Source organism: Enterococcus hulanensis (genome assembly GCF_005405485.1).
GTDB classification, from domain to species: Bacteria; Bacillota; Bacilli; order Lactobacillales; family Enterococcaceae; genus Enterococcus_A; species Enterococcus_A hulanensis.
The window spans coordinates 1-55,688 of record NZ_BJED01000024.1; the positions used below are offsets into that span (position 1 = coordinate 1).

Annotated in this window: 47 protein-coding genes; 6 read left to right on the forward strand and 41 right to left on the reverse strand. The window is 37.2% G+C overall.

The features are described 5' to 3' along the window. Window positions 1-103: 103 nt before the first annotated feature. The 7 genes from FFR60_RS20100 to FFR60_RS20130 form a co-directional block, all read right to left on the reverse strand. Window positions 104-1,267: an SAM-dependent methyltransferase gene (locus FFR60_RS20100; protein ID WP_137665555.1), complete on the reverse strand. Its 1,164-nt coding sequence runs from the start codon at window positions 1,265-1,267 to the stop codon at window positions 104-106. Window positions 1,268-1,427: 160 nt separating this feature from the next. Next, a complete protein-coding gene (locus tag FFR60_RS20105) occupies window positions 1,428-1,658 on the reverse strand; it encodes a YkuJ family protein (protein ID WP_010740403.1) in 231 nt (76 codons plus the stop codon). Window positions 1,659-1,762: 104 nt separating this feature from the next. Beyond that, a complete protein-coding gene (locus FFR60_RS20110; protein WP_283205016.1) occupies window positions 1,763-2,644 on the reverse strand; it encodes an NAD(P)-dependent oxidoreductase in 882 nt (293 codons plus the stop codon). A 48-nt stretch (window positions 2,645-2,692) separates the two neighbouring features. Continuing rightward, a complete protein-coding gene (locus tag FFR60_RS20115; RefSeq protein ID WP_137665557.1) occupies window positions 2,693-3,931 on the reverse strand; it encodes a glycosyltransferase family 4 protein in 1,239 nt (412 codons plus the stop codon). 15 nt (window positions 3,932-3,946) lie between these two features. Then, a complete protein-coding gene (locus FFR60_RS20120) occupies window positions 3,947-4,990 on the reverse strand; it encodes an LTA glycolipid anchor biosynthesis glycosyltransferase, IagA/BgsA family (protein WP_137665558.1) in 1,044 nt (347 codons plus the stop codon). A 165-nt stretch (window positions 4,991-5,155) separates the two neighbouring features. Then, the gene (ptsP, locus tag FFR60_RS20125) at window positions 5,156-6,883 is read right to left on the reverse strand and encodes a phosphoenolpyruvate--protein phosphotransferase (protein WP_137665559.1); all 1,728 of its coding nucleotides are present in this window, start codon (window positions 6,881-6,883) and stop codon (window positions 5,156-5,158) included. Next, on the reverse strand, window positions 6,883-7,149 hold the full coding sequence (locus tag FFR60_RS20130; RefSeq protein ID WP_010745997.1) for a phosphocarrier protein HPr: 267 nt from the start codon (window positions 7,147-7,149) through the stop codon (window positions 6,883-6,885). Before FFR60_RS20130 ends, ptsP begins: the two co-directional genes overlap by 1 nt. Before the next feature lie 438 nt (window positions 7,150-7,587). On the opposite strand from FFR60_RS20130, the gene FFR60_RS20135 reads away from it, so the two are divergent. Both FFR60_RS20135 and FFR60_RS20140 read left to right on the forward strand, forming a co-directional pair. Continuing rightward, window positions 7,588-9,810, forward strand: coding sequence for an ATP-dependent Clp protease ATP-binding subunit (locus FFR60_RS20135; RefSeq protein WP_137665560.1), 2,223 nt, complete (start codon window positions 7,588-7,590; stop codon window positions 9,808-9,810). 151 nt (window positions 9,811-9,961) lie between these two features. Next, complete coding sequence (locus FFR60_RS20140; protein ID WP_088932989.1) at window positions 9,962-10,258, forward strand: DUF1827 family protein; 297 nt, start codon at window positions 9,962-9,964, stop codon at window positions 10,256-10,258. 21 nt (window positions 10,259-10,279) lie between these two features. Here the strand turns inward: FFR60_RS20140 and FFR60_RS20145 are convergent, their stop codons facing one another. The 4 genes from FFR60_RS20145 to FFR60_RS20160 form a co-directional block, all read right to left on the reverse strand. Beyond that, entirely contained in the window at window positions 10,280-12,058 is a 1,779-nt protein-coding gene (locus FFR60_RS20145) for a hypothetical protein (protein ID WP_137665561.1), read from the reverse strand. A gap of 22 nt (window positions 12,059-12,080) precedes the next feature. After that, on the reverse strand, window positions 12,081-13,658 hold the full coding sequence (locus FFR60_RS20150) for a peptide chain release factor 3 (protein WP_088932991.1): 1,578 nt from the start codon (window positions 13,656-13,658) through the stop codon (window positions 12,081-12,083). A gap of 231 nt (window positions 13,659-13,889) precedes the next feature. Then, on the reverse strand, window positions 13,890-15,266 hold the full coding sequence (locus FFR60_RS20155; RefSeq protein ID WP_088932992.1) for a hemolysin family protein: 1,377 nt from the start codon (window positions 15,264-15,266) through the stop codon (window positions 13,890-13,892). Window positions 15,267-15,378: 112 nt separating this feature from the next. Further along, window positions 15,379-16,503: an AI-2E family transporter gene (locus tag FFR60_RS20160; protein WP_088932993.1), complete on the reverse strand. Its 1,125-nt coding sequence runs from the start codon at window positions 16,501-16,503 to the stop codon at window positions 15,379-15,381. 76 nt (window positions 16,504-16,579) lie between these two features. Here FFR60_RS20160 and FFR60_RS20165 point away from each other — a divergent pair, with 76 nt between their 5' ends. Then, window positions 16,580-17,014: a GNAT family N-acetyltransferase gene (locus FFR60_RS20165; protein ID WP_137665562.1), complete on the forward strand. Its 435-nt coding sequence runs from the start codon at window positions 16,580-16,582 to the stop codon at window positions 17,012-17,014. A gap of 99 nt (window positions 17,015-17,113) precedes the next feature. Here FFR60_RS20165 and ntdP read toward each other — a convergent pair whose 3' ends face one another. From ntdP to recX, 3 genes are all read right to left on the reverse strand, one after another. Next, window positions 17,114-17,647, reverse strand: coding sequence for a nucleoside tri-diphosphate phosphatase (ntdP, locus tag FFR60_RS20170; protein WP_010740416.1), 534 nt, complete (start codon window positions 17,645-17,647; stop codon window positions 17,114-17,116). A gap of 98 nt (window positions 17,648-17,745) precedes the next feature. Then, a complete protein-coding gene (gene mutY, locus FFR60_RS20175) occupies window positions 17,746-18,897 on the reverse strand; it encodes an A/G-specific adenine glycosylase (RefSeq protein WP_137665563.1) in 1,152 nt (383 codons plus the stop codon). Next, entirely contained in the window at window positions 18,890-19,687 is a 798-nt protein-coding gene (gene recX / locus FFR60_RS20180) for a recombination regulator RecX (protein ID WP_137665590.1), read from the reverse strand. The genes mutY and recX overlap by 8 nt, the downstream gene beginning before the upstream one ends. 167 nt (window positions 19,688-19,854) lie before the next feature. Here recX and rlmD point away from each other — a divergent pair, with 167 nt between their 5' ends. Beyond that, window positions 19,855-21,228 (forward strand): 23S rRNA (uracil(1939)-C(5))-methyltransferase RlmD, encoded by a 1,374-nt coding sequence (gene rlmD, locus FFR60_RS20185; RefSeq protein WP_137665564.1) that lies wholly within the window; start codon window positions 19,855-19,857, stop codon window positions 21,226-21,228. A 35-nt stretch (window positions 21,229-21,263) separates the two neighbouring features. Here the strand turns inward: rlmD and FFR60_RS20190 are convergent, their stop codons facing one another. The 3 genes from FFR60_RS20190 to FFR60_RS20200 all read right to left on the reverse strand — a co-directional run bounded on the left by FFR60_RS20190 (window position 21,264) and on the right by FFR60_RS20200 (window position 23,889). Further along, window positions 21,264-22,490 carry an LCP family glycopolymer transferase gene (locus FFR60_RS20190; RefSeq protein ID WP_137665565.1) on the reverse strand — a complete coding sequence of 409 codons (1,227 nt, stop codon included), beginning with the start codon at window positions 22,488-22,490 and terminating at the stop codon, window positions 21,264-21,266. A gap of 250 nt (window positions 22,491-22,740) precedes the next feature. Further along, complete coding sequence (locus tag FFR60_RS20195) at window positions 22,741-23,349, reverse strand: superoxide dismutase (protein ID WP_137665566.1); 609 nt, start codon at window positions 23,347-23,349, stop codon at window positions 22,741-22,743. 72 nt (window positions 23,350-23,421) lie between these two features. Then, complete coding sequence (locus FFR60_RS20200; protein WP_137665567.1) at window positions 23,422-23,889, reverse strand: GtrA family protein; 468 nt, start codon at window positions 23,887-23,889, stop codon at window positions 23,422-23,424. Window positions 23,890-24,050: 161 nt separating this feature from the next. Between FFR60_RS20200 and FFR60_RS20205 the strand changes: the two genes are divergently transcribed. After that, the gene (locus FFR60_RS20205; protein ID WP_137665568.1) at window positions 24,051-24,866 is read left to right on the forward strand and encodes a DUF1189 domain-containing protein; all 816 of its coding nucleotides are present in this window, start codon (window positions 24,051-24,053) and stop codon (window positions 24,864-24,866) included. A 90-nt stretch (window positions 24,867-24,956) separates the two neighbouring features. Beyond that, window positions 24,957-25,904 carry a phosphoglycerate dehydrogenase gene (locus FFR60_RS20210; protein WP_137665569.1) on the forward strand — a complete coding sequence of 316 codons (948 nt, stop codon included), beginning with the start codon at window positions 24,957-24,959 and terminating at the stop codon, window positions 25,902-25,904. 12 nt (window positions 25,905-25,916) lie between these two features. Here FFR60_RS20210 and FFR60_RS20215 read toward each other — a convergent pair whose 3' ends face one another. The 24 genes from FFR60_RS20215 to FFR60_RS20330 form a co-directional block, all read right to left on the reverse strand. Next, complete coding sequence (locus FFR60_RS20215) at window positions 25,917-26,849, reverse strand: glycosyltransferase family 2 protein (RefSeq protein WP_137665570.1); 933 nt, start codon at window positions 26,847-26,849, stop codon at window positions 25,917-25,919. An 11-nt stretch (window positions 26,850-26,860) separates the two neighbouring features. Continuing rightward, complete coding sequence (locus tag FFR60_RS20220; protein ID WP_137665571.1) at window positions 26,861-27,154, reverse strand: HesB/YadR/YfhF family protein; 294 nt, start codon at window positions 27,152-27,154, stop codon at window positions 26,861-26,863. 10 nt (window positions 27,155-27,164) lie between these two features. Further along, complete coding sequence (locus tag FFR60_RS20225) at window positions 27,165-27,830, reverse strand: potassium channel family protein (protein WP_088933005.1); 666 nt, start codon at window positions 27,828-27,830, stop codon at window positions 27,165-27,167. 108 nt (window positions 27,831-27,938) lie between these two features. Next, window positions 27,939-28,571 (reverse strand): response regulator transcription factor, encoded by a 633-nt coding sequence (locus FFR60_RS20230; protein ID WP_088933006.1) that lies wholly within the window; start codon window positions 28,569-28,571, stop codon window positions 27,939-27,941. Between the two features lie 91 nt (window positions 28,572-28,662). Continuing rightward, complete coding sequence (locus tag FFR60_RS20235; protein ID WP_088933007.1) at window positions 28,663-29,763, reverse strand: sensor histidine kinase; 1,101 nt, start codon at window positions 29,761-29,763, stop codon at window positions 28,663-28,665. Continuing rightward, a complete protein-coding gene (liaF, locus tag FFR60_RS20240) occupies window positions 29,760-30,482 on the reverse strand; it encodes a cell wall-active antibiotics response protein LiaF (RefSeq protein ID WP_088933008.1) in 723 nt (240 codons plus the stop codon). The genes FFR60_RS20235 and liaF overlap by 4 nt, the downstream gene beginning before the upstream one ends. 183 nt (window positions 30,483-30,665) lie before the next feature. Next, complete coding sequence (gene greA, locus FFR60_RS20245) at window positions 30,666-31,145, reverse strand: transcription elongation factor GreA (RefSeq protein ID WP_137665572.1); 480 nt, start codon at window positions 31,143-31,145, stop codon at window positions 30,666-30,668. A gap of 95 nt (window positions 31,146-31,240) precedes the next feature. After that, complete coding sequence (gene mltG, locus FFR60_RS20250; protein WP_171004989.1) at window positions 31,241-32,383, reverse strand: endolytic transglycosylase MltG; 1,143 nt, start codon at window positions 32,381-32,383, stop codon at window positions 31,241-31,243. 682 nt (window positions 32,384-33,065) lie between these two features. Beyond that, window positions 33,066-34,016 carry a glycosyltransferase family 2 protein gene (locus tag FFR60_RS20255; protein WP_137665574.1) on the reverse strand — a complete coding sequence of 317 codons (951 nt, stop codon included), beginning with the start codon at window positions 34,014-34,016 and terminating at the stop codon, window positions 33,066-33,068. 67 nt (window positions 34,017-34,083) lie between these two features. Continuing rightward, complete coding sequence (locus FFR60_RS20260; RefSeq protein WP_137665575.1) at window positions 34,084-35,034, reverse strand: NAD-dependent epimerase/dehydratase family protein; 951 nt, start codon at window positions 35,032-35,034, stop codon at window positions 34,084-34,086. An 18-nt stretch (window positions 35,035-35,052) separates the two neighbouring features. Then, complete coding sequence (locus FFR60_RS20265) at window positions 35,053-36,474, reverse strand: lipopolysaccharide biosynthesis protein (protein WP_137665576.1); 1,422 nt, start codon at window positions 36,472-36,474, stop codon at window positions 35,053-35,055. Further along, a complete protein-coding gene (locus FFR60_RS20270) occupies window positions 36,458-37,873 on the reverse strand; it encodes an O-antigen ligase family protein (RefSeq protein ID WP_137665577.1) in 1,416 nt (471 codons plus the stop codon). The genes FFR60_RS20265 and FFR60_RS20270 overlap by 17 nt, the downstream gene beginning before the upstream one ends. A 29-nt stretch (window positions 37,874-37,902) precedes the next feature. Then, on the reverse strand, window positions 37,903-38,973 hold the full coding sequence (locus tag FFR60_RS20275) for an NAD-dependent epimerase/dehydratase family protein (RefSeq protein ID WP_137665578.1): 1,071 nt from the start codon (window positions 38,971-38,973) through the stop codon (window positions 37,903-37,905). Window positions 38,974-38,985: 12 nt separating this feature from the next. Beyond that, window positions 38,986-39,687, reverse strand: a complete 702-nt coding sequence (locus tag FFR60_RS20280; RefSeq protein ID WP_137665579.1) for an IspD/TarI family cytidylyltransferase — start codon at window positions 39,685-39,687, stop codon at window positions 38,986-38,988. 18 nt (window positions 39,688-39,705) lie between these two features. Next, the gene (locus FFR60_RS20285) at window positions 39,706-40,662 is read right to left on the reverse strand and encodes a glycosyltransferase (protein ID WP_137665580.1); all 957 of its coding nucleotides are present in this window, start codon (window positions 40,660-40,662) and stop codon (window positions 39,706-39,708) included. Between the two features lie 18 nt (window positions 40,663-40,680). Next, a complete protein-coding gene (locus FFR60_RS20290; RefSeq protein WP_137665581.1) occupies window positions 40,681-41,496 on the reverse strand; it encodes a LicD family protein in 816 nt (271 codons plus the stop codon). Between the two features lies 1 nt (window position 41,497). Then, complete coding sequence (locus tag FFR60_RS20295; RefSeq protein ID WP_137665582.1) at window positions 41,498-42,592, reverse strand: glycosyltransferase family 1 protein; 1,095 nt, start codon at window positions 42,590-42,592, stop codon at window positions 41,498-41,500. Window positions 42,593-42,604: 12 nt separating this feature from the next. Continuing rightward, window positions 42,605-43,645 carry a glycosyltransferase family 2 protein gene (locus tag FFR60_RS20300; protein ID WP_137665583.1) on the reverse strand — a complete coding sequence of 347 codons (1,041 nt, stop codon included), beginning with the start codon at window positions 43,643-43,645 and terminating at the stop codon, window positions 42,605-42,607. A gap of 14 nt (window positions 43,646-43,659) precedes the next feature. Continuing rightward, window positions 43,660-45,051, reverse strand: a complete 1,392-nt coding sequence (locus FFR60_RS20305; protein WP_137665584.1) for a sugar transferase — start codon at window positions 45,049-45,051, stop codon at window positions 43,660-43,662. Window positions 45,052-45,465: 414 nt separating this feature from the next. Beyond that, window positions 45,466-46,506 carry an acyltransferase family protein gene (locus tag FFR60_RS20310; RefSeq protein WP_137665585.1) on the reverse strand — a complete coding sequence of 347 codons (1,041 nt, stop codon included), beginning with the start codon at window positions 46,504-46,506 and terminating at the stop codon, window positions 45,466-45,468. A gap of 837 nt (window positions 46,507-47,343) precedes the next feature. Then, complete coding sequence (locus FFR60_RS20315) at window positions 47,344-49,491, reverse strand: glycosyltransferase family 2 protein (protein ID WP_137665586.1); 2,148 nt, start codon at window positions 49,489-49,491, stop codon at window positions 47,344-47,346. 4 nt (window positions 49,492-49,495) lie between these two features. Further along, entirely contained in the window at window positions 49,496-52,657 is a 3,162-nt protein-coding gene (locus FFR60_RS20320; RefSeq protein ID WP_137665587.1) for a glycosyltransferase, read from the reverse strand. 2 nt (window positions 52,658-52,659) lie between these two features. Further along, complete coding sequence (locus FFR60_RS20325; RefSeq protein ID WP_137665588.1) at window positions 52,660-53,865, reverse strand: ABC transporter ATP-binding protein; 1,206 nt, start codon at window positions 53,863-53,865, stop codon at window positions 52,660-52,662. Between the two features lie 14 nt (window positions 53,866-53,879). After that, window positions 53,880-54,692 carry an ABC transporter permease gene (locus FFR60_RS20330; RefSeq protein ID WP_137665589.1) on the reverse strand — a complete coding sequence of 271 codons (813 nt, stop codon included), beginning with the start codon at window positions 54,690-54,692 and terminating at the stop codon, window positions 53,880-53,882. Window positions 54,693-55,688: the final 996 nt, after the last annotated feature.

Sequence of the window (55,688 nt, forward strand, 5' to 3'; positions counted from 1 at the left end):
TGTCTCTTACCCGCATAGCGGGTAGTTTATTTGTTTCGGACAAAATACGTCCGAAACTGGGCATCTAGGCCCATAAAAAAAAAAGAAGCGGAAATCCCGCTTCTTAAACATTCCGATGCATCGGAATGACATTATTATTTGGATGAACCAGTAAATATTGAATGACATCGATGTTGCTGGCCTGAAACGAAGCTGCACATGCCTGCAAGTATAGATCCCACATTCGATAAAATGCTTCATCCTTTTGATTGATAACCTTATCTGCTACTTGATGGAAATTCTTCGTCCAATGTTCAAGAGTTAGTTGATAATCACGACGTAAGCTTTCAAGATCAATTAACTGCAAATTATTCTCCGTTATATGACCGACTAATTCTGTCACACCTGGAATGTAGCCGCCTGGGAAAATGTATTGATTGATCCAAGCATTTTTCGCACCGCCTTGTTGACGACTGATACCGTGAATCAAAGCAGTTCCATTAGGCGCTAAATGTTTTTCAACAACACTAAAATACTCTTTTAGATTTTCAGCACCGACGTGTTCAAACATACCGACACTTGTAATGTGATCGAATGTTCCTTTTAGATCACGATAATCCATCAATTCGACAGAAACTACATCCTCTAAATTTTCCTTCTTGATAATTTCTTGAATGTGTTGGTATTGTTCTTCACTTAATGTGATTCCTTTGGCTTTAACCTTATATTCTTTTGCCGCAGTTAAAATTAATGTTCCCCAACCACAACCGATATCTAATAATGTTTCATCTGGTTGAATAAATAATTTATCAAGGATGTGATGTACTTTATTGATTTGCGCTTGTTCTAAAGTGTCTTCTGGAGTCTCAAAATAAGCGCACGAATATGTTAATGTACGGTCCAACCACATTTCATAAAAATCATTTCCTAAATCATAATGGCTGTGAATATCATGAGCCGATTGTTTTTTTGTATGTTTCTCCTTCGGCATCCATTTTTTGAAATTCGTATTATGGAAAAAACCGTTTGCTTGGTTATATACATCGTAGATCAAAGCCTGTAAATTGCCCTCGATCTCGATTTTCTTTTCCATGTACGCTTCTCCAAGAGCCAATGAAGCATTATTGATAAGTTCTTTCACCGGAATCTTCTCATTGAAAATAATTTTGAAGATAACTTCTCCTTCAGAATTTCCATACTCCTTCGTAGATCCATCCCAGAAAGTTACTTGTGTTCTTTGAGAAAAAGATGGTTTAAATAATTGATTGTATACTTCTTTGTCTAACATATTATTGCCTCCCTCATGATATCTTCTGACTAAAGCTTAATAAGTTCAAAAGATTTGCCCTGAGTTGGCGAAAAAAATAGGAATTCCTCATAAAATTATAATCAAAAATTATATGAAAACCCTGACAAAAAAGAATACAAAAAAAACGGGTTTCCCCGTTTTATTGAATCAAATCATAAATTTCCATCGCAACAATGTCGATGTTGTCAAATTGATAAGATTGTTTGCTGTCGCTTTCAGTCAGTTCAAATGTTTCTGTCGTATTATCATAAGTTACAGTACACTTCTCTACGCCCTCTTTTTCAAAACGACGCAATTGTACTTCATTATCAGTCGATTCAGTCATTGCTTCTAAGCGTTTAATAATGGCAACTAATTGTGAATGTTTCATCTAGGTGCCCCCCTTCTTCTCAATTCTGTCTTATTGTATCAAATCCGACCGTATCTTGCATTGATTTTCATCAATTAATTTATGATTTTTTTACTAAATCTAACTTAAGATTCTGACCACCATAATTTAATCAAAGCTTGAGTGCCATCATTTTCAAACCCTTGATCGGTTAACCGTTCATAAAGCTCCGTCGCCAACTTTGTTGCAGGCAGGTCAAGCTGCATTTTTTCTGCCTCATCTAAAGCGATTTTCAGATCCTTAATAAAATGCTTAACGAAAAAGCCTGGCGAGTAATCTGATTTTAAAATACGAGGTGCATAATTTGTCATTGACCAATTTTGTGCTGCTCCGCCACCTAGTGTCTCTAAAACTTTTGGCACATCTAAGTTGGCCGCCTTCGCATAGACCAGCATCTCAGTCATCCCGGTCATTGTTCCCGCAATCATGATTTGATTGGCCATTTTAGTATGCTGCCCAGCTCCAGGTCCACCTTGAAGGGAGTAGCTTTTCCCCATGATCTCAAATAACGATACAACTTGATCAAAAGTCGACTGATCGCCGCCTACCATAATGGTTAACGTTCCATTTTGAGCTCCTAAATCACCGCCAGAAACTGGGGCATCCAGCGATTCCGCACCTTTTTCTTTAGCTGTTTGATAAATTTTTTCTGCTAACGTTGGTGTAGAAGTCGTCAAATCGACTAAAATCTTTCCTGCGACATCCGCTGAAAAAATGCTGTTCGTTCCATAATAAATTTCTTCGACATCACTTGGATATCCAACCATTGAAAAAATAATTTCACTGGCATTTGCCACTTCTGCTGGCGTTGGTTGCCAAGCAGCCCCATTTGCTACTAGTTCGTCTGTCTTGCTTTTCGTGCGATTATAAACTGCAACTTCATGACGTGCATTTAAAAAATGTTTGACGATGGATCTGCCCATCACACCAGTTCCGATAAATCCTATTTTCATGCTATTAACCTCCAAAATAAAAATAATCCATCTCCAGTATACATGAAGAGATGGATTTCAGCTTTATTTATCCTCGCTATTTCTAAGCGAATTAATTCTTACCCGCATTTTTTGAACTGTTCGAACAGGAGATTTCACTTCCGTGTGATTTTCAGCATAATAAACAATCATTTCTTGATAGAATTTTAGAATTTCATTGCCAAAGCGCTCCGCCGAAATTTCAATTAATTTATTATCCTGCACTTCAGGATCGATTGGGATTTGTTGTTGAGCATAACGGATGAAGCTATCACTAAAATCTTCATCATGCTCAAAGGTTATCCCTAAAGACTCGTCACTTAGTAATTGGGTCAAATAATCATTTCCTTCAACGACACATTGCGTACCAGAAGCAATCGCCTCGGCATAAGTCAGGCCTTGCGTTTCTGAGGTCGAGGCGCTGACAAAATAATCCGCCGCGTGATAATAATATGCAACTTCTTCATGAGAAACTTCTCCCGTAAACTGAACGTAATCCTTAATACCTAATTCATTTGTCATTTCTTCCAGATTCTCACGATAAGGACCTTTTCCTACAATTACTAATCGCGCATTGGGATAACTCATAAGAATTTCTGGAAATTGCTGTACGATGACATGGATATTCTTCTCATATGAAATTCGACTCAATGATAGAATCATCAAATCATCTTTCTGTATGCCTAGCTCATCTCTCAATCGATCAGTATCTTCCTTTGTGATATCCGGACGAACAAAACGTGTTACATCAATCCCAGTTGGAATAATTCGCATCGGAATGTCTACTTCATAACGTTTCAACGTATCAACTACCCGTTTACTTGGACACACTACTCCTGTAGAGTGATTTACAAACATTTTAATGAAATGTTTTACATGAGTAGGTCTGACAACTTTACCATTAGCAATATAGTGAAGATAATCCTCATACATCGTATGGTATGTATGAACAACCGGAATGCGCAAACGGTTCGCTACCATCTTACCTAAAAATCCGGCGCCAAACTCTGTATGCGTATGAATGATCTCCAATTCCAATTCCTTTGCCACTTGATAAGCAAACCAAATCCCCCGCACTACGATACGACGATCCTTGAAGGATACAAAAGGAACGCTGGGCATTCGTACGATATCTTTTTCAAACTCCTCAGCATCTGGATCAGTCGTCGTAAAAATATAGACTTCATGACCTTGCTTCTCGAGTTCATTTTTCAATGTTCTGATTGATGTTGCTACCCCACTGACCTGAGGGAAATAAGTATCTGTAAAAAAACCGATACGCACGACTACTCCTCCAAACTATTTCGTGACCTTTGCATAAACCTGATGATCATAAGGCAGTTCTAAAACTGCTTGATAAACAGATTTTAATTCAGCACCAATTTGCGTGATGCTCTTTTCTTGGGCAGTCCTAAAACCTGCCATGGATAGATTAGGTAACCGATGATTCACTAATTGATGAATCAATTCTTCAAACTCTTGATTATTGGTTCCCATATAACAGTTTTCACCATCACTCAACCAGCCTTCGTATACAGGGATATTTCTTAACAGTACCTGTTGTTGGCTTGCTAAAGCTTCTAATACAACGATCCCCTCGGTTTCCTCATAGGATGGGAAAAAGAATAGATCTGCTCCAGAATAGGCTCCTTCAATTAAATCGCCGTTAATGTATCCCGGAAAAAGAACATTTTCAGGATGATCTTTTTTTACAATCCGTCGAATATTCGCCGGAATTGAGAGCATCGGCACATCCCCAAACCAAATAAAGGTATATTCAGGCATCCCTTCTGCAATTTTTACAAAATCAAGGATTCCTTTACGTTCAAAAAACAATCCAACGCAAATGACGACTTTCTGATCTTCGGTCAAATTGAAATGTTTTCGGAAAGCCGCTTCTTTACGCTCATCCGGATAATATCTTTTTAAATCGATTCCATTTGAGATCGCAGCGATTGGTTGTTCCAATCCATAGCTTCTCAGCAATTTTTTTGAATAAGGGGTCGGTGTAATCAAATGATCTGCCTGTCGATATAAAGCAACCAACCATTTTTTAAATAAAGGCGCCAGCTGATTCGAACCAACAAATGAATTACGAAAATCTTCTTCCGTCGAATGCGCATGAAAAACAATTTTCTTTCCAAGTCTTTTCGCTTTTCTGATTAGTTGAAGACTCTTCGGCCCATAAGTATTAATATGTAATATATCATAATCTGTAGCCTTTGGGTCAAGTGTGTATTCTATTCCCATTGAAGCTAGGGCTCTCTTTTGATGACTTAAAGCACGACCTATCCCAGATTTACCAATAACATTCTGACCTTCAAAGTAAAGTAATATTTTCATATGCAGCCTCCTTAAAAACAAATCAATTATATCATAAGCATTCGAACTTTATCTCAACCTCTAGTCTGATTTTAAACAGTCTGCATCATTTTCAGTTACTAGAGAATCGTATTTTATAACAAAAAAAAACCGTTGCCTAAAAGACAACGGTCAAAAAGTTAAAATCTATTTTACGTATTCTTTAACTAACTCTTCTACTTCTTCCATTGTATCGCATTCTTTCAACGCTTTTTCAGCTAGTTCAGCCATATCAGTCGTTGTTAGACGCTTCATCAAGCTGCGGGTTCTAAGAACAGATGTCGCACTCATAGAGAACTCATCTAATCCCATACCCATTAACAATGGAACTGCTGTTTGATCGCCAGCCATTTCGCCACACATACCAGCCCATTTACCTTCAGCGTGTGCTGCATCAATCACGTTTTTGATCAAACGCAAGATTGACGGGTTATATGGTTGGTATAAGTAAGAAACACGTTCGTTCATACGGTCAGCCGCCATAGTGTATTGAATCAAGTCATTTGTTCCAATACTGAAGAAGTCAACTTCTTTAGCAAACTTGTCAGCTAGAACAGCTGCAGCAGGGATTTCGATCATGATTCCAACTTGGATCGTATCAGAAACTTTCACGCCTTCTTTAACAAGTTTTTCTTTTTCTTCGTTGAACATTTTCTTCGCTGCACGGAATTCTTTTAGTGTCGCAACCATTGGGAACATGATACGTAAGTTACCGTGAACAGAAGCGCGCAACAAGGCACGTAATTGTGTACGGAACATACCATCGCCTAATTCAGACAAACTAATACGCAATGCACGATAGCCCAAGAATGGATTCATTTCGTGAGGTAAAGTTAAGTAAGGTAATTCTTTATCTCCACCAATATCCATTGTACGAACAACGACTGGTTTGCCGTCCATACCTTCTAAGACAGCTTTATAAGCTTCAAACTGATCATCTTCTGTTGGAAAATCTGAAGAATCCATGTATAAGAATTCAGTCCGATATAAACCAATTGCTTCAGCACCATTATTATGAACACCTTCAAGATCTTTCGGTGTACCAATATTTGCTGCTAATTCAAAGTGCTTGCCATCAGCAGTCACTGTTTCAGCATCTTTTAATTTTTCCCATTCTGCTTTTTGCGTAGCATATGCATCGCCAGCTTTTTTGTATTCAGCCGCTTGTTCATCAGTTGGATTTACAATTGTTTCACCAGTGATACCGTTAACTGCAAGAACATCGCCTTCTTTAGTTTTAGAAGTGATTTCCTTCGTGCCAACAATCGCTGGAATTTCTAATGAACGAGCCATGATTGCTGAGTGAGACGTACGTCCGCCAATATCAGTAACAAAGGCTTTTACAAAGTTTTTGTCTAATTGTGCAGTATCACTTGGAGTCAAGTCATGTGCCACAACGACAACTTCTTCGTCAATCATAGAAGGATCTGGTAACGATACACCTAATAGATGAGCCATTACACGTTTTGTAACGTCACGGATATCTGCTGCACGTTCTTGCATATAAGCGTTATCATCCATTGCCTCGAACATGCCGATGTACATATCTGTAACTTCTTTAAGTGAGCTTTCCGCGTTCACTTTATTATCTTGAATATGTTGTTTGATTTGACCAATCATTTCTGGATCTGAAAGAACCATCAAATGAGCATCAAAAACTTGTGCTTCTTCTTCACCTAAGCTTTTAGCTGCTTTATCCCGAATTTTTTCTAATTCAGCAGAAGAAGCCGCCAAAGCGTCGTCTAAACGCTTTTCTTCGGCAGCAGTATCTTCTACATTATTTTGTTTGAAAGATAAATCCGGTTGTACTAGCAGATAAGCTTTCGCAACGGCAACTCCGTCACTTGCGGCAATACCTTTTAGTAGTTCAACCATTATTCAGATAATCCTTCCTTTTTCATTGTTTCTACAATAGCTTCCATTGCTTCTTTTTCGTCAGCACCTTCAGCAGAGATAACAACATCAGACCCTTGGCCAACACCTAGAGACATAACGCCCATGATTGATTTAAGGTTAACTGATTTTCCTTTATACTCTAAGTTAATATCAGAGTTAAATTTGCTTGCAGCTTGCACTAATAAAGTTGCGGGACGTGCATGAATCCCTGTTTCTGCTACTACGTGAAAATCTTTTTTTTCCATATTGACCGTTCTCCTTTATAAAAAAATGTTTTTTTATGTTAGGGCTTTAATGATAACATCCATCATTTTGGACCCTTCATTTTCTTAGATTACCATTTTTTTGCGGTAGATACAACAATTTTAGTCGATTTATCCTAACAGAATGTATGCCCTTTCTTAAAATATCTTGTTTGCTGGACTTAGTTATTGATTTATCGTGTTTTCATTTTTTTTCCATAACAATACTGTGTTGTAAAAAAGCAAGTTCATGTTTCTTTTAGCACTCTCGTTATTAGATTGCTAAAGTTTGAGACAAACTGTTTGCTTTTATAAAAATTCTCGCTATAATTATTCTTAAGGTCAGTGATAGTCAAACAACTGATCAGCGTATCCTTTTACGAGATTCGCTTACTCGATGTACAATGGAAGAAACAATTAACTATTGAAAGGGTGAAAAAGATGCTTTGCCAAAATTGTCATGAAAATGAAGCAACCATTCATTTATATGCAAATGTCAATGGTCAACGAAAGCAATTAGATTATTGCCAGAGTTGCTATCAAAAATTGAAGAATCAAGCTGGAGGTGCGCCGCAAATGGCAGGAAATGATCCTTTTGGTTTTGGAAGTTTAGATGATTTGTTCCGCTCAATGTCACAACAAATGCAACAACGACAAGGAGCTGCAGATCAAACACCACCGACACAATTCGGCGGTGGTAACGGTATCAACAATCAACCCCCTCGCGGAAACGGCGGAGGCGGGTTACTAGATGAATATGGTATCAATATCACTGGACTAGCTCGTGAAGGTAACATTGATCCGGTCGTTGGGCGAGACGATGAAATTCAACGTGTCATTGAAATTCTAAATCGCCGTACAAAAAATAATCCAGTCCTAATCGGTGAACCGGGTGTCGGTAAAACGGCAGTTGTAGAAGGATTGGCTCAAAAAATCGTTGATGGCGATGTTCCGCAAAAATTAATGGACAAAGAAGTAATTCGTTTAGATGTCGCTTCCCTTGTTCAAGGCACTGGAATCCGTGGTCAATTTGAAGAACGGATGCAAAAGCTGATTGAAGAAATTCGTCAGGCAGAAAATATCATCCTTTTCATTGATGAGGTGCATGAAATCGTGGGTGCTGGTGCTGCCGGAGATGGCAACATGGACGCTGGCAATATCTTGAAACCTGCATTAGCTCGTGGCGAATTGCAGATGGTCGGAGCTACAACCTTAAATGAATACCGAATCATTGAAAAGGACGCTGCATTAGAACGTCGGATGCAACCTGTACGTGTTGAAGAACCTTCTGTTCAAGAGACGATTGAAATCTTGAAAGGTTTACAACCGCGTTATGAAGATTACCATCATGTAAAATATACGGATGATGCGATCAAAGCTGCTGCTGAACTATCAAATCGTTATATCCAAGATCGCTTCTTACCTGACAAAGCGATCGACTTGTTAGATGAAACAGGTTCAAAGAAAAACTTAACGATTCAAATCGTTGATCCAAAAACGATCGATAAAAAGTTAGCAGAAGCTGAACAGCAAAAATCACAGGCTTCGCAGGAAGAAGACTTTGAAAAAGCGGCTTACTACCGTGATCAAATCAACAAACTGCAAAAAATGAAAGAACGTCAATTAACCGATGAAGAAACACCAGTTATTACTGAAAAAGACATGGAGAAAATCGCTGAAAAACGCACGGGTATCCCCGTTGGTGAATTGAAGGAAAAAGAACAAACACAATTGAAAAATCTTGCTGTTGATTTAAAACAACATGTTATTGGACAAGATGAAGCAGTCGACAAAGTAGCAAAAGCCATTCGTCGTAACCGTGTTGGTCTAAATAAGAAAAATCGCCCAATCGGTTCTTTCTTATTTGTCGGGCCTACTGGTGTTGGTAAAACGGAATTGGCTCGTCAATTAGCGGAAGAATTATTCGGTTCCAGTGAATCTATGATTCGTTTCGATATGAGTGAATATATGGAAAAACACAGTGTCTCTAAATTGATTGGTTCTCCTCCCGGCTATGTCGGCTACGAAGAAGCTGGTCAATTGACTGAACAAGTACGTCGTCATCCATACAGCCTAATCTTGCTGGATGAAATTGAAAAGGCTCATCCTGATGTGCTGCACATGTTCTTGCAAATTCTTGATGATGGTCGTTTGACTGACTCACAGGGCCGAACGGTAAGCTTCAAGGATACAATTATCATTATGACCAGCAATGCTGGTACTGGTAAGATCGAAGCTAATGTTGGTTTTGGTGCTGCAAGAGAAGGTGTCACTCGTTCTGTCTTAGGTCAATTAAAAGATTTCTTTGCACCAGAATTCTTGAACCGTTTCGATGGTATCGTCGAATTCAGTCCATTATCAAAAGAAAACTTGATGAATATCGTTTCATTGATGTTGGATGATGTTAACGAAATGTTAGCTTCACAAAAACTCCACATCGATGTTCCAGATAACGTCAAAGAAAAATTGGTTGATCTAGGTTATGATCCTGCAATGGGGGCTCGCCCACTCCGTCGGACAATTCAAGAAAATATCGAAGATGGAATTGCTGAATTCTATTTAGATCACCCAACAATTACTGACCTTAAGGCAAAACTCGACAAAGAAGATCATATCGTCATCACATCAAAGCCTGAACGCTTAGCAAAAGAAGATAAGAGTTAATAGTTTTTAGGATTCTCGTTGCCAACGAGGATCCTTTTCTTTTACCAATTTATTCAAATATTCTAATTAAAGTGAGCATCCTCCTTCTTTTTTCTTAATATTTCTTATATAATTACACTATGAAGTAAGGTTAGGAAGAAGGTGTTTCGGGATGAAACTTATCAATGTAACGAACAGCCATTCTCAAATGGTCTATAATCAGTTGGAGAACACTGATGCAAATATGATAAAGGTCTATACGATTGGAAATACTACTGTGATATATACCGATGCTTATAAACATGCGGAGATTGTTTTAAAAAATGACAATCGAAACATTCAGCCATCGGAAGTTGAGTTTGTACATAAATACTTTAAACGAAAATTAGATGAAAAAACTTACGATTTTACCAACATTTCTTATTTAGAATCTCCTGGACTGATTGAAATGTCGATAACAAAAAAATAGTTGAAGCCATAAAAGCTTCAACTATTTTTTATTTATCTTTTTAGCGATGATCGGTAATTGAATAATGCCAACAAAGGCTAGCGCTTCAATCCACTGAATCACTGGTACTCCCGCACCTGTATAGGTCATCATAAACAATTCTTTTCGTTCAGGCGCCCATGAACAAAACCAAGAGACACCAATTAAAAAAATCAAATACGATAGCATTAGCCCCAAAGTTATCAACAGCATTCCGCGAAAGATTTTCAGCTGCACCTTTGAAAAAAGACTTCCCACTACAATAATCAAAAAGCCTAACACACACAATACTAGCCAAATCGGCGTTGTATCACGATACAATTGGATAATACGATTGGAGATTTCTGCAGATTTGGTGACCTTATTCGGCTCAGTCCGAGGAGCATTGACGTCTTGCCAATTTTCCGAAAATGAATAATTCAGTAATTCTTCTGCCTTTGCCACATCCTCTTTCGGACCAAGTGTTGCATCCATGCCCTGACCATAATCCTTATAAAAAACGTTATAGGAAAAACCGCTTGTCATAAATTCTCCTACTAACGGCAGGTCTTTTCTTAATTTCCCATCACCGGTAGCTGTCAGATAGATTTCTTTTTTCTGCTTCAATTGACCCTTTTTGTAGGCCTCCGATAATTCTGAGTCGACTTTATGCCAATAATTTTCGGTCTTCTCCCCATCCTTGTAATAACCAGCTTGTGCTGCGGCATCTCGCAACGCCCAAAAAATAATATCTCCAGCAATGTCCTCACCGCCGCTCCATGGACTTCCGTTATAAATCCAATCGATATTTTTCGCGATTGACTTCAACGTTGGGGATACCGCTTCGGCTTTCTCCAATGCTTTTCTCGAAACCCAAACTTTACTGTTGGTTTCATTCAGCTTTGTACCATCATCCATTCGAATTAAATGCTTCGACACGTTTCCAAAAGCACCACCAGTTCGATCATTAACTAGTGCGATTCCATAATGCTCTTGATTGATATTCTTCAAAACCTTAGTTGTTGAAAAAAGCAGGATAAAAGGCAAAAAGCACAACATCAACTTAGCCAGCTGCTTCTTAGTAAAATAGAATTTTTTAAGCGAAGCACGAAAGTTTTTTACTCTAAAATTCGGAACATTTTCAAAAACAACTGATCCAGCGATAATCAGCAAGCCCACCATCAATAATGGCAATAACCATAATGAATCTTCACGTATATACCAATAAAAAGGAAAAATCAGCGATAGCCCAACACTCCACAAGATAAACGATCGTAATTTCCCATTTCGTCTAAAATACAAGCCTACGAGACAAGCCACCACCAATAATACTGCCGGAACAACTAATGTGTTTCGATAGATTCGGGTACTGTATTCACTAGTTAAAGTGACCGGTGAATACAAAAAGAATGCGTAGATAAAAGTTAAAATCCAACGGTTGTTAACTAATGGTCGTAAAGCAAGCGCAGCAGTCGAACTAGCTAGTATATTGAATAAGCCCAAAAATACACCATAAGATAGATGAAGCTTATTGGCCCATACCATAAAAAGAGAATAAGAAATTCCCTTGGATAACGCTTTTGTTGAGTAGCTTCCTAGCCAATTTCCTTTGAGGATTTCTTCGCTATAATGAATAAACAGCTGATCATCGTAACCGGCGAATAAATTGATAAAATAGGGAGCTTTGGCACTCAATCCTAAGCGAAACATTGTTAAACTAATCAAAACAACTAATAGAATCAAACTGCTCGGTTGTTTGAGTTTTGTTAAAATGATTTTTGTGCCGCTTTTTACTTTCTGCATCAAAGGTCCCTTTCTTCGCTTTCTACATCAAGCTCTTCAGTTCAACATCTGGATACTTGTCTGCGAACCAACGCATTGCAAATTGGTTTTCAAATAAGAACAATGGTTGATCGAAGCGGTCTTTAGCTAAAATATTCCGGCTTGAACTCATCCGTTCATCTAATTGTTCTGGATCGATCCAGCGAGCGATCTTGTTACCCATCGGTGTCATTACGACTTCGGCATTGTATTCGTTTAACATCCGGTGTTGGAAAACTTCAAATTGCAGCTGACCAACCGCTCCAATGATGTAATCCTCGGTTAAATAGGTCTTATACAACTGGATCGCGCCTTCTTGAACTAATTGATAGATTCCTTTATGGAAGGATTTTTGTTTCATCACATTTTTCGCGGTTACTTTCATAAAGAGTTCAGGTGTAAATGAAGGCAATTCTTCATAAGCAACCTTCAATTTTCCTTCATAGATAGTATCTCCGATTTGATAATTTCCTGTATCGTAGACGCCAATGATATCGCCTGCAACTGCTTCTTCGACATTTTCACGAGCATCCGCCATGAATTGTGTCACATTGCTTAGTTTCATCTTCTTGCCGGTCCGACCTAGTGTGATATCCATTCCCCGTTCAAAGGTTCCTGAACACACACGGACAAATGCGATCCGGTCGCGATGGTTTGGATTCATATTCGCTTGGATTTTGAAAACAAAACCGGAAAATTCTTCTTCATAAGGAGAAATAGCTTCGCCTTCTTCAGTTTTATGTGCATGGGGTTTTGGTGCCAGATCAACAAATGTTTCTAAAAATGTTTCGACACCAAAGTTTGTCAACGCCGATCCGAAGAATACTGGCGTTTGATCGCCGCGTTCGATTTTTTCAAGATCAAATTGATCGCCAGCTTCACGAACCAACTCAACTTCACTTAAAACATCTTCATAGATTGATTTTTCTTTTAGTGGATGGTCACCAGTAATCTCGCCATCGGTTAATTCAACAAACCGTTCACCTTCATATTGTTCAGGTCGATAGAACTCGATTCGATTCCGATGAATATCATAGATTCCTTCTAGTCCTTTTCCCATACCAATTGGCCAATTCATCGGATAAGATTCAATATCCAATAGTTCCTCCAGCTCTTCTAGCAGTTCTAAAGGTTCACGGCCGTCACGGTCTAACTTATTAATAAACGTAAAGATTGGAATGCCTCGACGTTTAACAACTTGGAAAAGTTTTTTAGTTTGTGCTTCGATACCCTTTGCGCTATCGATTACCATCACGGCACTATCCACTGCCATCAGTGTCCGGTAAGTATCCTCTGAGAAATCTTCATGCCCAGGTGTATCCAAAATATTGACACGTTTTCCATCAAAATCAAACTGCATTACAGAACTCGTTACCGAAATTCCCCGCTGCTTTTCAATATCCATCCAGTCAGATTTTGCAAAGTTCCCAGTCTTTTTTCCTTTAACGGTTCCTGCTTGACGAATCGCTCCACCAAATAATAGTAATTGTTCAGTGATCGTCGTTTTACCAGCATCCGGATGGGAAATGATTGCGAAGGTTCGACGGCTGTCCACTTGTTGTTTTAAATTAGGATTGTTCATTCTATTGCTCCATTCATATATCTAGTATCTTTCAAATTTCAACCCAATCAGTATAGCATGGATTTTACTCTGATGGAAAGTTGAATCGCTCTGACATTTGTTTAGTTTTTCGTAAAAAATCAGAGTTAGGTTTTCATTGGCATACTGTTTTTCTAATTATGCTAAAGTGTGAAGAAAAACTGGCAAAAAGAAAACACTCTGCGTGGCAGAATGTTTTCTACATAAATAATATTATCGGCGTGGTTCGTTGTCATCAAAATCTTTGGTGAACAACCGACGTTCTTCTTCTGGTTCGACATTTTCGTGTTCTTCTGGATGAAAAATCGCACGTAATGTTAAGACACGCGATCCTTCCATTTCTTCAGAAATCAAGGTTAAATCATCCACGTCAAAGGAAAGCTTTTCTCCTGCATCAGGAATCGTTCCTAATGCAGTGATTAAGTAGCCTGCCATCGTATCAACATCACTCATGTGTAAGTTTAAATCAAATTCTTCATTAAACTCATCAATCAGCATTTTTCCGTTGATCAAGTATTCATTGTCACCGACTTTTTCATAAAGCTTCTCAACTTCGTCAGATTCGTCGTCGATTTCACCAACGATTTCCTCTAATAGATCCTCTAAGGTCACTAATCCAACCATTCCGCCGTACTCATCGAGTAAAATCGACATTTGGTTTTGAGTTTTCTTCAATTCATAAAGCAAGTCATCAATGAAGATCGTTTCTGGTACGAATAATGGTTCCTGCAAAATTTTTCGTAATTCAACATTTTCAAATCCAAATTGGCGTGCGGATTTTAATAATGCCTTCGTATGCAAGACACCAACGACTTTATCTTTATCTTCATCGTAAACGGGAATTCTTGAATAGCTTTCGTTTAAAATATCATCGATGTTTTCCATCACTGGATCATTGATATCAATCATGAAGGAATCGGTCCGCGGAACCATCACTTCACGTGCTACCTTAGTATCTAATGAAAAGACACCCTGCAGCATTTCAATCTCATCATTGTCCAAAACGCCTTCAGTTTCTAACATATAACGCATTTCGTCACGGGTCATTTTCGTATCTTCATCATCAAACGTCATCGGCGTAATCTTTGCCAATAAGTTTGTCGAAGCCGTTAATAACCAAACGAACGGTTTTGTAATTATTCCTAGTTTACGAACAACACCAGAAGTGAACTGAGCTACTTCTTCGGTCTTGGTCATAGCAATTCGTTTGGGATATAATTCACCAAATACAATCGAAACATAGGTCAATAATATCATGACAATCACAGTAGCCAGTGTTCTAGCCACCGCACTTCCGCCTAAAACTGGTGCTAAACGTGCAGACAAGCCATCTGCCAAAGATGCCCCTGACAAGATATTGACTAAGGTAATCCCTACTTGGATCGTTGATAAAAAATTATTTGGATCGTGAATGATCTGCAATAATTTCTTGGATTTGGGATTTCCTTCCTCTGCTTTTTGTTCTACCCGGTTTTTATTGACCGACACCACCGCAATTTCAGCCGCAGCCAAAAATCCGTTGATTAACGTTAAAATTACTAATAAACCTAGTTGTAAAATTAACGACTGACTATCGGGGTCAGCATTCATAATTGCATTCGCTCCTTATTTTTAAGTGTAAAAAAAGTGGCACAAAGGCCACGATAAAATCGTATCACATCGCTTGTTTTAATGCAATCTTTTCCGAACTGAGAGCCGACAGCTAGTTCAAAAACTCGTGTTCGCGTTCTTCTTGTTTGCTCTGTTTTACTATTTTTACGATAAAAACAACGACTGTTCGTAAAATAGCATAAACTGGAACGCCCAGAAAGACTCCTAAGATGCCGGAAAGATTTGCAGCTACTAACAAGATCAAGATGATCGTCAAGGGGTGGATGTTCAATGTTTTTCCAATAACATTTGGATAGATCACATTCCCATCGACCTGCTGCACGATTAAGACGACTAAAATACAAAGTAGTGCTCTCGTTGGTGAATCAAAAAAAGTATAAACCAACGCGGGTGCCAACCCTAGATATGGTCCTAAGTAGGGAATCAAGTTCGTCAAGCCGGCAATCACACCGAATAAAAAGGCGTAATCAACACCGATCAGCAAATAACCTAAAAAGGTAAAGGTACCGACAAATAAACATTCGATTGCTTGTCCGCTGATATAATCAGACAGCGTTTTATTAAGCTGATGCAGAAGTCCCTTAATATTTACACGTTGTTTTTCAGGAAAAAGACGTTCAATATTTGGAACAAGCTTTTCTCCATCCTTCAGCATATAAAATAGAATGAATGGTACTGTCACCAATAATAGAACCACTGTAGTAACCTTACTGATGATTGATCCTAAACCATTCGTCACGCCTGTCAGTGATTGTTGAATGATGCTCCCTGCTGAAACATCCAGATTGCTGATATATTTATCAACATCCAGTTCCTTAAAGAGCGGGAAACGCGTCGCATTATTAGCAGCTTCTTGGAGCCAGTTTTGCATATTATTGATAAAACCAGGTATATTTTTGGCCAACGAAACTAGTTGCTCCACTAAATTGGGAATAACGCTCATAAAGATCAAGACGATCATTCCAATCAGTAGAATAAATATCAACGCGATCGCTACTAAGCGTTTCACACCCAGCTTCATCAAAAGATTTACTAATGGATTTAATAAATAATACAAAAAGCCGGCGATTAAAATCGGCGCAAATAATGTGGTAAAAAATGTCCCGATTGGTTGAAAGACAAAATCAATTTTTGATGAAACCAAAATCAAGGTGGCAATGATCAATAGTTCTACCGACCAAAACATTAATTTTGAATTTTTTATTTTCTCAAACATCCATCTACTCCTTTTTCTAGATTTAGTTTATAGTATACATCATGTGGAGAAAAATCCCCTCGAGGAAGGTGTCATTATGAAAATTTTAATCACTAAGGATACGATGAGCGATATTTATCTCGACGCTGTCCGCATCCGGCAAAAAGTGTTTGTCCAAGAACAAGGTATACCTGCCGCGCTGGAAATCGATGAAAACGAGGCCTATTCTGTTCATTTCGTCCTTTATACGGATGACAAAAAGCCGGCGGCAACAGTACGGCTGTTACCGCTAAACGATCAAACGTTCAAATTACAGCGAATGGCAGTTTTGAAAGACTATCGCGGAAACAACCTTGGAGCTAAGATCATCGCCGAAGCAGAAACCTTTGCAAAACAGCAAGGCTTTGAAACGATCGAACTAGGCGCACAACTAACCGCAGAAAAATTCTATCAAAAGTTAGGCTATACGGCATATGGTGAAATTTTTAAAGATGCTGGAATCGATCATGTGCATATGAAAAAAGAATTGTAGAAATCGTTCACTGACAAGTTCGTGCAGATCTATTTTTCAATTCATATTAAAACTCGCAAAAAAGGCTATACCAAAATTAATTGGTACAGCCTTTTCTTTCTACTTCCGCGACAATTGCTTATAACGATCATACCAAATATCAATATAGCCTTGGGAAAAAGGCCCCTTTTCATTGTTAATCCAGTCCACTAAGATCTTGACGTTTTCCTTGAGGATATAATCAATTTCTTTAGAATAATGCATCTGCTGACTATGGGCTTCGTATTCATCTACGTCTAAAAGACGCTTCTCGCCATCAGGAAAAACTTTGACATCTAAATCATAATCAATGTACTTCAGTGCCTCGTCATCTAATACATAAGGTGATGCTAGATTACAATAATAAGAAACTCCCTTCTCTCGAATCATTGCTATTATGTTGAACCAGTATTTTTGATGAAAATAAACGATCGCTGGTTCGCGAGTGACCCATCTTCTGCCGTCTGATTCTGTGACCAATGTGTGGTCATTCAAGCCGATCAGTGAACACTCACTTGTTTTTAATACCATGGTATCACGCCACGTTCGATGCAAACTGCCGTCGTGTTTGTAACTTTTGATAGTCACAAACTCTCCTTCTTTTGGAACTCCCATAGCTACCCTTCCCTCAGCGAAAGATAATTTCCGCATTTGTTTGGGTGTTATCACACCGACATCAGAATTATTATAGCAATAAAATGAAAGATTGCCTACTAATCTTTGTCGTCAGCTAAATTATTTTCAAAAACTTCCAACATTTTTTGCTGTGGTTTTGGAAAAACATATTGAGGAAAATCTTTTGGTTTCACCCATTGTCCATCAAGTGTTAACATTTCGGCGCTTCTTCCATAAAAAACTAAAATATGCCACCGCAAATGACTAAAGACATGTTTGACTTCACCTAATACTTTTTTCTGCCATACGATTTCTTGCTCTGGGAAGAAATCTGGACTATCCTCCGCAACTAATGTGCTGGAAAATAGATCCCAATCATTCGGATCGTATTGCTCCTGCAGCTCTTTAAAACGCGATGGGCTGATTTCTTCCAAGGGAAACAGCCACATGTTTGCTAATAACCCGGTTTCCGGACGTTGCTGCAGAAAAATTTCTTGTTGTCTATTTTCGATAATTCCTGCCACATAGTAAACATCTTTAGGTTTCTGTTTTTTTGATTTAATAGGAAAAGCCGTTTGACGATTTTTACGATACGCTTGACAATAATTTTGGATCGGACAAAGCTCACACTGCGGACTAGTCGGCGTACAAATGCTAGAGCCTAAATCCATCATCGCTTGATTGAAATCTCCCGGCTGATCCTGGCTAATGATTTTGCGCATTGCCTCATCAAAAATATTGCGGCTGCTCGCTTTGGCGATATCGGCCTCAATACAAAACAGCCGGCTGACTACACGCATCACATTCCCATCGATCGCTGGCTCGGGAATCTCAAAAGCGATACTGCTGATCGCACCAGCCGTATATGGTCCGATGCCTTTTAACGAACGAATCTCTTCAACGGTGGTCGGAAATTGACCGCCAAACTCTTCCATGATTTGTTTTGCGGCAGCTTGCAGATTGCGTGCCCGAGAATAATAACCTAAGCCTTCCCAAACCTTCAGCAATTTATCTTCTGGTGCGTTTGCCAAGTCTTGGATCGTTGGAAATTGTTCCATGAAACGATAAAAATAGTCAATTACCGTATCGACGCGTGTTTGCTGCAGCATGATCTCCGAAATCCAAATCCGATAGGGATCATGATTGTAGCGCCAAGGAAGATTGCGTTTTTCCTGTTGATACCACGTTAGAAACTCCGTTTGAAAATTTGCTACATCTTGTTCTGTCCAGCTTTCCCAGCCCTTACTCATCTGCTTCCTCTTTTCCGCGGATAAAAGCATCGATCTGATCTAACTGGAAGCCTTTTTGATACAAACTTTGTTTTACTTTTTGACGACGTTTCGCTGGTTCAAAGCGCTGATTCTTGCGCCACAGCTTTTCGCCTTGTAAATCTAATGCATCATTTTCTTGCTCCTCGATTTCCGAAAAATCAATCTCGGCTAACACAATTTTGCTGATATCACTGTTGAATCCCTTCGTCATAAGCAGCTGCTGTAGTTTTTGCTGGACTTCTCGCTGACTGCTATGATGAAATTTCCTCAACGCCTTTTTTGCTGTATGTAAAGCAACATTAAATTGCTCGTCGGCTTCATACAGATAGAGTGCCTGCTGAATATCGTTGTCCTGCAAGCCTTTTTGTTTTAGCTTTTGCTGAAGCACACGCGGTCCCTTATCGCCTAAACGCATTTGAGTGCGAATATAGCTTTCACCATAAACCAGATCATTCACCAAATTCAATTCTTTTAATCGTTCAACAATTTTATGCCGATCTACACTTTCGATCTCATTGTCTTTTAGATAAGTTCGGATCTCTTTTTCTGTTCGCAATTGATAGCTTAAATAGTTCAACGCTAATTGAAAACCCATATCCTCTTTGCTTTCTTGCTTGATTTCATCTAATGTTTTTTCATCCAGTTCTTGCCCTTTTAACAACCGATGACGGACAACAGTATCCTCGGATAACCGCAATTTCTCGCCATTAGAAAATTCGACTTTATAAAAAGGTCCTCGACCTTGACTGACTTTCACTACTGTTAACATCATTTACTCCTCCTATTCGAATAAATGCTTTTATTTACATACACTACGCTCACCATTACACCCTAGCAAAAATTAATTCTATCATAGATAATCAACCAATCGATAAAAATATGCTAAAATGAACTGCGCTGAATAATTGAAAAATACTTTTAAGAAAGAGGCTGAATATGGCTGTTCAACTTAAATTAAACCAGACATTGACATTGAAAATAAAACGATTAGGCATCAATGGTGAAGGAATCGCTTATTATAAACGCCTGATCATTTTTGTGACTGGTGCTTTGCCAAATGAAACGGTTGTTGCCCGAATCACCAAAGCAACCCCGCGTTTTGCTGAAGCCAGCTTAGTTAAAATTACGAAAAAAAGTCCTGATCGAATCACGCCGCCTTGTCCTGTTTATGAAGAATGCGGCGGATGCCAGCTTCAACATCTAGTCTACAGCAAACAGTTAGACTTCAAGAAAGATTTACTACGGCAAGCATTGGAAAAATACAAACCAGCTGGTTATCAAACATTTGAATTGCGTGACACGCTTGGAATGGGGGAGCCTTGGCACTATCGAAACAAAGCTCAATTCCAATTGCGCAAAAATAAAAAAACCCAGCAAGTTGAAGCCGGACTTTATCAAGCGGAGTCCCACCAATTAGTACCAATCACAGACTGCTTAGTTCAGGAACCGACAACGCAAAAAGTCATTAATACTGTCGTACAATTATTAACAAAATACGAGATGCCGATTTATGATGAGCGTTCAAATGCTGGAATCATGCGGACCTTAATGGTTCGGATTGGCATTGAAACAGGTGAAGTACAACTAGTTTTCATCACCAAAACGAAAAAGCTGCCACAAGGAAATGCTTTGATCCGGGAAATCACGAATCGTTTGCCGGAAGTTGTTTCTATTATGCAAAATGTGCAGGACAAAAAAACTTCGGCCGTTATGGGGGATGAAACGATTCATCTTTGGGGCAAAGAAGTCATCAACGAAAAGATCAATGAAGTCAGCTTTGAGCTTTCACCGCGAGCTTTCTTCCAGTTGAACCCGCAGCAAACCAAAGTTCTTTATCAAGAAGCAATCAACGCTTTGGATTTATCGACGCCTAAAACCGTCGTGGACGCTTACTGCGGTGTAGGAACGATTGGATTATCTCTGGCTAAAAAAGCTAAAGAAGTCCGAGGCATGGATATTATTCCGCAAGCGATTGATGATGCCAAGAAAAATGCTGAAGCTATGAATCTGACGAATACGCATTATGAAGTGGGAACAGCCGAAAGCTTATTACCGAAATGGTTGAAAGACGGATTTGCACCTGATGCGATCGTCGTTGATCCGCCGCGGACCGGTTTGGACAATCAACTACTAAAGGCGATCCAAGAATCCCCTAGTCCTGAAATGGTCTATATTTCTTGTAATGTTTCGACGCTGGCTCGTGATCTCGTAAGTCTTTCTAAAATCTATCATGTCGAATATTTACAATCGGTGGATATGTTTCCGCAAACTGCCCGCTGTGAAGTCGTTGTAAAGCTAATTAGAAAGTAAAAGAGGCGTGACCGAAATTGGTCATGCCTCTTATTTTAATATCCGGCTGCTGGTTGTCCGTATGCTGCATCGGGATCTGTGGCTCCACCGTATCCTTGATCGACTTGATTGGGATCAGTATATCCGGAGTCAGTGTAGCCCTGATCGTTCTGGGTTGTATCGTCGTATTGCTGATAGCCGCTGCTGGAACTTCCATAGCCGCCGCTGTCATCATAATTATTCGGATCGTCATAGCCCGGCGCAAACTGGCTTGAGTCTTCGCTGGCTTTTCCATCGGAATCATCATAGTATAAACTATCTGCATCCTCTTCTTTAAGATTCGGCAAGGTTTCAGCAGTTGGTTTTCCTAACTGTTTCTTCAAAGTATTTTGAACATCCAATAATTCAGTCGTTCCTAAAATCTGATAGTAGATTTCGTCAATCATTTGACTCTTTCCGACTAGCTGCTTTTGCTTAATCGTGTCGAAAGCAGGTAAATAATTCGTACCAATATCCATCATATCGTCCCAGGTCAAATCGGTCTTCATATTTTTTTCTACTGCTTTTAAAATCTTCTTATAATTACCGACACCATTGATGGACATTGCTTTGCGTAAAATCTTGGTCACTACTTCACGCTGACGTCTTTGCCGTCCTACATCGCCCTCTGGATCTTCATAACGCATCCGAGCATAGGCAAGACCTTTTTCACCATTTAAAGTCTGTTTGCCTTTTTCTACATGAATGCCGTCTAACGTAAATTCAATTTTATTATTCACTTCGATCCCGCCAACTGCATCGATCAAGTCCTTCAATCCACGCATATTTATCGATACGTAATGGTCTAAAGGAATATCTAATAGCGTTTCGATAGTATCCATCGACATTTCTACACCGCCAAAAGCATAGGCGTGATTCAATTTATCATTCGTACCGTAGCCGACGATCTTAGTTAAAATATCTCGGTCGAGACTGACAATCGTTGATTTTTTTTGCTTCGGATTGATGGTCACTACCATCATACTATCCGAACGGCCTTGGTCTGAACGTCCAAGATCTCCAGTATCAATTCCCGCAAGCAGGATTGAAAATGGCTCCGCATTGTCGATGTTCGGTTTTTCGCCGCTTCCCCGCTTCAAACTCGTCCGCTTAACGGTTTGGCGAATATTATCAACCATCCTACTGGCATCATTTGTCACTTGGACGGCGTAGTAGGTAATCCCACCTATAAATAAATTCAGTAGGACCAATAATCCTACGACAACTTTCTTCCAACGGCTCATAGCACACCTCTATCAACGATTTTTACGTTTCATTTTCTCATAAATCGGGCCGCTGTTCAACCACAGCTAAAAATAATTAATTTTATATAACAGAAATTTAAAAAGTATTAATTGCTTATTCGCCCTTTAAATTTGATTTATACCATAAAAATATGAAGATTTTTGGAAGGACACAAAACTTAAGCAAAAATGATCACAAAAAAAGAAAGATTAGCCAAGCCAATCTTTCTTTCTGTAACTTTTTATTTGATTATTTAGCAGCTGCTAAATTTTCGTTTGCTTGATCCCAATTTACAACATCCCAGAATGCAGCGATGTAGTCAGGACGTACATTTTTATACTTCAAGTAATAAGCATGTTCCCAAACATCTAAACCAATGATTGGTGTTTTGCCGTCAGTCAATGGGTTATCTTGGTTTGCCGTTGAAGTAATTTCTAATTTGCCGTTGTTCAATACTAACCAAGCCCAGCCAGAACCAAAACGACCAGTTGCAGCTGTTTTGAATTCTTCCTTCATTTTTTCAAAGCTGCCGAATGCTTCGTCAATTGCCTCTTTGATTGCGCCAGTTGGTGCTCCGCCAGCATTTGGTGCCATAATCTTCCAGAAGAAGCTGTGGTTTGCATGTCCGCCCCCATTGTTTCGCACTGCTGTACGAATATCTTCAGGAACTTCATTTAAGTTTGTCACGAGTTCTTCGACTGATTGTTCCGCTAATTCTGGATATTTTTCAATCGCAGCATTTAAATTGGTTACATAAGTGTTGTGGTGCTTGTCATGATGCAAGTGCATCGTTTCAACATCGATATAAGGCTCCAACGCGTCGTAGCCATAAGGTAGATCTGGTAAAGTATAAGCCATGTTCAAATTCCTCCTTAAAATATCTTACAACCTAACTGTAACAAACAATGCAACTATCTTCAAAGTATATGCCTATCGTGGCGAAGAATTCGTTTTCTCGTCTTCGATGATCTCAACCTTCTTGAAGATAAAGACTTTACTGAAAACATAATTCGCGACTACGACTACAACTTGCGTGATTATTTTGGCGATCAGATTGCCCGTGTGCAGCATGTCGATAAATACGTACATACAAGCCATATCCATTCCAAAAGAAAGCACACGGTAAAAGATGAACTTACCAAATTCCCAAGCCAAAGCCTGAAAGCCTTCTGTTTTTGATTGAAATACCCATAATTTGTTCGTCACAAAAGCAAATAATACGGAACAAATCCATGAAATAGCATTAGAGACCGGCCAACTCAAATGAAAAGCCTGATACGCTAAAGTAAATGTAACAATATTTACAACGGTGGCTAATCCGCCGAAAAATAGATAGATAAAAACTTCCCATAGTTTTTTTTCTTCCAAATAATTTCTAAACGACTGATAGATTTTCATGATTGCTCTCTTTCCTATTCTTCTCTTCTAAATTAAGATAGCGAAGCTGAAATTAATAGTCAATTCTTTCTTGAATTCTTTTTACATTTTTACAGATCGCCTTGTTATTTCAAGCTTACTTCGCTACAATGGCACTTGTATAAAAAGATTGGAGCGATCACATGACTTTTCGTCAATTAATCAAAGGTTCTCTTTTCCGTTTTGAGGATTTAAAATCGGCTAAGGACACACCATTCTGGAAATCGATTGTTTACTTGCTTGGTTTGAGCCTGCTTCTAGCAATTCCAAGTGTCTATCAAGCACTTCAGGTAATGAATCAAATCAAAACAGATAGTCTGGAGATCGTAGAAAAGATCCCGGATTTCAAAATCGAAGATGGCGAGATCAAAACAACGAAGCCGGAAAAAGGATTCATCTATCAAACGGATTCGATCATCTTGACCTTTGATCCGGAGGGCAAGCGTACACAAAAAGACGTTGAAAAGGACTTAGTTGGAAATTATTTCAGTGTGGGACTATTAAAAAATCAGGCATTACTCGTTTTACCAGACTACGGCGGTGTCAGCTCCGCGATGTTTGGCGATAATGTGCTGAAGTTTTCTTACAAGCAAGAACCATTTAAAAATATGACTGGCGATAAAATCAGAGACGGACTGGAAGACTGGGAAATGCCCGTTTGGACACCACTTGTAATGCTGCTGGCAGGAATTTATCCTTCCTTCATCAATTTGTTTGTGACATTAGTCTTTGCAGGCATTGCCGGGATGATCGTCGCAAAATTGAGACTGAGACGCGTGACATTCTTTGATTGCTTTAAAACAATCATCTTTTGTGCCGCAATCCCGACCATTTTAGCAACAATCATTTTGTTGTTCCAACCAAATTTTGATTCGAGTCTGCTGATTACGTTCATCAGCCTATTCATCTTTTTGCGAGTCACTCATTATTTCCCAAAAATTGAATTACCGACCAACTAACTGCTTACAATTCTGTAAGCAGTTTTTTTTCGGGATTTTTGTTAGAATAAAATCGAGATTTCTAGGTCTAAAAGAAATGAGGAGATTACTATGACGAAACCAATTATTTTCTTACAACGCGAATTTCGCGAAGAATTCAGCGACAAGATTCAAGCCATCGCTCCCGATTATCAGGTTAAGACAGAACTAACCGAAGAAGAATTGCCAGCTGTAGAAATATCCGTTGGCTGGTCAAAAAAATTTAGTGAACAGCTTCTTGCTTCTGATCAGTTAAAATGGGTCCAATCCATCTCTGCCGGCGTTGATTACTTACCGTTGAATGACTTTTTTGATCGAGATATTTTATTGTCTAACGGCAGCGGCATCCATGCTCTCTCCATCAGCGAGCACATCATCGGCGTTTTGCTGGGCTATTACCGTGGATTAAACCAATCCGTCAAGAACCAAGAACAAAAAATCTGGGGACAAGACGCCATTCATTATGATCAATTAGCTGGAAAAAATTTATTAGTTGTTGGAACCGGCCATATTGGCCAGCAACTTTCCAAATCAATTCGCAGTTTAGGTGTAAGGACTTATGGGATTAACACCACAGGCCATCCTGTCGAAGGCTTCACTGAGACATACTCAATCAAAAACTTGTCAAAAATTGTATCTGAAATGGATATCGTAGTAGGTATCCTGCCAGGAACACACGAAACCTACCATATTTTTAACAGCGACATTTTTGAGAAAATGAAAAAGTCCGCCATATTCATAAATGTCGGACGAGGCGATACTGTTCACACTAAAGAATTGATAACGGCACTTGAAGAAAAACACATTGCTTTTGCTGCTCTGGACGTTTTTGAAGAAGAACCGCTGCCAAAAGAAAGTCCATTGTGGAATTTCGAAAATGTTTTAATTACACCTCATATCTCTGGTTTGACCGTTGATTTTCAAAACAAGTTTATGAAAATCTTTTTGGCAAATCTGAAAAGCTATGCAGCAAATAAAGAATTGTCAGTTAATCAAGTAGAATTGAAACGAGGGTATTAAAAAAGTTGGAGTCTATTGCTCCAACTTTTTTTCAGTCTCCTTAACAATATAAACAGGACGTTTCTTCGTCTCCATAAATATCTTACCAATATATTTTCCGATGATACCAATGCACAGTAGCTGAACGCCACCAATAAATAGAATAATCGTCACCAATGACGGCCACCCTGACGTTGGATCGCCAAATATTAAGGCACGAACAATGATAAAGATCATCGCGATTCCTGAGGCCAAACAAGAAAAAGCGCCGACAAAAGAAGCAATATTTAGCGGAACATCAGAAAAATTCACTATTCCATCAATTGAATAATTGAACAATTCCCAAAATGACCAAGACGTTTTACCAGCAACCCTCTCTTGGTTTTCAAAAGAAATGTACTCAGTTTTGAAGCCAACCCAGCTAAACAACCCTTTCGAAAAACGATTATGCTCAGTCAATTCTAATACTGCATCCACCATTTGACGAGTCATCAAGCGGTAATCCCGTGCACCATCCACCATCTCGGTTTCACTGATTCGATTAATCAAATGATAAAACGCTTTCGCAAATATATTACGAATTAATGGCTCTCCCTTACGATCAGCTCGACGAGTACCAACACAATCAATATCTGTTGTCTCAATCATTTCAATCATTTGCGGCAACAGCTCTGGCGGATCTTGCAAGTCAACATCCATTACTGTGACTAAATCTCCTTTTGCAGCCTGCAAACCCGCATATAAGGCAGCCTCTTTCCCAAAATTTCGAGAAAAAGAAATATAGCGAACAAAACGATTCTTTAGCGCTAACTCACGCAGCACCTCTAACGTTTGATCCGCCGATCCGTCATTAATAAAAATATATTCAAAATCATGAGAAATCTTCTTTTTTACTTTCTCCATCTCCGCAAAAAAAAGAGGAATTGCTTCCTCTTCGTTAAAGCAAGGAACAATTACTGATATCATTCAAGCCACTCCTAAACTTGGTTAAAATCGTATTTGGGTTCATCCAGTTCGGAATCATAATCTACTACTAAATCATACCCTTTAAAAAACCATTCGTCTGCTTCCTCGATATAAAAAAGCTGATCATCAATCATTGTCTTAACTAATGGGCTTTCTGGACTGTCCACTGCCATTCCCACTGAAAAACCATCATGAACCTGAGTCTTCCCGTATACTTTACCATAAAACTTAATGCCTTGACCTTCTACTAATTCAAGTTCTCGCTTGAACCATTCTTGAGCTTCGGGTGTTATAGTCAATTTCATTTAATTTCACCTATCCATTCATTTTTTCATCTAAATAGTCCACATCTTCGTCTCTGCCGATAACCACTAAATGATCATTCTTTTGCACAATCTCTTCGGCTGGCGGCGTTACGATTGGATCTTGATTATCTCGTCGAATAGCTACGACATTCAAACCAAATCGTTGACGAAAATCGAGTTCATCTAATGTTTTGCCATAAAATTTTCGATTGGTCACATTGATCTCCGCCAATGAAAATTCGTCTGAAAGTTCTAAGTAATCTAAAATATTTTTCGAGACTAAGTTATGGGCGATTCGTTGCCCCATATCACGTTCAGGATGCACCACACGGTCAGCACCGATTTTTTCTAATACACGGGCATGATACTCATTTTGCGCCTTTGCCAAAATATTCGGCACGCCCATTTCCTTGACCATCAAAGTCACCAAGATACTTGCTTGAATGTCCTCTCCGATCGCTACGATCACATGGTCAAAGTTTCGAATACCTAAAGAACGAAGAGTCATCTCATCTTGCGCGTTAGCAACCACAGCGTGCGTCGCGATATTCATATACTCATTCACTCGATCCTCACTGCTGTCAATCGCTAAAACTTCCTGACCTGATTCGATCAATGTCCGGCAGATGCTCCCGCCAAATCTTCCTAAACCAATAATGACAAAACTTTGTTTCATGATATCTCCTTACACTTCACAATATTGTATTAATTGATTCCCATCACTTGTAAAACTTACAATTCATAGTATAACAAAGAGCGGGTTAATAAAACAGAGAATGACTCTCTATTTTATTAACCCGTGTTTAAATGCATAGATTGCAGCCTGTGTGCGATCCTCAACCTCTAATTTAGCAAGTATATTTGATACATGCGTCTTAACTGTTTTCAACGTAATGAATAATTCATCGGCAATTTCTTGATTGCTCATACCTTGGGCGATCAGCAGCAATATTTCTTGTTCACGATTCGTTAACTCTTCATGAAGAACATGTCGATTACGATTGGATAATTGTTCCATCATCTTCGTAGTCACTTCAGGTTCCAGCACTCGTTCACCATTGTAGGTCTTGCGGATGGCATTGGCGATCTCATGAGCTGTCGACGTCTTAAGTAAGTAGCCAGATGCGCCCGCTTCAATAGCCGGATAAACTTTTTCATCATCGATAAAACTAGTTACGATCAAAATTTTTGCCTCTGGCCAATCCTTTAAAATTTTCTTGGTCGATTCGATCCCATCCATTACTTCCATTACCAAGTCCATCAAAATCACGTCTGGTCGAAGGTCCATGGCTTTCTCATAGCCTTCTTCGCCGTTTTCGGCCTCTCCTACAACTTCTACATCCGCTTGAATCGATAGATAAGAAGAAACCCCTAACCGAACCATTTCGTGATCATCCACTAATAACACTCGTATCATCCTCTGCCTCCTAATTCCTATTAATTTAAAATACCTGTTCATGCTGCGAAGCATTCATCTCGTTCATTACAGATTCTGCTTTATCATATGACTAATCTGCTTCGTCCATCTTTAAAGAGCTGTCCATAGTTGAACGCTTCTCTCCTACAACGGGAACCTTGATTTCAATGCTTGTTCCTTGTCCTTTAAAACTAATTATTTTTGTTGAGCCGCCAACACCGGCAATTCGCTCGCGAATATTACGCAGTCCATAGCTGCCGGCGTGTTCATCTTTCGATTCAAAACCGACACCGTCATCAATCACACGCAATAAAATGTTCTGTCCGACAATTTTTAAATAAACTTCTAATTCATTGGCCTTTGCATGCCGTAACGTATTAGATAGTAATTCTTGTACTACTCGAAATAATTGATCTTCGATACTGGCAGAAACACAAATATCCTGAATATCCCATTTTAACTGAATTTGGATTTTTGTCTGCAGCTCTTTCAATAATTGCTCGATACCCTGTCGTAAACTTTTTCCTTCTAAACTGATTGGTCGCAAATGAAGTAGCAGCGCCCGCATTTCTGACTGAGCCGCATTAATAATATCAGCTACCATCGCTAATTGCTTTTTATAAGGCTCTAACTCTTCCGAATACTGCGACTGTTCATTAAGCGCAGACATCATCATCATCGCCGCAAAAAGTTGCTGAGAAACGGAATCGTGCAGTTCCCGAGCTAAACGATGTCTTTCTTCTTCTAAAATCTTTTCTTTCGTCGTACCATCTACCATCTGAGGCTGACTGCTCAATTGCTGCAGCTCTCGCGACATACTTACAAGTTTTTCTTTGATGCGCTTGATATCATGATCGACCAGCAGCATTTCCTTATTTTGTGAAATCGCGACATCCAATGAAGGTTGATCATAATTGCCTGAAGCTAAGCTTTGTAGCTTTCCTTCGATTTTTCCTAGTTGACGTTTTTCCAAAAATGTCACAAGAAAATAGACCACTGCGCTTACCGTCAAAGAAATCACAATAATATGAACAAACAGTGGAATATAAAAGATTCGCGCAATGAATAACTGTGCAAGTAATTGCTTTTTCCCAATAGCATACATGTATAAAAAGAGTGTTGTTAAAATCAGCAAAAAGGAGATCAAACCAGAGTAAAGAGAAATCTGTAAACGGGAGTATTTCCCCATCATACGCGGATCACCTCGACATCCCCAACCAATGTGTTAGTCACTATTTTCAATCTACGAGGACTTTCATCATAATCCTCACTGTACATTTTGATCGTTTCATTACGAAGAACTTGTGTCTCATCATCAAGTTCAACTTTACCATATAAGGTCGCATGCTCAAAGAGTATTCCGATACCATACGGTACTAAAATACGTGTTCGGCCAAAGCCCTTGCGTACGATCACAATACTATCGTCTTTCGGCAATAATGTATTTCCTAGGTCAACAATCGTATCGCCAGCCAAAATAGCTACATTGATATCATCCCATTCAAAAACTTGCGTACCAATTCGATCATTACCGATCCAGCTTTGCTTTTTACGCTCACCATTGTGACTCGTCGGATCAGTTGTCTCAACCATTACGATGCTTTTTTTATTCTTTAAGGAATGATTCGGCATTGAAATACCTGCAATCTCGAAGCCCTTAAGGCCAAGAAATATTACTGCAAAAATCAACATTAACCAAGTCGCAGGACTATTCACTAAACAAATAATCACAATCACTGATCCTAAGATCAATTGGAATTTTCGACGACGATGTTTTCGCAATGCCCAATATATATTTAATACCCCAAAGAGTAACATAATCAACATCGCAGGAGTTGAAGATAATTGCCATAATAAGAAAATTGCAAGTAAGGCTTCAATTACAATGAAAAAGCGCCATGGACTTTTCATTTTGTCTTTCCTCCCAACTTTTTATTTATACCTTATTCTACTTTCTTTAGATAATAAATACTATCGGTCTAAAGTCGCAACCTAGTCAAAACCAACAACTATCTCGTACACATACTGTTTCTTAGAACAAGATTGGTAGAACTGGCAAAATAAAAGAGGCGACCAGCGCCTCTTTAATGAATTTTAGTTTTGTTTCACATTCGTGATCTTAACTTCCATGTTTCCGCCTGGTGTCGCGATCGTTACAACGTCACCAACACGTTTACCGATTAGGGCTTGCGCGATCGGTGAATCATTAGAAATTTTTCCTGTTAATGGATCGGCTTCCGCTTTTCCTACAATCGTGTATTCTTCCTCTTCATCATCAGGCAATTCAACAAAAGTTACTGTTTTCCCGATTGAGATTTCATCGGAGTCAACATTTTCATTATCAATAATTTGAGCGAAACGAATCATATTTTCTAACGTACTAATTCGACCTTCGACAAATGCTTGTTCATCTTTAGCAGATTCATACTCAGAGTTTTCCGATAAATCGCCAAAGCTGCGTGCGATCTTGATTCGCTCAATGATTTCTCCCCGTTTTACTGTTTTTAGTTCTTCTAATTCCTGCTCTAATTTTTCTTTTCCTTCTAGAGTCATTGGATATGTTTTTTCCACCATTTTTCTTCTCCTTCAATCAACAAAATTACGAATGGTAATCTTCTATAGAATTTATCCACAAAAGATTACCACGTAATTACTGTAATGTAAATTGTTTATTTCTCTTTATTGACATATTTTTCAACCAATTCCATATGCTCTTCATAAGTCTTCGCATAATAAACTTTTCCAGTTGAGATATCCGCAACAAAATAAATATAATCATTCTCAGTTGGATCAAGCACAGCCAAGATCGCTTCTTGACTCGGATTATCAAACGGTCCAGGTCCATAACCAGTATTCGTGTAAAGGTTATAAGGTGAATCAACCTCAGTATCTTTGATCGTTACAACCTCTTTATGCTCACCTAATGCGTACAAAATCGAAATATCTGATTGTAACGGCATTTGAGCATCGATTCGATTAAAGAACACTTGAGCGATCTTCTTACGATCAGACTGGGTAACCCCTTCTTTTTCTACCAATGAAGCTAAAGTCATAACTTCTTGAACCGTTAACCCTTTTTCTTTAATTTGATTATAATAAGGGGTTAAAACTTGGTTGGTAGTATCTACCATTTGAGTTACTAAGTCTTCTAGGCTCCTGTTTTTATGGACATTATAAGTTGCCGGGAATAAGTATCCTTCCAAACGATAACGAACATCTTTAGCGTTGCTGGCATCCGTTAATAGATCCGGATACTGTGTCTTCAATTGCTCGAAGAATTTTTCATCTTTCATTACTTTGATGAAGTCTTCCTTCTTGAAATCTGTCTTTTTAGCAACTAAGCTTGCGATCTTATCAACATCGTAACCTTCAGGAACAGTCAGTTTTGAAGCATCATCCAATGGTTCAGCGCTGCCTCCCTGTTGTAATTCTTTACTAATTTGATCCAAGGTCATGTTTGGTGAAAATTGATAATAACCGGCTTGGAAATTCGTTAAGTTCTTGAATTTCGTGTAGAAGTTAAATACCATGCCATCACGGATAACATCGCCATCTTCTAAAATATCACCAATTTGACGATTTGAAGATCCGCTGGGAACTTCTACCTGAACTAATTTTTTATCATTTTTATCTAGTGGTTTCAATCCAGCACTCACATAATTATATCCTGAGATTGCTAAAATTCCGGCGACGATCAAAATACCAATCGTCAATATATAGACAATTTTACGGACGACTCGATCCTCTTTGCGACGTTCTGCTCGTTTCAAGTTGCTCTCCTCACTTAAATCCCCTTCAAATTCCTCATCCATATAACGAAGTTCATCGAATTTTTCACCAAGTCGATGAAAAATCGAAGGCTCATCTTCAACATGATCATCACGCTTTGGCTCTCTTACAACTTCAGCTTTCGGTTCCTTTTTAGGCGGGATCTCATTAACTGATTTGCTTGCTCCTGAATGACGGGAGGTTGTTTTTTTATTCTGAACTTTTGAAGGTTCAATCTTTTGCTCTTCTTTTTTAGTGATCTTCTTAACTGTAGGTTTCTTCGTTTCTTTTCGTTTCTCGGGTTTTGATTTAGATTCACTAACAGGTTCCACTTTTTCTGAAGCTTTTTCTTCTTTTGGCGGTTCCTCTTTTTTTATTTCCTTTTCAATTGGTTTAGACTTCTGTTCAGAGACAGCTGTATCGTTCTTTTTTTGTCTATTGCCAAATAAGCGCTCATAAGACGAAGCCAAGTCGTCATCATCGCTAGTATCCTTTTTTGCTTTCGAAGGTTCAGGTCTTGTAGCAGCTTTTTTTACAGACTCTACTTCACGATTCTTCCGACCCTCTTCTAAAGCTTTCATGATCTGCTCTTTAAAAGATCCTTCTTCTGAGTGTTGGTTTTGATCCTCAGACAAAAACAACTCCTCCTTACTTCATGTCATAACTTTAACCATTATACATGAAATGAAAGAGGAGTGAAATGTAAAATTTATTTAGTTAAGGAAATTATATTTTTTCTTTTTGAATAGTTTCTTCATACAATCGATATAAGTGTAACTCATACTCTTTTTTGGCATTTGTTACAACCGTATCTAAAATTAAACCAGTAATTAACAAAAGTAGCGCGAACACCATCAATCCTGTCGCAAGAATCGAAGAAGGTACTTTCGTAATAAAACCAGTATGAATAAACTCATTGATGACTGGAACACCAAAAACAAGTCCAAAAACACAGAAAATCAAACTAAATACCGAAAAGAATAATAATGGTTTATAATCCTTAAACATTTTTAAAATTGTTAGTAGCACCTTTAGTCCGTCAGAATAAGTATCTAATTTAGATTCACTACCCTCTGGACGATCGCGATAATCAATTGGAATCTCTACCAACTTAAACCGCTTGTCCAAAGCATGGATAGTAAATTCAGTCTCAATCTGAAAGCCGGAACTCATCACCGGAAAACTTTTAACAAACATGCGATTAAATCCGCGATACCCCGTCATAACATCCTTAATATCCGCTTGATATAAGCGATTGATCGAATTTTTAACTAAATTATTTCCGAAATCATGAAAAGCTCGTTTATTCTCATTAAAATACGTACCATTCGATAATCGGTCGCCGATCACCATGTCTGCACTGCCTTCCCATAAAGCCGCAATCAGCTCATGAGAATTCTCTGCTGGATAAGTATCGTCACCATCAACCATCAAGTAGTAATCTGCCTCAATATCAAAAAACATTTGACGAATAACATTTCCCTTACCTTGGCGCGGTTCCTTCTTAACAATTGCTCCTTCGTTCAGTGCAATATCGTATGTGTTATCCGTCGAATTATTGTCATAGACATAGATATCCGCTTCAGGCAACTCCCTTTGAAAATCGTTAATCACCTTTTTTATCGTGAGTGATTCGTTGTAACAAGGGATGAGGATAGCTATTTTTTCATTGTTCATGTTTACTCTCCTAACTTCACAGCTATCTACCATGATACCAAAAAAAAGCCGGATATGCTCCGACTTTTTAAATCAATTTTTCCGACACCAAATACTTCTTCATTCCGTCTTGAACGCTAAAATTAGGTTTGTACCCTAAACTCTTTAATCTAGAAATATCAGCAACTGAATCCTTGATATCACCGTCTCTTTCAGCTTCATATTTTACTCGTAAGTTAATACCTAATGCCTCGTCAATAACTGAAATCAAATCATTCAACGTAAGTGCATTTCCTGTCCCAACGTTGAACTGTCGGCCCAAGGCTTCTTCTTTAGTTGCAACTAGCAATAACGCTTGAATAACATCTTCCACAAAAATAAAATCACGCGATTGAGATCCGTCGCCAAATAAAGTGAATTGTGCTTCTTCACCATTTTGCATTTTTTTGTAACGATCAACTAAAATCGAGATTACACCGCTATAAGAAGATTCTGGATTTTGATTCGGTCCATAAACATTGAAGAAGCGAACAGCACTTGTCTTAACACCATAAAGATGATTATAATCCAAAACATATTGTTCTGCCGCAAATTTATCAACCGCATACGGGGTCAACGGACGAATAACAGACTCTTCCTTTTTTGGTAAGGTTGGTTCATCACCATATACCGCTGCTGAAGAACTAAAAACTAAACGTTTCAAATCTTTTTGATATTTTCTAATCAGTTCTAAAAGCATCAAAACACTTTCAAAATTAATTTGATGCGTCTCAACTGGACGTTCAACTGAATCTGCTACACTAGCAATTGCTGCTAGATGGAAAATGTAGTCAAACTTATTGTTTGAAAGAACTTCAGTCATCAAATCTTTGTCTATAACAGAGCCTTCAATAAATTCAAGATTTGGATTTCCCACTAGATTATCCTTTTTACCCATTGAGAGATCATCCAGTACTATTATTTTGTTTTCCTTGGATAAGTAGTTAGCTAATGTAGAGCCAATGAAACCGGCGCCGCCGGTGATTAAAAAGCTATTCAATAATTATCCCCCCCGTCGTTATGATTTCATCAATCGAGAAAAATTACCAAACTCCTGTTTAATTGCTTTCAAATTCAATAAAATAAACAAAGCATATGCACAGAGGTACAGAAAGAAACTAATTAAACTATTTTTAAAAAAAAGATTACTTGAAATAAAGAATATACTCAGTAAGGATTCTTGAACAAGCTTCTTATTTAAATTAATTTTGAGAGTTTTGCTCAATAGATACTCAGCTAAATTGCATCTAATTGCCAAACAAAGAATAATCAGACTGACTGATAATAGTAAACTCTCAAAAAGATAAACAGTAATGGCACCTACAACGATAGAAATTCCAAGAGTGATAATATTTACCAATAAAATTGTTTTTTCTTTACGTAATGTTTTTAAATATGTATTTATCAGCAAAGACATCCTACCCTCGTAAACGACCATCGGAAACAAGATGCCCATGTACATTAAACTCACAGAGTATTGAGGTAACCAAGCCACTAAAATAAATTTTACTGGCACATAGAAAATCAAGAATGAATAAGTGATTGGCACAAATAATGTTCGCAATGTCAAAAACAAGCTAGACAGATGGTCATTGTTGGTTCTTCTTAACAGCGGAAACATAACAACTCCAACTGCATTGATAAAAGTTAAAAACATATTGGAAATACTCAGTGTAAAAGAAAGCTTCCCAAATGCCTCAATCGACCATCTATGTTGTACAAAGAACCGAATTGTACCAATGATTAACATACTAGCAATATTACTCAACATTAATTTACTGCCAATATCAATATTATCTAGAATTTCTTTCCAAAGAATTTTTATAGATACTAAAGGACTAAATAGCATATCTCTTATTTGATACATTCCCCAAAAAGTGATCAACAATTTTGATAATATATCAAGAAGAATTAACCCCAAAAAATTCCTTCCACCTAAAAGAAAATAACCAGCTAGAAATAGAACATACAGATATCTATCGCTCCTGGATAGATGAGCATACTCTTTAATCCTATTAGTTGATTGTAAGATATATTGTATAAATTGTTTTGCAATTGTAATTACAGCCACTACAGCCGTTAAAATCAAAATAATCGACTTATTCGATGCAGGTAATACAAAGAAAGCATACCCACCGACTATCATTGCTAAAAATAGCTCAAAAAGAGCCAAATACCAGTACTGAGATCCCAAACTAGATTTGTTTAAATCATCATACTCTTCGCCACCTATTTTTAAATATATACCATCTATCCATCCCAAATGTAAAAAGCCCACATAAGACGAGTAGAAAACATATAATTGCCAATAGCTATATTCTTTTACACCTAATAATTTTGGCACAAATAAATTCAATAATACTGATATTAACAAAGTAACAAAATTTGCGGCAACAGTATAATAAAGATTTTTGATCACATTTTTAGCTTTGGAGTTCATCTTTTTCCTCCGAATGAATTTTACTGTTTCTAATTGTTCCATTTACTTGACCAATTAATAACCAAAAAACTAATGGTGAACTAGTAGACATGAAAAATATTTCATTATGAAATAGTCCAGAAGTCGCAAGTCCTAAGACCACAATAGCTGAATATAAAATCTGTAAATCTAATACGTTCACTTTAAAAAAGTATCTCACTGTATTGAATAAAGATTTCAGCAGAAAAACTAAAACACAAACAACACCAAATATACCGGTACAAACCAAAACATTAAGATAGGCATTGTGCACAGCTAAGTTACTTTTAGCAAGATATGTATTTGGTACATACTTTTGAGCATAATCATGAATAGATTTCGGCCCAACCCCGACAAATGGACTAGTTTTGATAATCTCTATCCCACTTTTCCAAAGGGTAAAGCGCATATTTGATATATCCCCACTTCTCTCTACATCTTCCCTATCCAAATTAACTTCTTTATCAGATGTTACCAAATCTTTTGAATGATTTTTGTGAAACTGGGCAGCTGTATATTCTGGTAGGGAGCTTAAAACTTTTTTACTACCCTCTACAAATCCTATACAAAAACTCCCGAGCAAAATCGCAATAATAGCTGCTTTATAAATTCTATTTAATTTATTCTTATTGGCAAATTTCCAATACATTGAAAAAAAAGATAAGGTGCTAACCATAACAATTAGAACAATTAAAGCGTTCCTAGATCCTGATAGTCCGATAAAACTAATTTGAATAATAATGTTTAAAATCAAAATAATTTTAACCAATATATTTTTGGCGATATTCTTGAAAAGATATACAGAGATAATTATGGAGACTCCTGCCATGACCCCTGAATAATTCGGATCAGCGTAGGCTCCAAAAAGGCGGTTTTCAACAAATCCAATTCTTAACGGATTGGTTTTTCCTTCAATCCTTGTGATAAAAGAATAACCTGTAAAGAACATTCCTAACGAAATAGTGGACATCAAAAATGAAAATGCTACTAGAATGGATTGAAACCATAAAAAAAATTTTGCCTTTAATGCATTTCGCTTGGAAAATTCATATATAACTAGTAGAAACAACACTTCCCAACAAAAATTTTTTATATTTGCAGGAAAAGAAAATTGTCTGTTCAAAACTATCGATATTCCAAATATTACCAAGAATGAAACTAATGCAATATCAAAATCAAACTTTTTTCTTTTTCTTAATATTTCGTAAAATTCAAATAGGATTATTAAACCTCCAACTAATCCTGACACAGCAAAAATTGCTGAATCTATATATGTCGGAATTAAACTCCACTCTCCGATTGATCTAAGTAATGTAATCGTATATAGGAGTAATATATATATTCCAATAATTCTATTTTTATGGTCTATTTCCGTTTTCATCAGTAGTCCTCCAAAAAAACCAGAAAATTCTATTTAAAAGAATCATGGCTATCTATTTCTGTTTTTAAAATCTCAATCGTGTGGTTAATCGCTTCATCAAGATTGAAGCAAGATTCCCAGCCCAATTTAGCTACCTTCTCTGAACTCATTACCGCTGTATTAGCCTTCGAAAATCCCTTAGCTTCATCTTCATCTGGAAGATCATATATAACTTTTTTATTTGCACTTTTCGCTATTTTTTCTGCAAATTCTTTCAAATGAATATTATATTGATCCGAAGCAATGTTGTATGCCTCTCCCTTTTCTCCATAAATCAACAGAAATAATAAACTAGATACAATATCAAATACATATGCATAAGAGTAAAATTGATTTCCATCACTCTTTAAAACTATATCTTTTTCATGAACTGCATTCAAAATGAATTGCGAAGAAGCTTTAGAATCATTTAGTAACATAGTAGGACCAAAAGTTCTTGCAATCCTTGGAATTACTACATCAATATCATACTTTTCAATATAAGCTTGACAAAGAGATTCACTAACTCTTTTCCCTTCAGGATAACCCGCACGCAATGTATTGCAATCAATGTAACCACAATAATTTTCAGTAAAACCATCAATATCTCCACGATTTTCACCATATATCTCCACTGTGGATAGAAATAAACAACGTTTTGCACTACTTTCTATAGCATGTCTCAGAACGTTTTCAATACCACTGATATTAGTAATTATTGTTCCAATTGGATCATTAGCATATGATTTTGGGTGAGTATTGCTAGCTCCATGAATAATATAATCAACCTTTATATTTTCAGAAATTGGATTTACTATATCACCTTCTATAAATTCCAACATTGGATCCAATTCATAAGCGGAAAATCTTTCCGCTAAACGCTCCTTACTACGCCCCATTGCATAGATAGTAATTTGTGCTTCCATACGTTTATTTCTATACATTAAAAGATCAATTAAACATGAACCAATCATCCCGGTTGCTCCAATGATTAAAAAGGAGTGTCCGTCTATTTTCGACCAGTCATAGTTAAGCTGACTTATTCTATCTATATCTTTTAAATAAATATCGTTTTTTATCATACAAGTGCTTCCTTACTGTTTCATCTTCAAGTAGGCTTTAAAGAGTTCTAAATCTTCTATTGTAGTCAACTTGATATTTTTATCAGAACCTGCAGAAAAATATAATGTTTCTCCCAAATCTACCATCATTGTATTGGTATAAGAAGAATCACTCATACCGGTATTCTCAGCGACTGCCTTATCATAAGCCCATTGCAATTTACCAAACTTATATGCCTGTGGAGTAGAGACTCTTCTAAGAGTGTTTCGATCTACATATTGTTTTGTAGTTTCTTCAGTTTCCTTAATAAAGATTTGTTCATTATATGGAAGAGAAGTAACACCATTTCCGTATTGATTGCATTTTACAATCACATCTGAAAGTACTAATTCATCTACTAAAGGACGAATTCCGTCGTGAATGATGATTGTTTCGTTTTCATCGCAATAATCTTTCAAAAATTGAACTCCGTTATTAATAGATTCTTGCCCCTTGCTTCCTCCTGTAATAACCCACTTTACTTTGTCAATTTGGTATTCATTCACATAAGCCCAAAGTGTATCTTCCCAACCAGATTTGCATACGACTAAAATCTGGTCAATTTGGGGATGGTTTTGAAAAGATTCGAGCGTATAAATAATAATTGGTTTACCTTCGATAATAATGAATTGTTTTGGAATATCTTGTCCCATTCTTTTTCCGACACCGCCCGCAATAATAATTGCTGTACTCATTAAAAACACTCCTCTGAACTATTTATTTTTTATTATAAACCTTGCATCCGCAAGTATCGGATGGATTGCTGTATATGAACTCAGGCTAGAAATTAATTTGAACATGCTAGTTTTCTCAATGATTTCAATTCTCTTATTATATTCCTGGAGCAAACTCTGCAATACAGATAACTTTTTCTTTCTATCATTTATTAAATATTCTGTCTTATTTAGATAATTAATATTCGACTGCGTTATCTCTTTCAAACGTCTTAGTTTACCCAAACGTATTCCGATACGACTCTTTTTCTGATCTATTAAGTTTTCTCCTCTGATAGCACTTTCTCCGTGTTTTCTCCACTTTCCAGTAGCTTCATCCAAATAGAAAAGACTATCCGACAAAACAGCTGTAGACCACATTGTAATATCATGTACTGCTGTAATAGCATTATCTTTATATAAATTTATTTCTGGTAAGAAGTCCTTTCTTAAAGCATAAACCCAGCCAGGTCTATTTAGATAGACATTTTTCTTAGTGAATTGAACTTGCCTATTAGTTTGTACGTTTCTTATAACTCTTTCACTACAAGGATATGATACACCACCTAACTCTATCAATTCATCGTAATCACTCACCAAGACATTAACCTCATTAGTTTCAAACATAGAGATCATTCGCTCGATTTTGTCATGATACCAGATATCATCTTGATCAGAAGTGAATATGATATCACCACTTGCCATATTTAGTAAATTAAAAAAATTATTTCGCCATCCTACATTTTCATTGTTTTCGATAATTTCCCAATTTGACAAATTATTATCTGAGATAAATTTCTTAACGATTTGGACAGTATTATCTGTGGATCCATCATCTCTTATTATTACCTCTTTAATAGGATAAGACTGTAACCTTAATGTTTCCAATTGTTCAATTATATTCTTTTCCCCATTAAACGTGGGCATAACAATAGATGCACTTAGTTCTTTATTCAATATAATTCACCGCTCTTTTTATTCATCCATCTTCATTAAAATTTTGTAATGACCCGGAGTTTGCTGTTCCTTAGGAGGTAGTTGCATATAATCCCCATAAAGATTATTTAAGTATTCTTCATAACCATAAGGAATAAAAGAGCTTATGTTTTCGAAATCCACCTTAATAGCTTTAGAAAAAGCATCTCCAGATAAAAACTCTTTTGACCCATGAGTAGAGACGACCATTACTCCAATAGTATTAGATGTTTGATACTTTTCATTTGTCTTTCTTGCTAAAGAATCGATTTTTTTTGCAAAATAATTTGGCCCTTTTAAATTTGCATAAGGCTTGATTATATTTTTTAAAAACTTCATTTTTTCGGTAGGGCGGTACTTCTTCTTAGTGCCTGATCCGCGCAGCAAATCCAATATTCTTACTTTTTTGACTATTTTTGTCTGTTCGTCTATATTATCAGGCAGTCTATCTATTGGAAAGATATCAATAAATAATCCATGTTGAACGGTTCTATACTCATCATTGATGAAAGTTGTTGGCAAATCAATTTTTGCAAAAGGGTATTCCCAGTTATCCATTGTTTCAATACAGTTTAATCTGTATTTAGAATCTAAATAACTAATATTCTCAATAAGCTTGTCATAATCTGAACGTAACATCATGATATCTAAATCATCATCCCAAGGAATAAATCCTTTATGCCTCATAGCTCCAATAAGGGATCCCCCAGAAAGAAAATAGTCTATCTGAAGTTTATTACATACACGATTAAATTCATTTAATAACTCTAATAAACCCACATGTATCTCATCTAAGGTTAAAACCTTGTCAGTCATCTTAATACTCCTCACAATCTTGATTATAGATCTTACTCATTTGATCTGTTGTATACGAAACATCATAACTTTGCAATTCTTCGCCTATTTCATTAGTGTACGGAGGAGTCAGTATTTCTTTTACCCATTCATCACGATCTTTACTAAGCGGAATAAACCTGACATTGTCAGTTACTTTAGTGTCCTTCGAAATAGTATTAGCCAAAACAAGCTTTTTTCCTGCAGCCTGAGCTTCTAAACCAACCATTGGTAGACCTTCATACAAGGAAGTCATTACAAAGACGTTTATAGTACTTAATAGAGCCGGAATATCTCTCCGCTCTCCCAGCATTTTGACATTCGCCTCAATATTTAGCTTCTGAATCTTTTGTGTCAATTCTTGTTTCAAAGATCCTTTTCCAACAATTATCAAATATGAGTTAGGTTTTTCTTCCAACAAACTCGAAAAAATATCTAATAAATAGGTTTGATTTTTCTGTTTTTCTAATCTACCAATATTACCTATCACAAAAGCATCTTCCGGGATACCAATTTCTGTCCGTTTAATTACTTGGTCTTTTTTTTCTTTTCTGTAAAGGCTCAGTTCAATTCCATTGTGTACAATTTCGAAAGGCTGCTCTTTAAATAGACTTACTCCTGCCTCTTGACTAACAGCCAAAAAGTCCGTCGCATTTTCTAAAAGCAAACGATTTAGAAATCTTCTTAAAAAATTCATTATAATATTTTGGGATTTGCCATCTTCTGTAGCATGACTATGAGCAATTCTCTGCTTGATTCTATTTTTTTTTGCTAGCCATAAATTAATGCCCCCTCCAAAATAGACTTCATTATGAGCTATATCAAAATTTTCTTGTCTCAACAATCGGTTTACTTGTATCATATATTTGAAAATGTTTTTCTTAGGATTTGTAACACTGAAAATCCGTCCACCAAGATTTTTAATTTCATCGTTATAGTCGGTAACCTGCTTAAAATCATCGTAAATCAAAAAATCAAATTGAAATTTATCGCGATCGATCCTACGATAAAGATTCATCATGAATGATTCAGCGCCTCCTAACCCCATCCGACCCTGAAAATGCAAAACTCGTTTCATTATAAGACCCCTCTAATATTTTCTCTTCAATAACGTCATTATTCCCGGCATCCTTGTTTCAACGAACGCTCCCGTACTGAGTGCAAATATAAGTATCTGTCTCGGCATATTGAAGAGGAATTTAGTTATTTTCTTTGCAATAGTATCAGTCACCGCAATTTTTTTTGCCTCTGCTATAGAACTGTCTATTAAGATTGAGCGGACTTCAGCCTTTTTTTGCTTTCTGTTGATTTTATCTGTTTCTAAAATTGAAAAAATGACAGAAGTGGTTCCTTTAAGTAATAAAGCGGCCATCCCATTCTTATCCTCATCATTAGTCAACGCATTGCTACGTTCATAAAACTCCTTGAAAGTATCAAACTTACCTTCTTTATATTGATTCGTGATTCCTAAACCACCTTCGAATTCATAAACGTATTCAATTTTTGGGTTCATCACAACTTTAGAGCAATACTTGTAATAATCTAAGTTGAAAATTCGATCTTCACAGCTTCGATAGTCTTTGAACCGAATAACATTTTTTATAATAATATCTCGACGATAGCACTTATTCCATACAACATACATGAGCTGTTTATTCATTAATTGATACATATCGGCTAAAAATTCATCGTTGCTGGAATAAATGTGCTCTTCAACAAGATAGTTCTTTTCATCTACAATTTTGCCTTGATTTAATGTTCTAAACATAAAAGAACTGATAATCAAGTCAAGATCAGGTTCAACAGAAAAGATACTCAAATAGTCATCTAATACTTCTTTTTCGGGAAAATCATCCGCATCAAAAAATAGTAGATACTCTCCTCTGGATTGTTCAATTCCGAAATTTCTAGCCAATCCAGGACCTTCATTTTTTTTACTTAATAAGATAAATCGCGGATCATTACTAATACAAGTTTGGATCACTTTCCTCGTGTTGTCTTTTGAACCATCATCAATGAGTAATACTTCAAACCCGGGGGTAATGATGTCTTTTAATACATTAATTGTTTTTGTTATAGTCGATTCTGCATTATATACTGGAATAATAATACTAAATTTTAAACTAGACACTTTTTCACCTCGAGCTATTGAAAAATTTTCTCTTTAGGAAAATCCATTTTATCTAAAGATGTACATATTTCATCTTCTTCTAAACCTTGCGAAGAAACTTTATCAAATAAAATTTTGATCGTTTGTAACAAGATTTTTAAATCCAACATGAACGAATACTTCTTGATATACAACAAATCGAATTTCAACTTACTATTATAATCAGATGCATATTTCCCATAAACTTGAGCATAACCAGTAATCCCAGCACGCACATTATGACGTAAATAGTAGTAGGGATTTTCTTGATTAAATTGCTCAACAAAGAAAGGTCGTTCAGGGCGAGGCCCAATAATCGACATATCACCTTTTAATACATTGATTAGTTGAGGTAATTCATCAAAACGAACTGCACGAATAAACTTCCCCACTGGCGTCACTCGTGCATCATTACTTTTAGCTAAAACAGGACCTGATTTAGATTCAGCCGTTGCGCTCATAGAGCGGAACTTATAAATTGGAAATTCTCTTTGATCTTGTGTAATTCGGATTTGTTTATAGATAATTGGTCCTGGTGATGTAGTTTTCACCAATATTGCAGTGATCAACATGAATGGAGAAGCGATCACCAACAAAATTAATGAGACAACAATGTCAAAAAGACGTTTAAACATTGCATCCTCTGAAGGTATTCTGAATCCAGAAGATTCAATAATACTCTCGTCCTCAAAGTTCATGATATTAGGATTGATCGTTACTAAATTTTCAAACGTGGTATTCAAGAATAGTTTTTTTTCTTTCTTAGTAACAAGTTGATAAACTTTAATCTTTTCAGTTTCCTCAATCTCTGATGATAAATAGACAATATCTACGTCATCAACAATATTAACAAGATTATCATAAAAATGATCCAGCACTATTGACTGTACTTTATGTTTATTATTTTTTTGTGAACCAAAATTTTGAATTGCTGGCGCAACATCCTTTTCAAACCCAAGAATTGTCACTTTCTTATCTGAGCTCAGCCTCATATAAGCTTTATAGATAATCGTCCGATAAATAATCAGGAAAACAGTTCCCAACATAAACGAAATCAAAATTACTGTTCTCGGAAATGCAAACCATCGCCCAGCAAAGGTAATGATCATAATACCTAAAGACATCAAAAATTGTCCAATAACGGTCACAAATACAATATCACTCACGATTCGATTATAGAAAACATAGGTGCCTAGTAAAACATTTAATATTACAAAGAAAACCGAAATAAATAATGCGGAGCCCTCGAAGGTCTGAAAGTTTCTTTCTGGAATGGCTCCACCAAATTTTAGCAAAAAACTAAGATAAACGGAGAAATTATAAACGATCACGTCCATCAAAATAATTAAAAATCGACGGGCGGCGCTCCATTCGCCACTTTTATTCATATAAACACTCCTAATCCACGAAATAATCCATTACACATCTTACCATATAGGCAAAAAAAAGAGTAGCTTTCCTAAGAAAAGTAATAAAAAAGAAAAGATCAAAGAATAGGCTGAGTTTATTTAGCTGCTTGTTTTAAACAGCATGATTATTAGCCACTGTTCTACTTATAAATTTGAAATAATCCTTTATGAGTAATTAGTGAAAGCTCCAAAAAAATACAAAAAATCCTTCCAAATTGATAGACTGATGCTGGTTTCCCGAATGCATCGCAATCAAACTTAGAAGGTATGAGGTATTCTTATGATAAAGAATAATTAAAGTTTAGCACATGAAAATAGAATTGCATGTATTTCATCATTTTTAGGCTGAACTACCATAAGACAAACACTTACTATAGTGTTACTCTAACTCATTCATATTTTTGATTTTGAATAAAGAGTTTTTACCATTTCCCTTATCATAGAAGCGATAAATTGCATTAAATATGCTAATAGTATCGTAGATATAATGACTGCACAAACATACAATAGACGATTTCCTATAAAGACTATTTCACTACGTAGCAATTGCATAAATAATCCCTGATATAAATATATTTCGAAAGAAAATTTCTTCAATAACTGATAGGCTGGACTTTTAAATGATATTTTATAACTGCAAAGTACTATCAATGATACAAACAATAGAACTGAAAGTGCTCGAATAATTGGATGATAGAAGACTTCATCAATATATAAGAAAAAACTAAATAGCACTGCTAGGACTCCTAATGATGCCCGATAGTTCCTAAAGAGAAAGCTAGTTATTCTATATTCTTTCGCTCCCCAGATAACTCCTAAAGGAAAGCAAAAAACGGCATTTGTCCACCATTCTCCATAATTCAGAAGACTCGCGATCAAAATCACTATGATAACGTTAACAATAAGTATCAAAAATAGAAATAAATCGTTCTCTTTACTTAAATAGGCGCTAATGAAAAATACAGCATATAAATACATGATCATTATAGTAAACCAGCCATTCCCAACGAACGGATTCCCATTTACTAGTGAATACAGTGCTGCATGAAAGTTCAACTCACCAATCAGGTTACGATATACAAAATAAACAACCATTGCTATTAAAAATGGAATGAGAATACTCATGCCCCTCTTTTTAAAAAAAGTTTCTAAATAAGATTTCCCTTTCTGTTTAAATTGTTTTATTAGTCCGTATCCAGAAACAAAGAAAAATAATCCTACTGCTAATCTACCGGCAATTATCAATCTAGAAGACAAAAAAGAATCCGGATAATCCCTGAGAATTTGCGATAAGTGATGTAAAATCACAAAAACAACAGCAATTATCTGTAAATTTGTCGTAGTTTCAACAGATAAACTTTGATTAGAATAATCCGGATTTCTTACTATGCTTAAAATAATAAAAAAAACAATGATTAAAAAAACTAAATCCATCCCCAACTCACCTCAAATCGTAATATATATATTGTATCAAATTTCACAATTTATTATCAGAGAAAATTAGACTTTTTTCGAAGTATAGAAATCCACTCTATTTTTCTTTGTTCCTATCGATGATTCTATTTTAGGAATCTTTCAATGTTGCCTTTCTCAATCGCACTGAACTCTGCCAACTTATTTTCCCCTTCCTTCATACGCTCATAATGGTAACAATAGATGTAGTAATCGATTCTGTTTTAATAAACTAAAGTAATTCTCCATGATTGAATTATCTAAACAGGTTCCTTTAAGAGGGTTATTTTGAAAGATTTTATGTTCTTTCAACTTATGTTTGTAAGCCCTCATTCGATAGGCTCAGCCTTGATCACAATGAAGGTTTCGACGATAGATACAAGTATTCTATTGTTACTTGAATTGCTTCCTCAAAAATATCCATAGCGACCAACGCGTTCGGCTTATTTGAAATGCGATGAGAAACAATCTCACGGTTTACATATCTAGAAAAGGACCAAGATACATTTTCTTTTAGCGATTGATTCCTGATTTGTTTGGCGCAAAATATTTTAAATCTATCGCATCGATCTTAAGTTGATCAGAATAATCTTAATCTTGTTATTTTCAAAGGAGCCGTTCTTTGCTCAATTCTCGACAAACTCCACGTAACTATTTTTTGATTTCATCCTATATTTCTTTCGTAAATACGTTATTCCATCTTTTCCTTCACGATAATCTTGAACGATATTAAGTTTGAAATCAAAACTATACTTAGCTTTAAAAATACCGACCCCAAAAAAATCTAACTTCTGGAGGTCGGTACAGTTTAAATCTAGATCAGTTATCCTTCAACCTCACCGAAAAATCTCCTCCAACTCTTGTCAAATTGGGATTGTAATATGGATCATTCTCAATATATCCAGCCCAAGTTTCTTCCATATACTTCGTTTCTTTGTCGAAGCGGGCCTGTTTTTCTGGTGTATTTTCGTATCCGCGGGATTGGGATTCGAAGTGATACAATTCTACAGCGTGAAGCCATACATTGTTATGGCCTTTTTCGTATTCTTTTAAGCATAGATCGACATCGTTGAAAGCGACAGTCAGCTCTTCATTGAACCCGCCGATTTCTATAAAGTCTTTCGCACGAATCATCATGCAGGCTGCGGTAACTGCTAAATAATCTACGTTAATCTCAAGTTTTCCGAAATAACCGAAGTCTCCACGAGGGAAGGTGTGATGTCCGTGTCCGGCGGCGCCGCCCATTCCAAGAATTACACCTGCGTGTTGAATCGTATTGTTGGGATAGTATAATTTTGTACCAACACAGCCAATCCGCTCGAACTGTGCAAAGGAGACCATTTTTGTCATCCATTCTGGTGTAATCACTTCGGTATCATTGTTTAGAAACAACAGATATTTTCCCTTAGCGACTTTTGAAGCTAAATTATTGATACGTGAATAGTTAAAGGGAATATCGATTGATTCGACAATAAATCGTTCACCTAATTGTTTTTGATAATTTGCATAGAGCTCCTGCATCTCAGGCTGGTCGCTGCCGTTATCCGCCATTACGATTTCGTAATTAGGATAGGTGGTTTTTTCGATGATGGAATCAACACAACGCTTCACATCGTCATAGCCGTTACGTGTAGGAATGATCACACTGACTAGATCCTCCGAAAGTACTTGATAGTCTACATCGTACAACCCATTTCCTGCTGCGTGATTGACTGTCGCTTTGATTCCACGACGATTGATTGCATCCTGGACAGCTTTTAAGCCAGCATCGAAGGCATAGCTCTTCGTTGACTGATCGGCTGCCGTTGAGCTTGGTAAGATCCGCCAGTAATATAGAATTTGCGGAATATGTGCGATTCGATCAGCAGTGGTTTGCTCTGTAAAGCGTAGAACCAAATCATAATCCTGCGAGCCTTCATAACCGACACGGAAACCGCCGATTTTCTCCATGATTGAACGGCGATAAATGCCTAAGTGGGAAATGTAATTTGTTCCCAGTAATAGATCTGGCGACCAATCTGGTTTGAAGGCTGGGTCGAATCGTTTGCCTGCCATGTCGATTTTGTCTTCATCGCTATAAATCAAATCCAAATCGGCATTTTTATTCAAGCATTTTGCCACTTCGTATAAGGCGATCGGTGCTAATTCATCGTCGTTGTCCAGCAAGGCAACAAACTCACCTGTCGCGATTTCTAATGCCGAATTAGTCGCTTTAGAGATATGTCCATTTTCAGAACGGAAGACGATCTTGATTCGCGAGTCTTGAGCTGCAAATTTTTCTAGTAACGGTCTTACTGACGCGTCAGTAGAATGATCGTCAGCCATACATAATTCCCATTTTGGATAAAACTGATTCTGAACAGATTCGATACATTTCGCCAGCCATTTTTCTTCTACATTATAAACGGGCATCAAAATCGAGATTACCGGTTGGTATTCGAATGCCATGATTTCAGCTTTGATCGCTTCTATGTTCCAGTTTTCGTTTTCGGCAATCCATTGTTGATAGCTTTCATCGGATTGCTTGCTTTGTTCCAGCTTGACCCTCCGCAAGGTATTTTTTAAACCATTACGTTTTAAATAGCTCAGCGCTTTACGTGTTTTGCCGTAAAGTGCCTGTATTTGAGATGGCTGCTTTGGCTCTCTTACAATGTTTTCGTTGGGTACAAAGGTTTGTGTTTGTATTAGATCATCAAAACGAAAATCAAGCGTAATTTTTTCTGCCGGATTCTCCACAAAAAGTTTCAAACTAAATCCCATTTGCAAACTTGCGCTCGTTTTGTGGGCAGCAGCCACATCTGAACGAGGATACCATTCAATTTTGCTGCTGATCACATTTTCCGCAGAAAGGACGAATGTCGGCACTTTTTTTGAAGCAAGGTCGAGTGCCCAGCCTGTAATTTCTAATTGTTTTGTTTCTGACTGAAACCTGCATTGATCAATGCAAACTTGTTCATTTTTTGCCATCGGATTAACCTCCTATGCTGAATTGATTTGGATTGATCAATGGATCGTTCAATTCTTGAGAATATTTATTAGTCAAAGCTTCGTATGCTTCTTTTTTTACGTTAAAGTGGTTTTCGCCAGAATAGCGCACTTCAAAATACGGATCAAAAATCAACTTTTTCTCTTCCTTCGCTAAGCGAATCGAAAAATCAATTCCTTTGATCTCTGCAGGTAGTTCCATATCAAAACCACCCAGAGTCAAAAACGCATCTTTCTGGAGGATCAACACATCTTCTGTTGCTGTATAGATTTCTCGCGGTAACGCAGGACGGAAATAAGTCCCAATTGTTTTATTGGATAGACCTTGCTGTTCATACACTACCCGTTCATGAGCTGGATCAATAATCACACCGCAATTTAAAATGGCATCATCTTTACTGATGACTTTTCCCACGACTGCTCCAACATTCGGTAAACGAACAAAGTTCATCGCTTCTTGCAGCCAAGTATTTTCTGTAGGCACCAATTCTGCGGTTAAGAATACTAAGAACTCTCCAGCAGCTTCTCTAGCTAATTCGTTCTCATTCTTGCCAGCAAAAGCTCGAATGCGTGCATCTTTAATGTCTGTGCTGCTTGCTAAAATTTCAAACTCGTTCCATTCAGTCGCTAAGAGTTTCTTCAACTGCTTTTCGCTAGGTTTGCCACTTAAAACGATTGAAACCTTAGGCTCTGTTTCATACCTAAAGTCGATCTTATAGGCCCCATAATTTTTTGTCATTGATACGACACCATCAAGTTTGCGTCGTTCAAGAGCCGCTTGCACAGCATTTTGTCCAGCCACATAAGCATACTCTTTACTTTGCGGGTCCATAGCGACAGATGTTTCGATCGTACGCCAATGGTAAAGAATATTTGAAACATGGTGAATTTCCTTCGCCGCTTCGGTAGCACGCAAAACAAAGTCATAGTCCTGACTACCATTAAATTCCGTTCGTAATCCGCCAACGGTCTCTATAATCGAACGTTTTACCACCACAAAATGAGTAATGTAATTGTGACCTAGTAATAGGGTTTCATTCCAATTCGGTTTGAAGAAAGGGTCAAAGCGTTTGCCGCTCATGGACAATTTGTCCTCATCCGTATAAATAAATTCGCGATTTTGGTTTTCGTTCAGTGCATTGACAACTGCTAATAATGCCGTATCAGCTAAAATATCATCATTATCCATAAAACCAATATAATCGCCAGTTGTGATCTCAATCGCTGAGTTTGTTGCTTCTGAAATGTGTCCATTTTTTTCACGAAGAACAATTTTCACCCGCTCATCCGCAGACGCTAATTCTTCCAGTAACGGTTTGATATGCGCTTTTGGCGAAGCATCATCTGCTAAGCAAAGTTCCCAATTCGAATAAACCTGATCTGTCAGCGACTTCACACAAGCGCGCAGCCATTTTTCATCAACATTGTAAACTGGCACTACCAAAGAAATTTTGGGTTGGAAGGTTAAGTCCTTTGACGCTTCGATAAGCTGTGCACGGGTTGGTTCTTCAACCTTCGTCATCCACTCTTCGTAACTCGCACTTTGCTGTTTTGAACGCTGGTAATTTTTGACCGCGCCAGAAAAACCATTGCGTTTGATAGAACCAAGCAAATGGCGAATTTTTCTCGTTACTGGTGTGCTAGCAGCCTGCGTATTTTTGGCCATAATCGGATAAACTTGATCCTGATCATCTAAAACTAACAGCTTAATACCATCAGTTACTTGCATATTCCTCGCCGTTAAAATAAAACCAAATTTTTCGGTTGAATCAATCCCAAAGACTTCATTCACATCTGGTCGATAGATTAGGTTCACTTGCAGTGGATTCATTGATTCAGCTAATAAATAATCTAACGGTCGTTTAGTCGCCTCTGAAAAGCCCCAGCCCTTGATGATTGCTTCGTTTTCCGATTCATTGTTTTCGATCGATTCAATTGTCAGTTTGATCCCTTCTATTTCAGCGTTTGCCTCCGCATAAGGGATATTTTTTAATTGATAATCAAATTTATCAAAATAGTTTAATTTTAATTGAAGCAAACGATTCTTTTCTTTTTCACTCGCGACATCATCCATCACTTTGACTTCAGATGGGAAAAATTCTTCTTCATTTAGAACATTTACATTCACGGTATATTCTTTACCGGCTACCGCTGCACCGTCAATGACAACATAAGGCTCTTCCGTGACATCAGGGAACATAAAAAGATCTTCTTGATACCAAGAAGCATTCGTTTCCTCGATTTTCAGCAATTTATTATCAACGACAACGGATAGCTGGATCGACGCTGGAACCTTGCCGATAACGATCCGTAACTTTTCAGTACTCGCTGGTGCTTGATGGACCGTCGTTTTATTCTCATTAGTTTGATTATTAAAAATATAAGGCTCAACTTCAAACTTGTCATTGATCAGATAAGCAAGCTGCATCTGTTTATTATAATTGGAATTGATTGGCTCCACCCGTTCCGGATGTTCAACCGTTTCTTTACACAGCGCATAGAAATACTGATAAACTTCGCCAAACGGTCGATTTTTAAAATCATAGCGGACCATTTCCGGCAATTCCTCGTAGCTGGCTGACAACTCATTTTGTCCAACCTGCGAGTAGGTAAAATCTTCTCGCCGAATTGATAGGCCGATCCGTTCGAACAGCTCTTCAAAGCCCTGCTGCGTATAAAAACTATTGTGAGTCCGATCTAGTAAGCCATATTGTTTCCAATCCAACTTATTATTAAATAGATCGATCAACACAGAATTATGTGCCAAATTGGGAAAAGTCAGTAAAATCTCGCCATTAGGCGCCAAGTATTTGCTGGCTTCTTCTAATGCTTTTTCCGAATCCGTCAAATGCTCCAAAACATCCGCAAAAATAATAAAGTCAAACTTCTTACCAGCGAAATGTTCGTTCCATTTGTATTCTTCAATGTTTCCTAAAAAGCCGTCCTGGGCAAAGCCCATGACGTGCTCAAATAAGACCGGATCAAATTCGACGATCGATACTTCACATTTTTTTTCGTTGATCAAATATTGGGTCATTCGGCCATTGCCGGGTCCAAATTCTAAAACAGAAGAACCGTCAGTGATTTGACTGATGATTTTCCCCACACTCGTATGCTCTTCAAGCGACAAATCAAAATCATACTTCATAATTAAATCGTATCCTTCCACTTATGATCCAAAACGACGATGCCTTCGCCGACATATTTCCCAGTAATGAACATGGTCACATATCTTGTTTTGTATACTAACGGCACCGTTGCATTTTCTTCAAAAAGGGCTACGTCGAAATAATACTCGCCGCCTAAAAGTGCCATTTTTTCATATTCTAAATAGAAAACATTTTCTCCCTTTTTCCAAGGAATCGATTCTTCATCTAATAACGTATTCAATCCACAAACATAATTATTGTCGACCGTTCGAATCGCTACACCAAGTACTGGCTTCTTAATCGAGTCATCTTTCACATCATAAGTTACTTTGACAACGACTTTGCTGTCTTGTTCAATGATTTCTAACGGTTGTAAATCGCCATCCAGCAATTCAGCTGATTTTACTTCTACAATGTCATAAGCAGAAAAATCTTCTGATGTAGAATTATCCCGATCGATCGTTTTTAATGATTTCTTCTTCAAAAAGTTTTCGTAGGTCTCGGTGATTTCCATCGTTTCGCCCTCAGCTTCAACCACACCATTCTTCAACCAATAAACTCGATCGCAAAAACGACGAACTGCATTCACATCATGTGATACAAAGAGGATCGTTTTGCCAGCATTTCGCAGCTCAGTAAATTTCTCCATACATTTCAATTGGAACTCCAAGTCGCCTACTGCCAAGGCTTCATCAACGATCAAGATATCAGGGTCGACATTGATCGCCACCGCAAAAGCAAGACGCACAAACATCCCGCTGGAATACGTTTTGACTGGCTGATACAGATGGTCGCCGATATCCGCGAAATTAATGATGTCATCGACCTTTTCCTGCATTTCCTCACGTGAAAAGCCTAAAACCATCCCATTAAGAAAAATATTTTCATAGCCGCTATATTCAGGATTGAAGCCAGAACCAAGTTCCAAAAGCGCTGCAATATTTCCTTCGATTTTGATTTCACCTTCTGAAGGAGTCAATACCCCGGTAATGATCTTCAAAATCGTTGATTTACCAGAACCATTTTCTCCGATAAAACCAATCATCTCACCTTTTTTTACTTCTACATTTACATCATTCAAGGCGTAAAAAACTTCATGATAGGTTTTTCTAGTAGGACTTAGCGCTTCCTTCAAACGATCAGAAGGCTTTTTATACATATCGTATTTCTTTGTTAAGTGGTTGATTTCAATTACTGTTTCAGTCATTTAGATTTATCTCCTTATAAAACATCAGAAAAATGTGGCTTCAAGCGTTTGAAGACAATGCTGCCGACCACTAATAGAATTAAAGTTACGACCCAGAAATAGATCGTTAATAACGGCTTTTCCCAAAACCATTGTTCACCAAAGAATGCATCCCGATAGCCTTGGACAACATAGAACATTGGGTTAAATTTCAGAATAAATTGAATTGTGGGATGTGCCGCAAATTGATTGATACTCCATAAGACGGGAGTTCCCCACATTAATGCTTGCATAATAACCGTAATGAATTGATTAATGTCTGGGAAGAATGGCTGGATCGAAGACGTGATCCAAGTCAATCCTGTCAAGAACATCATCATCGCAAAGAGATAATAGAACATCTGCAAAATATGCAGGCTAGGTGTTACATGATTAAAAATCCCCACGATAAAGGCAATGATGATAAAAAATATATGCATATACAAAGCCGAAAATAATTTTACCGATGGCAAAATGCGAATGTTAAATACAACCTTTTTAACTAAATAGCTGTATTCCCGAAAAACATTCGTTGCTGAACCCAATACTTCTGAAAAATACATCCATGGAACTAGCCCTGTTAATAGAAAAACAATAAAGGGATATTTTCCATCTGTCATGGCTGCTCTAAATCCAACTCCAAACACAAACCAATAGGTTACGACCATCACCAAGGGATTAGCAAAAGCCCAAAAAACACCTAAAGCCGATCCAGCATAACGCGCCTTGAAGTCATTCACAGAGAATTGTTTTAATAAGGTACGGTTTTGAAAAATTTCTTTAAAAAAACTCAGTAAGTCTTTGAACATTTTTATTCCTCTCATCTAACGCTTGATTTATTATTTCTACAGTTGATTAACGTTATTATTCTACAGAAAGATATATGTAAAAGCAAGATTATTAAGAAAAGCTTCGTTAATTCCAAACACCACTTGATCACCTGTTAACTCTGCATATTATCAGTTGAAATTAAGCCTGTATTCCCCTTCTCGTCTGCTAGTTTCAAAATTGATAGATAAACTTCGTCTTAATTCGTTCACACGCCAAATAGCCCGTCTATTAAGCGAGCTAAAATTTTATTAAGTTTTTTATTCTGATTTAATATTTCACTGTCGCAACATGTAAATGTTCATTTTTTTAATAAAATATTTTAAGTGACCTACTGTCTCTCATTTTCTATTAAATTTTCCTTATTGTATACTAGCTACATTACTAAGCAAATTAAGTGCTTTTGTTTCTCCGCACGAACTGGAAGTACATCCTTCCCCTTCTTATTTCTGAAATTCGATCTGTTAGTCCCGGATTACTTCCATCTAAGAAGAAATCTTATTTACGAAATAGAATATCCCCTAAAATATCTGTCCGCTTTACCAAATATTAAGCACCAAGTAATCATATATCGCATTTATTGTAAACACATAATAGAATGTATTTTTTCTTAAATATTTGGCCCGAACCTCACTATTGCAAAACACTCAGGGATATCATGACAAATTATTAATATAATTTGATATTTTTAAAAAATTTGAGAAATTTTCAAAAGATGGTCGTAAAAAACATATACACGCGTTTCTGATATTGTTATAGATATTCATTTTTATTAGCCAATTCAGTATTCTATTCATTTTATCAATGCTAGAGAATAGTCATCTACAAAATCGATTATATTTTTATTTTAGAAGTATATATCCGTAGATAACGTTTCAGTAATTATTCTTATTCGCCTCATTAATTACTTTTTCTAATTTAGCAATGGCTTTTTTATATTTAGCTAAACGATCATAATCGACCTTTTTAGGACTAGT

Coding starts and splice junctions, on each gene's coding strand:
- rlmD (WP_137665564.1), top strand. CDS start 19,855: ATGGCTGTTCAACTTAAATTAAACCAGACATTGACATTGAAAATAAAA.
- FFR60_RS20140 (WP_088932989.1), top strand. CDS start 9,962: ATGAAACTTATCAATGTAACGAACAGCCATTCTCAAATGGTCTATAAT.
- FFR60_RS20100 (WP_137665555.1), bottom strand. CDS start 1,267: ATGTTAGACAAAGAAGTATACAATCAATTATTTAAACCATCTTTTTCT.
- FFR60_RS20225 (WP_088933005.1), bottom strand. CDS start 27,830: ATGAAACAAAGTTTTGTCATTATTGGTTTAGGAAGATTTGGCGGGAGC.
- FFR60_RS20160 (WP_088932993.1), bottom strand. CDS start 16,503: ATGTTTGAGAAAATAAAAAATTCAAAATTAATGTTTTGGTCGGTAGAA.
- FFR60_RS20190 (WP_137665565.1), bottom strand. CDS start 22,490: ATGAGCCGTTGGAAGAAAGTTGTCGTAGGATTATTGGTCCTACTGAAT.
- FFR60_RS20305 (WP_137665584.1), bottom strand. CDS start 45,051: ATGAATAAAAGTGGCGAATGGAGCGCCGCCCGTCGATTTTTAATTATT.
- FFR60_RS20220 (WP_137665571.1), bottom strand. CDS start 27,154: ATGAAATTGACTATAACACCCGAAGCTCAAGAATGGTTCAAGCGAGAA.
- FFR60_RS20315 (WP_137665586.1), bottom strand. CDS start 49,491: ATGGCAAAAAATGAACAAGTTTGCATTGATCAATGCAGGTTTCAGTCA.
- FFR60_RS20195 (WP_137665566.1), bottom strand. CDS start 23,349: ATGGCTTATACTTTACCAGATCTACCTTATGGCTACGACGCGTTGGAG.
- FFR60_RS20215 (WP_137665570.1), bottom strand. CDS start 26,849: ATGATATCAGTAATTGTTCCTTGCTTTAACGAAGAGGAAGCAATTCCT.
- FFR60_RS20330 (WP_137665589.1), bottom strand. CDS start 54,692: ATGTTCAAAGACTTACTGAGTTTTTTTAAAGAAATTTTTCAAAACCGT.
- FFR60_RS20295 (WP_137665582.1), bottom strand. CDS start 42,592: ATGAAACGAGTTTTGCATTTTCAGGGTCGGATGGGGTTAGGAGGCGCT.
- FFR60_RS20210 (WP_137665569.1), top strand. CDS start 24,957: ATGACGAAACCAATTATTTTCTTACAACGCGAATTTCGCGAAGAATTC.
- FFR60_RS20105 (WP_010740403.1), bottom strand. CDS start 1,658: ATGAAACATTCACAATTAGTTGCCATTATTAAACGCTTAGAAGCAATG.
- FFR60_RS20235 (WP_088933007.1), bottom strand. CDS start 29,763: ATGATGGGGAAATACTCCCGTTTACAGATTTCTCTTTACTCTGGTTTG.
- FFR60_RS20120 (WP_137665558.1), bottom strand. CDS start 4,990: ATGAAAATATTACTTTACTTTGAAGGTCAGAATGTTATTGGTAAATCT.
- FFR60_RS20270 (WP_137665577.1), bottom strand. CDS start 37,873: ATGAAAACGGAAATAGACCATAAAAATAGAATTATTGGAATATATATA.
- FFR60_RS20265 (WP_137665576.1), bottom strand. CDS start 36,474: ATGAACTCCAAAGCTAAAAATGTGATCAAAAATCTTTATTATACTGTT.
- ptsP (WP_137665559.1), bottom strand. CDS start 6,883: ATGGTTGAACTACTAAAAGGTATTGCCGCAAGTGACGGAGTTGCCGTT.
- FFR60_RS20150 (WP_088932991.1), bottom strand. CDS start 13,658: ATGAACAATCCTAATTTAAAACAACAAGTGGACAGCCGTCGAACCTTC.
- recX (WP_137665590.1), bottom strand. CDS start 19,687: ATGTTAACAGTAGTGAAAGTCAGTCAAGGTCGAGGACCTTTTTATAAA.
- FFR60_RS20200 (WP_137665567.1), bottom strand. CDS start 23,889: ATGAAAATCTATCAGTCGTTTAGAAATTATTTGGAAGAAAAAAAACTA.
- FFR60_RS20165 (WP_137665562.1), top strand. CDS start 16,580: ATGAAAATTTTAATCACTAAGGATACGATGAGCGATATTTATCTCGAC.
- ntdP (WP_010740416.1), bottom strand. CDS start 17,647: ATGGGAGTTCCAAAAGAAGGAGAGTTTGTGACTATCAAAAGTTACAAA.
- liaF (WP_088933008.1), bottom strand. CDS start 30,482: ATGAAAAGTCCATGGCGCTTTTTCATTGTAATTGAAGCCTTACTTGCA.
- mutY (WP_137665563.1), bottom strand. CDS start 18,897: ATGAGTAAGGGCTGGGAAAGCTGGACAGAACAAGATGTAGCAAATTTT.
- mltG (WP_171004989.1), bottom strand. CDS start 32,383: ATGGATGAGGAATTTGAAGGGGATTTAAGTGAGGAGAGCAACTTGAAA.
- FFR60_RS20205 (WP_137665568.1), top strand. CDS start 24,051: ATGACTTTTCGTCAATTAATCAAAGGTTCTCTTTTCCGTTTTGAGGAT.
- FFR60_RS20280 (WP_137665579.1), bottom strand. CDS start 39,687: ATGAGTACAGCAATTATTATTGCGGGCGGTGTCGGAAAAAGAATGGGA.
- greA (WP_137665572.1), bottom strand. CDS start 31,145: ATGGTGGAAAAAACATATCCAATGACTCTAGAAGGAAAAGAAAAATTA.
- FFR60_RS20320 (WP_137665587.1), bottom strand. CDS start 52,657: ATGAAGTATGATTTTGATTTGTCGCTTGAAGAGCATACGAGTGTGGGG.
- FFR60_RS20230 (WP_088933006.1), bottom strand. CDS start 28,571: ATGATACGAGTGTTATTAGTGGATGATCACGAAATGGTTCGGTTAGGG.
- FFR60_RS20255 (WP_137665574.1), bottom strand. CDS start 34,016: ATGAACAATGAAAAAATAGCTATCCTCATCCCTTGTTACAACGAATCA.
- FFR60_RS20135 (WP_137665560.1), top strand. CDS start 7,588: ATGCTTTGCCAAAATTGTCATGAAAATGAAGCAACCATTCATTTATAT.
- FFR60_RS20275 (WP_137665578.1), bottom strand. CDS start 38,973: ATGATAAAAAACGATATTTATTTAAAAGATATAGATAGAATAAGTCAG.
- FFR60_RS20290 (WP_137665581.1), bottom strand. CDS start 41,496: ATGACTGACAAGGTTTTAACCTTAGATGAGATACATGTGGGTTTATTA.
- FFR60_RS20155 (WP_088932992.1), bottom strand. CDS start 15,266: ATGAATGCTGACCCCGATAGTCAGTCGTTAATTTTACAACTAGGTTTA.
- FFR60_RS20130 (WP_010745997.1), bottom strand. CDS start 7,149: ATGGAAAAAAAAGATTTTCACGTAGTAGCAGAAACAGGGATTCATGCA.
- FFR60_RS20325 (WP_137665588.1), bottom strand. CDS start 53,865: ATGACTGAAACAGTAATTGAAATCAACCACTTAACAAAGAAATACGAT.
- FFR60_RS20145 (WP_137665561.1), bottom strand. CDS start 12,058: ATGCAGAAAGTAAAAAGCGGCACAAAAATCATTTTAACAAAACTCAAA.
- FFR60_RS20310 (WP_137665585.1), bottom strand. CDS start 46,506: ATGGATTTAGTTTTTTTAATCATTGTTTTTTTTATTATTTTAAGCATA.